Source organism: Mumia zhuanghuii, from assembly GCF_042681565.1.
Classification (GTDB): domain Bacteria; phylum Actinomycetota; class Actinomycetes; order Propionibacteriales; family Nocardioidaceae; genus Mumia.
This window is the reverse complement of record NZ_JBHUFT010000001.1, coordinates 223410-278675: the sequence shown is the minus strand read 5'-3', so window position 1 is coordinate 278675 and position 55266 is coordinate 223410. Positions and strand designations below refer to the sequence as shown.

At 70.5% G+C, this 55266-nt stretch carries 56 protein-coding genes and 1 tRNA gene (2 of these 57 running past the window's edge); 31 read left to right on the top strand and 26 right to left on the bottom strand.

The genetic code is table 11. From position 1 onward, the window contains the following. Positions 1–450: the 5' portion of a helix-turn-helix transcriptional regulator gene (locus tag ACFSDF_RS01385; RefSeq protein ID WP_167249551.1), read on the bottom strand. It extends 513 nt beyond the left edge of the window; 450 of the gene's 963 nt are visible here — the first part of the coding sequence; it begins with the start codon at positions 448–450; the stop codon falls past the left edge of the window. A gap of 434 nt (positions 451–884) precedes the next feature. On the opposite strand from ACFSDF_RS01385, the gene ACFSDF_RS01380 reads away from it, so the two are divergent. Further along, entirely contained in the window at positions 885–1436 is a 552-nt protein-coding gene (locus ACFSDF_RS01380; protein WP_167249553.1) for an SACE_7040 family transcriptional regulator, read from the top strand. A gap of 31 nt (positions 1437–1467) precedes the next feature. Further along, positions 1468–1992, top strand: coding sequence for a gamma carbonic anhydrase family protein (locus ACFSDF_RS01375; RefSeq protein WP_167000853.1), 525 nt, complete (start codon positions 1468–1470; stop codon positions 1990–1992). Between the two features lie 93 nt (positions 1993–2085). Here ACFSDF_RS01375 and ACFSDF_RS01370 read toward each other — a convergent pair whose 3' ends face one another. After that, complete coding sequence (locus ACFSDF_RS01370; protein WP_377155788.1) at positions 2086–3147, bottom strand: hypothetical protein; 1062 nt, start codon at positions 3145–3147, stop codon at positions 2086–2088. Then, the gene (locus tag ACFSDF_RS01365; RefSeq protein ID WP_377156125.1) at positions 3144–3902 is read right to left on the bottom strand and encodes a hypothetical protein; all 759 of its coding nucleotides are present in this window, start codon (positions 3900–3902) and stop codon (positions 3144–3146) included. The genes ACFSDF_RS01370 and ACFSDF_RS01365 overlap by 4 nt, the downstream gene beginning before the upstream one ends. On the opposite strand from ACFSDF_RS01365, the gene ACFSDF_RS01360 reads away from it, so the two are divergent. The 4 genes from ACFSDF_RS01360 to ACFSDF_RS01345 all read left to right on the top strand — a co-directional run bounded on the left by ACFSDF_RS01360 (position 3840) and on the right by ACFSDF_RS01345 (position 6989). After that, the gene (locus tag ACFSDF_RS01360; RefSeq protein WP_377155786.1) at positions 3840–4247 is read left to right on the top strand and encodes a hypothetical protein; all 408 of its coding nucleotides are present in this window, start codon (positions 3840–3842) and stop codon (positions 4245–4247) included. The two genes, ACFSDF_RS01365 and ACFSDF_RS01360, sit on opposite strands and share 63 nt — an antisense overlap. Next, positions 4244–4945 carry an aminotransferase-like domain-containing protein gene (locus ACFSDF_RS01355; protein ID WP_377155784.1) on the top strand — a complete coding sequence of 234 codons (702 nt, stop codon included), beginning with the start codon at positions 4244–4246 and terminating at the stop codon, positions 4943–4945. Before ACFSDF_RS01360 ends, ACFSDF_RS01355 begins: the two co-directional genes overlap by 4 nt. Positions 4946–5076: 131 nt before the next feature. After that, entirely contained in the window at positions 5077–5685 is a 609-nt protein-coding gene (locus tag ACFSDF_RS01350) for an RNA polymerase sigma factor (protein ID WP_167000847.1), read from the top strand. Next, a complete protein-coding gene (locus ACFSDF_RS01345) occupies positions 5682–6989 on the top strand; it encodes a hypothetical protein (RefSeq protein WP_167000844.1) in 1308 nt (435 codons plus the stop codon). The genes ACFSDF_RS01350 and ACFSDF_RS01345 overlap by 4 nt, the downstream gene beginning before the upstream one ends. Positions 6990–6994: 5 nt before the next feature. Here the strand turns inward: ACFSDF_RS01345 and ACFSDF_RS01340 are convergent, their stop codons facing one another. From ACFSDF_RS01340 to ACFSDF_RS01325, 4 genes are all read right to left on the bottom strand, one after another. Continuing rightward, entirely contained in the window at positions 6995–7798 is an 804-nt protein-coding gene (locus ACFSDF_RS01340; RefSeq protein ID WP_377155782.1) for an NmrA family NAD(P)-binding protein, read from the bottom strand. Continuing rightward, positions 7795–9300, bottom strand: coding sequence for a purine-cytosine permease family protein (locus ACFSDF_RS01335; protein ID WP_377155779.1), 1506 nt, complete (start codon positions 9298–9300; stop codon positions 7795–7797). Before ACFSDF_RS01335 ends, ACFSDF_RS01340 begins: the two co-directional genes overlap by 4 nt. Positions 9301–9325: 25 nt before the next feature. Then, positions 9326–10174 carry a purine-nucleoside phosphorylase gene (locus ACFSDF_RS01330; protein WP_167000841.1) on the bottom strand — a complete coding sequence of 283 codons (849 nt, stop codon included), beginning with the start codon at positions 10172–10174 and terminating at the stop codon, positions 9326–9328. Positions 10175–10487: 313 nt separating this feature from the next. Continuing rightward, positions 10488–12023 carry an MFS transporter gene (locus ACFSDF_RS01325; RefSeq protein ID WP_377155777.1) on the bottom strand — a complete coding sequence of 512 codons (1536 nt, stop codon included), beginning with the start codon at positions 12021–12023 and terminating at the stop codon, positions 10488–10490. Positions 12024–12207: 184 nt separating this feature from the next. Here ACFSDF_RS01325 and ACFSDF_RS01320 point away from each other — a divergent pair, with 184 nt between their 5' ends. Further along, the gene (locus tag ACFSDF_RS01320) at positions 12208–12738 is read left to right on the top strand and encodes a TetR/AcrR family transcriptional regulator (RefSeq protein WP_167000837.1); all 531 of its coding nucleotides are present in this window, start codon (positions 12208–12210) and stop codon (positions 12736–12738) included. Between the two features lie 15 nt (positions 12739–12753). Here the strand turns inward: ACFSDF_RS01320 and ACFSDF_RS01315 are convergent, their stop codons facing one another. Next, positions 12754–12966, bottom strand: a complete 213-nt coding sequence (locus ACFSDF_RS01315) for a PLD nuclease N-terminal domain-containing protein (RefSeq protein ID WP_377155775.1) — start codon at positions 12964–12966, stop codon at positions 12754–12756. 17 nt (positions 12967–12983) lie between these two features. Then, entirely contained in the window at positions 12984–13613 is a 630-nt protein-coding gene (locus ACFSDF_RS01310) for an IMPACT family protein (RefSeq protein ID WP_377155773.1), read from the bottom strand. A 134-nt stretch (positions 13614–13747) separates the two neighbouring features. Here ACFSDF_RS01310 and ACFSDF_RS01305 point away from each other — a divergent pair, with 134 nt between their 5' ends. The 4 genes from ACFSDF_RS01305 (at position 13748) to ACFSDF_RS01290 (ending at position 20771) form a co-directional block, all read left to right on the top strand. After that, complete coding sequence (locus ACFSDF_RS01305; protein ID WP_377155771.1) at positions 13748–16117, top strand: bifunctional metallophosphatase/5'-nucleotidase; 2370 nt, start codon at positions 13748–13750, stop codon at positions 16115–16117. Between the two features lie 20 nt (positions 16118–16137). Beyond that, positions 16138–18912, top strand: coding sequence for an ExeM/NucH family extracellular endonuclease (locus ACFSDF_RS01300; protein ID WP_377155769.1), 2775 nt, complete (start codon positions 16138–16140; stop codon positions 18910–18912). A gap of 146 nt (positions 18913–19058) precedes the next feature. Next, positions 19059–19436, top strand: coding sequence for a DUF488 domain-containing protein (locus ACFSDF_RS01295; RefSeq protein ID WP_377155767.1), 378 nt, complete (start codon positions 19059–19061; stop codon positions 19434–19436). Between the two features lie 54 nt (positions 19437–19490). Continuing rightward, positions 19491–20771 carry a cytochrome P450 gene (locus tag ACFSDF_RS01290; RefSeq protein WP_167000828.1) on the top strand — a complete coding sequence of 427 codons (1281 nt, stop codon included), beginning with the start codon at positions 19491–19493 and terminating at the stop codon, positions 20769–20771. A gap of 74 nt (positions 20772–20845) precedes the next feature. On the opposite strand, the gene ACFSDF_RS01285 is transcribed toward ACFSDF_RS01290, so the two are convergent. Together ACFSDF_RS01285 and ACFSDF_RS01280 are read right to left on the bottom strand one after the other, a co-directional pair. Further along, positions 20846–21409, bottom strand: a complete 564-nt coding sequence (locus ACFSDF_RS01285) for an HdeD family acid-resistance protein (RefSeq protein ID WP_167000826.1) — start codon at positions 21407–21409, stop codon at positions 20846–20848. Positions 21410–21508: 99 nt separating this feature from the next. After that, positions 21509–22726, bottom strand: a complete 1218-nt coding sequence (locus ACFSDF_RS01280; RefSeq protein ID WP_377155764.1) for a DUF4185 domain-containing protein — start codon at positions 22724–22726, stop codon at positions 21509–21511. A 92-nt stretch (positions 22727–22818) separates the two neighbouring features. Between ACFSDF_RS01280 and ACFSDF_RS01275 the strand changes: the two genes are divergently transcribed. Then, on the top strand, positions 22819–23439 hold the full coding sequence (locus ACFSDF_RS01275; protein ID WP_167000822.1) for a TetR/AcrR family transcriptional regulator: 621 nt from the start codon (positions 22819–22821) through the stop codon (positions 23437–23439). Here the strand turns inward: ACFSDF_RS01275 and paaI are convergent. From paaI to paaA, 6 genes are read right to left on the bottom strand one after another with little or no spacing between them, the layout of a single operon-like run. Next, a complete protein-coding gene (gene paaI / locus ACFSDF_RS01270; protein WP_167000821.1) occupies positions 23426–23836 on the bottom strand; it encodes a hydroxyphenylacetyl-CoA thioesterase PaaI in 411 nt (136 codons plus the stop codon). The two genes, ACFSDF_RS01275 and paaI, sit on opposite strands and share 14 nt — an antisense overlap. Beyond that, positions 23833–24921, bottom strand: coding sequence for a 1,2-phenylacetyl-CoA epoxidase subunit PaaE (paaE, locus tag ACFSDF_RS01265; RefSeq protein ID WP_167000819.1), 1089 nt, complete (start codon positions 24919–24921; stop codon positions 23833–23835). Before paaE ends, paaI begins: the two co-directional genes overlap by 4 nt. Beyond that, positions 24921–25418, bottom strand: a complete 498-nt coding sequence (gene paaD / locus ACFSDF_RS01260; protein WP_167000817.1) for a 1,2-phenylacetyl-CoA epoxidase subunit PaaD — start codon at positions 25416–25418, stop codon at positions 24921–24923. Before paaD ends, paaE begins: the two co-directional genes overlap by 1 nt. A 2-nt stretch (positions 25419–25420) precedes the next feature. Next, positions 25421–26428, bottom strand: coding sequence for a 1,2-phenylacetyl-CoA epoxidase subunit PaaC (gene paaC / locus ACFSDF_RS01255; RefSeq protein ID WP_377155760.1), 1008 nt, complete (start codon positions 26426–26428; stop codon positions 25421–25423). Between the two features lie 9 nt (positions 26429–26437). Next, a complete protein-coding gene (paaB, locus tag ACFSDF_RS01250) occupies positions 26438–26731 on the bottom strand; it encodes a 1,2-phenylacetyl-CoA epoxidase subunit PaaB (RefSeq protein ID WP_167000814.1) in 294 nt (97 codons plus the stop codon). Beyond that, on the bottom strand, positions 26728–27714 hold the full coding sequence (gene paaA / locus ACFSDF_RS01245) for a 1,2-phenylacetyl-CoA epoxidase subunit PaaA (protein WP_377155757.1): 987 nt from the start codon (positions 27712–27714) through the stop codon (positions 26728–26730). Before paaA ends, paaB begins: the two co-directional genes overlap by 4 nt. A gap of 85 nt (positions 27715–27799) precedes the next feature. Between paaA and paaZ the strand changes: the two genes are divergently transcribed. Next, positions 27800–29836, top strand: coding sequence for a phenylacetic acid degradation bifunctional protein PaaZ (paaZ, locus tag ACFSDF_RS01240; protein WP_377155754.1), 2037 nt, complete (start codon positions 27800–27802; stop codon positions 29834–29836). Between the two features lie 9 nt (positions 29837–29845). Here the strand turns inward: paaZ and ACFSDF_RS01235 are convergent, their stop codons facing one another. Next, positions 29846–30976 carry a Fic family protein gene (locus tag ACFSDF_RS01235; RefSeq protein ID WP_377155752.1) on the bottom strand — a complete coding sequence of 377 codons (1131 nt, stop codon included), beginning with the start codon at positions 30974–30976 and terminating at the stop codon, positions 29846–29848. Between the two features lie 408 nt (positions 30977–31384). Here ACFSDF_RS01235 and ACFSDF_RS01230 point away from each other — a divergent pair, with 408 nt between their 5' ends. Then, a complete protein-coding gene (locus ACFSDF_RS01230; RefSeq protein WP_167249584.1) occupies positions 31385–32878 on the top strand; it encodes an FG-GAP-like repeat-containing protein in 1494 nt (497 codons plus the stop codon). Positions 32879–33011: 133 nt separating this feature from the next. Further along, on the top strand, positions 33012–34160 hold the full coding sequence (locus ACFSDF_RS01225; protein ID WP_377155749.1) for a serine hydrolase domain-containing protein: 1149 nt from the start codon (positions 33012–33014) through the stop codon (positions 34158–34160). Positions 34161–34163: 3 nt separating this feature from the next. Here ACFSDF_RS01225 and ACFSDF_RS01220 read toward each other — a convergent pair whose 3' ends face one another. Beyond that, positions 34164–35138, bottom strand: a complete 975-nt coding sequence (locus ACFSDF_RS01220) for an NAD(P)-dependent alcohol dehydrogenase (protein WP_167249588.1) — start codon at positions 35136–35138, stop codon at positions 34164–34166. A gap of 86 nt (positions 35139–35224) precedes the next feature. On the opposite strand from ACFSDF_RS01220, the gene ACFSDF_RS01215 reads away from it, so the two are divergent. Both ACFSDF_RS01215 and ACFSDF_RS01210 read left to right on the top strand, forming a co-directional pair. Further along, positions 35225–35878 (top strand): TetR/AcrR family transcriptional regulator C-terminal domain-containing protein, encoded by a 654-nt coding sequence (locus ACFSDF_RS01215; RefSeq protein WP_377155747.1) that lies wholly within the window; start codon positions 35225–35227, stop codon positions 35876–35878. Positions 35879–35921: 43 nt separating this feature from the next. Beyond that, positions 35922–36335 carry a VOC family protein gene (locus tag ACFSDF_RS01210; protein ID WP_167000806.1) on the top strand — a complete coding sequence of 138 codons (414 nt, stop codon included), beginning with the start codon at positions 35922–35924 and terminating at the stop codon, positions 36333–36335. Positions 36336–36342: 7 nt separating this feature from the next. Here the strand turns inward: ACFSDF_RS01210 and ACFSDF_RS01205 are convergent, their stop codons facing one another. Beyond that, the gene (locus ACFSDF_RS01205) at positions 36343–37341 is read right to left on the bottom strand and encodes an HNH endonuclease family protein (protein ID WP_377155744.1); all 999 of its coding nucleotides are present in this window, start codon (positions 37339–37341) and stop codon (positions 36343–36345) included. A gap of 66 nt (positions 37342–37407) precedes the next feature. On the opposite strand from ACFSDF_RS01205, the gene ACFSDF_RS01200 reads away from it, so the two are divergent. The 3 genes from ACFSDF_RS01200 to ACFSDF_RS01190 are packed head-to-tail and all read left to right on the top strand — an operon-like array spanning position 37408 to position 38994. After that, entirely contained in the window at positions 37408–37824 is a 417-nt protein-coding gene (locus tag ACFSDF_RS01200; protein ID WP_167249592.1) for a CoA-binding protein, read from the top strand. Continuing rightward, entirely contained in the window at positions 37821–38270 is a 450-nt protein-coding gene (gene arfB, locus ACFSDF_RS01195) for an alternative ribosome rescue aminoacyl-tRNA hydrolase ArfB (protein ID WP_167000800.1), read from the top strand. Before ACFSDF_RS01200 ends, arfB begins: the two co-directional genes overlap by 4 nt. 58 nt (positions 38271–38328) lie before the next feature. Then, the gene (locus tag ACFSDF_RS01190) at positions 38329–38994 is read left to right on the top strand and encodes a hypothetical protein (protein ID WP_377155741.1); all 666 of its coding nucleotides are present in this window, start codon (positions 38329–38331) and stop codon (positions 38992–38994) included. Positions 38995–39016: 22 nt separating this feature from the next. On the opposite strand, the gene ACFSDF_RS01185 is transcribed toward ACFSDF_RS01190, so the two are convergent. Continuing rightward, complete coding sequence (locus ACFSDF_RS01185) at positions 39017–39427, bottom strand: GNAT family N-acetyltransferase (protein ID WP_167002195.1); 411 nt, start codon at positions 39425–39427, stop codon at positions 39017–39019. 5 nt (positions 39428–39432) lie between these two features. Next, a complete protein-coding gene (locus ACFSDF_RS01180; RefSeq protein ID WP_377155739.1) occupies positions 39433–39912 on the bottom strand; it encodes a hypothetical protein in 480 nt (159 codons plus the stop codon). 68 nt (positions 39913–39980) lie between these two features. Here ACFSDF_RS01180 and ACFSDF_RS01175 point away from each other — a divergent pair, with 68 nt between their 5' ends. Both ACFSDF_RS01175 and ACFSDF_RS01170 read left to right on the top strand, forming a co-directional pair. Continuing rightward, positions 39981–40829, top strand: a complete 849-nt coding sequence (locus ACFSDF_RS01175; RefSeq protein WP_377155737.1) for an alpha/beta fold hydrolase — start codon at positions 39981–39983, stop codon at positions 40827–40829. After that, positions 40822–41406, top strand: coding sequence for a TetR/AcrR family transcriptional regulator (locus ACFSDF_RS01170; protein WP_377155735.1), 585 nt, complete (start codon positions 40822–40824; stop codon positions 41404–41406). Before ACFSDF_RS01175 ends, ACFSDF_RS01170 begins: the two co-directional genes overlap by 8 nt. A gap of 36 nt (positions 41407–41442) precedes the next feature. Here ACFSDF_RS01170 and ACFSDF_RS01165 read toward each other — a convergent pair whose 3' ends face one another. Beyond that, positions 41443–44268 carry an FAD-binding and (Fe-S)-binding domain-containing protein gene (locus ACFSDF_RS01165; protein WP_377156114.1) on the bottom strand — a complete coding sequence of 942 codons (2826 nt, stop codon included), beginning with the start codon at positions 44266–44268 and terminating at the stop codon, positions 41443–41445. A gap of 7 nt (positions 44269–44275) precedes the next feature. Between ACFSDF_RS01165 and ACFSDF_RS01160 the strand changes: the two genes are divergently transcribed. Together ACFSDF_RS01160 and ACFSDF_RS01155 are read left to right on the top strand one after the other, a co-directional pair. Then, the gene (locus tag ACFSDF_RS01160; RefSeq protein WP_377155733.1) at positions 44276–44956 is read left to right on the top strand and encodes a GntR family transcriptional regulator; all 681 of its coding nucleotides are present in this window, start codon (positions 44276–44278) and stop codon (positions 44954–44956) included. 33 nt (positions 44957–44989) lie between these two features. Continuing rightward, the gene (locus tag ACFSDF_RS01155; RefSeq protein ID WP_167000786.1) at positions 44990–45790 is read left to right on the top strand and encodes an SDR family NAD(P)-dependent oxidoreductase; all 801 of its coding nucleotides are present in this window, start codon (positions 44990–44992) and stop codon (positions 45788–45790) included. A 71-nt stretch (positions 45791–45861) separates the two neighbouring features. Here the strand turns inward: ACFSDF_RS01155 and ACFSDF_RS01150 are convergent. Then, positions 45862–45944, bottom strand: a tRNA-Leu gene (locus tag ACFSDF_RS01150). Between the two features lie 147 nt (positions 45945–46091). Here ACFSDF_RS01150 and ACFSDF_RS01145 point away from each other — a divergent pair. The 6 genes from ACFSDF_RS01145 to pknB all read left to right on the top strand — a co-directional run bounded on the left by ACFSDF_RS01145 (position 46092) and on the right by pknB (position 53574). Beyond that, entirely contained in the window at positions 46092–47045 is a 954-nt protein-coding gene (locus ACFSDF_RS01145) for an FhaA domain-containing protein (protein ID WP_167000784.1), read from the top strand. Further along, positions 47042–47524 (top strand): FHA domain-containing protein FhaB/FipA, encoded by a 483-nt coding sequence (locus ACFSDF_RS01140; RefSeq protein ID WP_167249604.1) that lies wholly within the window; start codon positions 47042–47044, stop codon positions 47522–47524. The genes ACFSDF_RS01145 and ACFSDF_RS01140 overlap by 4 nt, the downstream gene beginning before the upstream one ends. A gap of 9 nt (positions 47525–47533) precedes the next feature. Continuing rightward, positions 47534–48862: a PP2C family protein-serine/threonine phosphatase gene (locus ACFSDF_RS01135; protein ID WP_167000780.1), complete on the top strand. Its 1329-nt coding sequence runs from the start codon at positions 47534–47536 to the stop codon at positions 48860–48862. Continuing rightward, positions 48859–50244 carry an FtsW/RodA/SpoVE family cell cycle protein gene (locus ACFSDF_RS01130; protein ID WP_167000779.1) on the top strand — a complete coding sequence of 462 codons (1386 nt, stop codon included), beginning with the start codon at positions 48859–48861 and terminating at the stop codon, positions 50242–50244. Before ACFSDF_RS01135 ends, ACFSDF_RS01130 begins: the two co-directional genes overlap by 4 nt. Next, the gene (locus tag ACFSDF_RS01125; RefSeq protein WP_377155729.1) at positions 50241–51716 is read left to right on the top strand and encodes a peptidoglycan D,D-transpeptidase FtsI family protein; all 1476 of its coding nucleotides are present in this window, start codon (positions 50241–50243) and stop codon (positions 51714–51716) included. The genes ACFSDF_RS01130 and ACFSDF_RS01125 overlap by 4 nt, the downstream gene beginning before the upstream one ends. Before the next feature lie 70 nt (positions 51717–51786). Further along, complete coding sequence (pknB, locus tag ACFSDF_RS01120) at positions 51787–53574, top strand: Stk1 family PASTA domain-containing Ser/Thr kinase (protein WP_377155727.1); 1788 nt, start codon at positions 51787–51789, stop codon at positions 53572–53574. A 304-nt stretch (positions 53575–53878) separates the two neighbouring features. Here the strand turns inward: pknB and ACFSDF_RS01115 are convergent, their stop codons facing one another. Beyond that, positions 53879–54175 carry a cell division protein CrgA gene (locus ACFSDF_RS01115; protein WP_167000773.1) on the bottom strand — a complete coding sequence of 99 codons (297 nt, stop codon included), beginning with the start codon at positions 54173–54175 and terminating at the stop codon, positions 53879–53881. A gap of 105 nt (positions 54176–54280) precedes the next feature. Here ACFSDF_RS01115 and ACFSDF_RS01110 point away from each other — a divergent pair, with 105 nt between their 5' ends. Next, the gene (locus tag ACFSDF_RS01110; protein WP_243842838.1) at positions 54281–55024 is read left to right on the top strand and encodes a DUF881 domain-containing protein; all 744 of its coding nucleotides are present in this window, start codon (positions 54281–54283) and stop codon (positions 55022–55024) included. A 3-nt stretch (positions 55025–55027) separates the two neighbouring features. Here the strand turns inward: ACFSDF_RS01110 and ACFSDF_RS01105 are convergent, their stop codons facing one another. Beyond that, a protein-coding gene (locus ACFSDF_RS01105) for a rhomboid family intramembrane serine protease (RefSeq protein WP_208322212.1) crosses the window boundary here: on the bottom strand, positions 55028–55266 show its final stretch. The gene runs 541 nt beyond the window's last position; 239 of the gene's 780 nt are visible here — the last part of the coding sequence; its start codon lies beyond the right edge, outside the window; it ends in the stop codon at positions 55028–55030.

Genomic DNA, 55266 nt, shown 5'->3' with positions numbered 1-55266 from the left:
GTCGTACTCCGGCGAGGTCAGCTTGGTGGTGCGTACGGTCAGCCGGACCTCGCGCCGCGCGGCGCGCAGGAGCTGGGCGACCCGGTGCATGCCGGCCCGCCGTCCGGGGACGAGATCGACAAGGTCGGAGGCCGTACGTTCGTCGGCGGCCTTGCGATAGAGCTCGTTGAGGCGCTCGAGCTCGATCTCGGCGCGTCGCAGCCAGCGCTGACGCTCGACGATGAGGGAGCCGATCGCAACGGTCGGCGGCGAGGCGGTGAAGTGCTCGTTGTCGCCGTTGACGTGGCGACCGACGAGCCCACGCTGCTCGAGGGAGGCGAGGTAGGCGGTCACGTCCTCGACATCGACGCCGAGGATCGAGGCGAGCTGTGCAGGGGTGGCGCTCGCTGTCTCGACGAGGACCCGATAGAGGTCGTACTCGTCGGGAGCGAGCCCAAGGATCTCGAGCACGCGTGACCTCCTTATCCGTCCTGACGCTGGGCGGATCGTTCCACGCCCCACCCTCGAGCAGGGAGGGGTTTGCGTGAATTCCTCCCAATCCGAGACCTCGAGGCCGTACAAGGGTGTCGTATATGCGACACGGCAGCATTATGCCATTCCCATCGCGGTGAATTCATGGCAGATTTCTTCCTGTAGCACCCCGATCTCCTCCGCGCGGCCCCCGTGACGCGGAGGGGACCCGTTCGTGAGCGGACCCGAGACCGCTCACGGGCACCAGCGGCCGGCGGCACCCCCGCCGGCCGCTTTTTATGTGCCCGCCGGTCGAGCGCGCCCCTTCCCGCCGGTCGAGCGCGCCCCTTCCCGCCGGTCGAGCGCGCCCCTTCCCGCCGGTCGAGCGCGCCCCTTCCCGCCGGTCGAGCCTTGTCGAGACCTAGCATGACCACGTGGCCACGACTCGTCAGGAGCAGATCCTCCGTACCGCCGCGACGCTCTTCGCCGAGCGAGGCTTCCACGGTGTCTCGGTCCACGACATCGGCGCCGCGTGCGGCATCTCCGGCCCGGCGCTCTACCGCCACTTCGCCGGCAAAGACGCGATCCTCGCCGACATGCTCGTCGGGATCAGCAAGACCCTGCAGCACGGAGGACGCGCACGCCTCGCCGCGGCTGCCGACCCGAAGGACGCGCTCGACTCACTCGTCGCGTTCCACATCGACTTCGCGCTCACCAACCCGGCGCTGATCGTCGTGCAGGAGCGCGAGTGGACCAACCTCGACCCGAGCAGCCGTACGACGGTCCGCGAGCTGCAGCTCGACTACGTCGACGCGTGGGTCGAGGTGCTGCGCGCGTTGCGGCCCGAGCTGGACCAGCGCACGGCCCGCGCCGCCGTCCAGGCCACCTTCGGTCTCCTCAACTCCACGCCCCACAGCGCACGGATCTCCGAGGACGCGATGACCGAGCTCCTCACGCAGATGGCACGCCGCGCCCTCCTCGGATGAGCCTCGTGTGACCCGTGGCACGATCGGGTCCATGACCGACGCACCTCTGCTCCGCACCATCGGCGGGACCAGCCCTGACCTCGATCCCACCTCGTACGTCGCTCCGACGGCCGTCCTCACGGGAGCCGTGACGCTCGGGCCGCAGGCGAGCGTCTGGTACGGCGCGGTGCTGCGAGCCGACAACGCCCCGATCACCATCGGCGAGCGCAGCAACGTCCAGGACGGCTGTGTCTTCCACGTCGACACCGACAAGCCGCTCACGCTCGGCAGCGGCGTCTCGGTGGGTCATCGCGCGGTGCTGCACGGGTGCACCGTCGAGGACGACAGCCTCATCGGCATGGGTGCGGTCGTGCTCAACGGTGCGCGGATCGGCGCGGGCTCGATGGTCGCCGCCGGGGCGGTCGTGCTCGAGAACGCCGACATCCCACCCGGCTCGCTGGTCGCCGGCGTCCCGGGCAAGGTGCGGCGCGCGCTCAGCGACGAGGAGCGTGCGGGCCTCACGCGCAACGCGAAGGCCTACCTGCACCTCTCCGATCTGCACCGCGCGGCGGACTGAGCAGACCCCGTCGATGGTTGAGCCTGTCGAAACCCGGGTTTCGACAGGCTCAACCATCTGACTTACGGCTCAACCATCTGACTTACGGCTCCGCTACTGCAGCAGCGTGCCGTTCGCGGAGAAGGCGGGCTTCAGCTGACGCAGCTGCGTCTTGTTCACCTCCGCCGCCGGGCCGCCGTACACCGCGTTGTAGAGCAGGTTGTACGTCGAGCGCATCAGCGAGCGGAACGTGATCTCCGACCCGTACGTCACGACCTTGCCCTTGCCGATGTCGAACGACACGACATTGGCCTCGCCCGTGATGTGCTCCTCACCCTTGAGGCAGCCGCTCGCGAGCACGTCCGACTCCGGGTATGAGGACACGACGTCGGCCTTCTTGCCGGTCGGCGTCCACGCCTGCGTGTTGTAGAGCCACACCGGCCACTTCTCCGGCATGCCCCACGCGACCATGTCGGTGTTGTCGAACTTCTGGTTCAGCAGGCTGCCGCCGGTGGCGAACTTGGTGCGGTCGGTCGGCAGTGCGGGCTCGATCGGCAGGTCCATCAGCTCCTTCACCGTGGCGACCGACGAGCCGATCGCGAGCAGCGTGCCGCCCTGCTTGACGAACTGCTGCAGCTTCTTCCAGCCGGCCTCCCCGACGCCGTACGCCCAGGCGAACTCCTCGTCGTACTTCGTCTGGTCGAGCCCGTCGACGATCCGCGCCTTCGTGATGCCCTGCGGCAGGACGATCGTGTCGTACACGTCGATGAGCTTGCCGCTCTGGAAGTCCTGCGCTCCGACGACCTCGTAGTTGATGCCGTACTGGTCCATCGTCCACATGTCCCAGCCACCGGGCATGTTGTTGATGCCGCGGAACAGACCGACCCGCGTACGCGGCTTGAGCTGGACGCCCTTGACCTTCGGCGCTTCCGCGGCCGCGGCGACCGGCACCCCGACCTTCTTGGACGCCGTCGCGAGCACCGAGCGCGCCTGCGGCGTCGCCGGGACCACGTACGTGCCCGCCGGGTACGACGTGCTGCCGTCCTTGAACTCCGCACTCGTACGGAAGGTCGTGATGTTCGACTTCTGCAGCGCAGCGGTCATCTGGATCGTGCCGTACGACTCGGGCCGTACGAGGTACGCCCCGGACGCGCCCGGCACCGCCGGCATCGTCACCTCCGGCACCTCGACGGACTCGACCCGCTCGACCTGGCCTCGACCGGCTCCTTGACCGCGTCGACGACGACGCCGAGCTCGAGCGGCAGAATGGTCGTCGCCTCGGCGTAGGGGAGCTCGTCGACCGGGTACTTGTCGGTTCCGAGCACCTGGTCCACCCAGTTGCCGCGCGGCTGGTGAGTCTGGATGACGTACGACCCCGCGGCGTACTGCTTGTCGCCCACCGTGAACGGTGCCGCCGCCCGGTCGATCTCGACCTTGGTCCGCTCGAGCGACTGGAGCATCTCGTACACCGCGTACGGATCACGCTGATCGGCATCGATCACGTACGCCTGGACGCCCGAGGCGACACCGTTCTTCAGGTACCGCTCCGGCGTCGCATACAGGTTGTCGTAGAGCAGCTTCTCGCCGTTCTGCGCGGTGTACTCCATGCCGGCGTACGCGGCGATCTCGCCGTACTCGACCTGGTCGGCGAGCGTCCAGGTGTCCTTGTCGTACGGCTCGGGCATGTTCTGGTCCGGAACCTGCGGGCCCAGGTTCTTGCCGTCGCTCGACTTGTACGGGTAGGCGAGGTCGGTGACCGACGCGATCTCGCTGAGGTACGCCGCCGTGCCGGTGAACGGGAAGAAGCCCATCGGCTGCTCGAGCAGGGGCGCCTCCCCGACGGCACCCGGCTCCCGACCGTCCGGGCGGTGGCCGCCGCGCTGCACGTCGGCGCGACCACGGTCGCGACCGCGTGGACGCTGCTGCGCCACCACCGCCTGATCCGCTCCGACGGCCGCAACGGCACGTACGTCCGCAACCTCGGCGCGTCCGTCTCGCCCGGCCCAGCGCCCGCTGCGGCGAACGAGGACGCGGGCGTCGCGCGCCTCGACCTCGTCGCGCCCTCGCGCAGGATGTGCACGCGTCGTGGCCGTTCGTCCCCGAGGCCCTGGCCGTTGCGCGCGGATTCTCGGACGCGCTGGCGCAGATCGTCACGCTCGTCGTCGCATCGGGTGACCGGGTGCTCGTCGAGTCGGCGTGCTCGCCCGAGACCGTCGCTGTGCTCGCGGCGCACCGGGCGCAGATCGTGCGTGTCCCGTGCGACGCCGCGGGGATGATCCCTGAGGAGGTCGAACGCGCGATGGCCGTACGCCCGTCGCTGGTCGTCATGCAGCCGCGGATGGCCGACCCGCTCGCGCACGTCGTCACCGAGCAGCGCGCGTACGCGCTCGCGTCGGTGCTCGTGGACCGCGACGTGCTCGTCGTCGAGGAGGACAGCGCTGCCGCGCTCGCGACGAGCCCGGCAGCATCACTCGGAGGATGGCTGCCGGGTCAGACGGTGCTGGTGCGGGACTACCAGCGGTCGCACGGACCGCGGATCCGGATGGCGCTGCTCGCCGGCTCTGCCCCTGTGGTCGACCGGCTTCGCGCCCGCCAGGACGTCACGGGCTCGTTCCCGTCGCTGCTGGCCCAGCGGACCCTGTCGCTGATGCTGCGCGACCCGGGGGTCGCCGAGACCGTGGCGCGGGCCCGCTGGCGGTACGCCCACCGGTGGCACGCGCTCGGTCGTGCTCTGCGCAGGCACGGTGTCGCGGTGCCGGGGGTCGAGGGACTCGCGGTGTGGGTACGGGTCCACGACGCGGCCGACACCGTACGACGCCTCGGCGCTGCGGGGATCCGGGTCGGGATCGGGACGGACGTCGCGGCCGGTGAGGAAGGGCGCCGCCACGTCCGGATCGCGACGAGCGGGCTGCGCTTCGAGCAGTCAGCGGTCGCGTGGCTCCTCGCGACGGAGCGCACCGCCGCCGCAGGCTGACGCCCCCCGTCCGCGTTGTGAAAGGAACCTGACCGTTCTCGACCCGCGATTCGGTCAGGTTCCTTTCACAACGCGGACGGGAAGGGCATGATCGTGCTCGCCGTGAACCACACCGGCGGGATCGGGCAACTATGGGTGTGACGTTCTTCGACGACTTCTTCAGGCAGCCCGGCGCGACGGATGCCGCGTTGTTCGCGGCGTCTGTCAGCAAGCCTGCAGCGCTCTCCGAGGTCTTCGACCGGCACGCTCCCAGCCTCTTGCGCTACCTGACTCGCCGACTCGGTCCGCACGATGCCGAAGACGCACTCGGAGACGTCTTCGTCGTGGCTCTGGAGCGTCGCGCTTCCTTTGACCCGGGCGCGACAAGTGCTCGCCCATGGTTGTACGGGATCGCCAGCAATCTGATCGCGCGTCGACACCGTGACGAGGTGCGATTCCTTCGTACTCTGCAGCGGGAAGGAACGCCTGCTGCCACTCTCGAGTTCGAGGATGCCGCGGCAGATCGGATGGACGCCGATCGCTCCTTTCGAGACCTCGCTGGTGCGTTGGCCGAGCTCTCCACCGGCGATCGCGACGTACTCCTGCTCATCGCGTGGGCCCAGCTCGGCCAGGACGAGGTCGCTTCCGCGCTCGAGATCCCGGTCGGCACCGTGAAGTCACGGCTCCATCGCGCCCGAAGACTCTTGCGAGAACAGCTGGACGTAAAACCGACGGCGGCGGAGGCAGGTGAGACCCGATGAACGAGATGCAGCTCCTCGAGCAGATGCGGTCGGACGTCGAGGCGGATGCCCTCAGCCTCCGGCGAGCGCGCCGACGCCTCCTGCGCCACACGCTCGCCGTCGCGACGCCTCGTCGACGACGTGGTCGTCGCGTGCTCATCGGCGCCGCAGTCACCTTCGCCCTGGCCACGCTCCTGCTCTCCTCCGCCCTCGTTGGCGACCGCGACACCGAGGTCACCGCGGTCGCCGTGCTCCAGCGCGCGGTGAGCGCGGAGGCGACGGCTCCCCAGCCGAGCGAGGGCGAGTGGGTGCACGTGACCAGCGAGACGACGCGCTGGTCAGCGGACGCGGAGAAGGTGACGTTGCAAGAGCACTGGGTTCCCGGGGCAGGACAGGGTCACGTGGTCTTCCGCAACCCCGCCGGCGACGTCACGCGTCGACGGCTCGAGCGCCCAGCGATCATGGACGATCCCGACGTCAGCACCGGCGAGCTGCTCACGTGGCTGGGCCGCGACAACGGCGACCTCCGCGGCGCCGAGGCCGCCTTCGAGCGCGCGATCGAGACCCTCGCGGCGGCCGAGACGCCCAGTGCCTTCAGGGCCAGGCTCTTCGAAGCCCTCACCCAGGTCGATGGCGTCCGGATCGTCTCGGACCGCACCGACTTCCATGGGTACCGGGCTGTGATCGTCGCGCGGGCGGAGGGCGACTACGAGACGCAGCTCGCATTCGATCGGGCAACGGGGGCGTTCCTCGGGTTCCAGAGCGTTTCTCACGACGACGGCGTCGATCGCCCTAGCTATTCCACGCTCCTCACCACTGAGGTGGTCCAGGACCTCCCCCCACGCGCCGAGCCTGAGAAGCGCACAACGAACCCAGCCCCGCGTGCACCCGCGACGACGCCGACGGCCATCCCGAGCATTCGCGAAGCGATGGACGCGTGGCTGGACGACGTCGCGTCATGCCTCACCGAGCACGGCTGGGGCGTCCGAGTCGACTACCTCCAGGACGGGATCGCGCTGGCAGATCTTCCCCAAGATCAGGCCGACCAGTTCCACGCCGATCAGGCTGCTTGCGAGGGGCGACTCGGGCCGTCACCCGTCGATGTCCCCATGACGCCGGAACGTGCCGGCGAGCTGTACGACCATCAGGTGCGCATGCGCACGTGCATCGCCGGGTTCGGGTACGACACGTCGAAGCCGCCGTCGCGGCAGGAGTACATCAGCGACTACATGAGCGAGCGGCCCCCCTGGTCGCCCTACGCGGATCTACCTCCCGAAGCCGCCTTCCTCACCGTCGTACGAGAGTGCCCTCAGACGCCCTGGTGATGCCGTCACAACGCGGACGCGAGAGAGGCGGGTGCGCGACCGGTGAGGAGCCGGACCTCGTCGGACACGGCTGCCCAACGCCCTTCGCGGATCGAGGCGAACAGCGACGCGTACGCGTACGTCCACCACGGCGACTCGCGTGCGAGCGCGAGCTCCGCGACGAAGGCGGCCTCGTCCGCGTCGATGTACGAGACGGGCCCGTCCCATGCACGTCCGGCGACCGCGGCGACCTCCGACATCGAGAGTGCGGCCGGTCCCGTCACGTCATGGGGTCGGCCCGTGGGTGGCCGGAGGGCGAGCGCGGCGAGGCACCGGGCCACGTCCGCACGCGAGACAAGGGACACCCGTGCGTCGCCCGCCGGCAGCCGCAGCTCGCCCGTCTCGCGGGCCCGCTCGAGGAACCCGCCGAAGAACTCCGTGAACAGCGACGCGCGCGCCACAGACACCGCGCACCCTGTACGGGCGAGCAGCCCCTCGGTGGTCCCGTTCGTGTACGCGTAGCAGAACGGCGACGCCAGGTCCGCGTCGAGACCAGACAGGTAGACGACGTGAGCGACCTCGGCTTCGACGACGGCGCGGACGACGTTCGCGTGGTGCGTCATCATCCGTGCCGCCTCGCCGTCGCTGGAGACGAACACGAGCGTGTCCACGCCCGCCAGCGCCGTACGAAGCGAAGCCGGGTCGTCGTAGTCCGCACGGACCGGACCGCGGCGCGACAGCGGCACCACCTCGTCCGCGCCCGACGCCGCGAGCACCGAGACGACGTGCGCGCCGACGTTCCCGCTCGCCCCCGTGACGGCGACCCTCATCGGCGCCCGGGCCCCGGCAACGCCTCCTGGCGCGCAACCTGGCCGCGTCCGGTGAGCAGATAGCCGACGAACCCGATCGCGAGCGCCGCGACGACGCCGAGGTTCGCGTACGCCCACTCGCCCTCCTTGCCGCCGAGTCCGAGCGGCCCGAGGAGGTAGCCCTGCCACGACAGCCACTCCGCCCGCGTGTTCTTCACCATGCCCCACCCGACAACCACCGCGAGCAGGAACCACACGACCGTCGCGACGTTCCACGCGCCGTAGCGCCCGCGCGGGTCGTACAGGTCGAGCGCGGCGTAGTTGCGGCGCCGCAGCGCGACGTCGGCGATGAAGATCCCCGCCCACGCCGCGATCGGCACGGCCAGCGTGATGAGGAACCCCTGGAACGGCCCGAAGAAGTCGTCGGCGAACCACAGGAAGTAGATCGCCCCGAGCACCATGATCACGCCGTCGATCCCGGCGGCGACCCAGCGCGGCGTCTTGAGCCCGAGCGTGAGCAGCGCGAGCCCGGACGAGTAGATGTCGAGCACCGCGCCGCCGACGAGACCGGCCAGCGCGACGAGGAAGAACGGCACGAGATACCAGGTCGGCAGCAGCGTGACGAGCGTACCGATCGGGTCGGCACGCAGTGCCGCCAGCAGCGCCGGGTCCGACCCCGCGAGCAGAAGGCCGTACAGGACGAGGAACACTGGCGCGATCGCTCCGCCGACCGTCGTCCACAGCACGACACCGCCGGCCGACGCCGTACGCGGCAGGTAGCGCGAGTAGTCGGCGCCGGAGTTCACCCAGCTGATCCCGAACCCCGCGGTCGCGAAGATCGCGAGTCCGATCACGGCCGCGGCGTCACCCGACGGCAGCGAGGTCACGACGTCCCAGTCGACGTGCTCGAACGTGAGGATCACGTAGCCGACGGTGAGCACGGCTGTCGCGATCGTGATCCACACCTGCAGCTTCATGATCGTGTCGAACCCGAGGATGCCGGCACCGATCACCACGGCCGCCGTGAGCACGAACCCGAGGATGCGCGCGCCGTCGCCCCCGCCTCCTCCGAGCTCCTCGATCACCGACGCGCTGGCCAGGGCCGCGAGGGCGACGAGCACCGTCTCCCAGCCGACCAGCAACACGTACGACACCGCGCTCGGCAGCGCGTTGCCCCGTACGCCGAACGACGCACGCGACAGCACCATCGTCGGCGCCGAGCCTCGCTTGCCCGCGATCGAGACGATCCCGACCAGCAGGAACGAGATCACGGTGCCGAGTAGGCCCGCGATCAACGCCTGCCAAAACGAGACGCCAAAGTCGAGGAAGTATGCCCCGTACGCGACGCCGAAGACCGAGATGTTGGACGCGCACCACGGCCAGAACAGCGAGCGCGGCGTGCCCTTGCGCTCGGACTCGTCGATCACGTTGATGCCGTTGGCCTCGATCGCGCTGGTGGGTGCGCTGACCGGGCCCGCCCCGGGGACGGGCTCAGGGTGACGCGACGGCGGTTCCATGGTCATCGGCTCTCCTTGTGAGGGGTGCTGCCTAGGCTGGGGTTGTCGCGAGGAGGGTCGCGGCAAGGATGCTGTGGATCGTGCTCCCGAGACCGGACGCGGCCTGCGTGGCGGCGACGACGACCGCATCGGGGTCGGTCACCAGGAGACGGTTGCCGTCGTCGTCGAGCTCGTTGGTCGTCACCACCGACATGCCGAGCAGCTCCATCCCGGCGGCGCGCGCGGCGATCGCCTCAAGGACGGAGGACATGCCGACGACGTCCGCGCCGAGCGCGCGCAGCGCCCGCAGCTCGGCGAGCGTCTGGTACTCCGGACCGCGCATCACCGCGTACGTCCCCTCGACGAGCGCGATGTCGAGACTGCGTGCGACCGCCCGAAGCCGTGCGGACCAGCAGTCGGTGAGATCCACGAAGGTGCCCCCGGCCAGCGGCGACATGCCGGCGAGGTTGAGGTGGTCCGCGATCAGGACGCCCGTCCCGGTCGGCCACTCCGGCCACAGGCAGCCGTTGGCGTTCGTGAGGATGCACGTCCGTGCGCCGGTCGCGGCCGCGGTCCGCACCCCATGGACGACCGGCCCGGCGCCGTGCCCCTCGTACAGGTGGGTCCGCCCGCTCAGGACCAGCACACGGGTGGATGCTCCGTGGTCCGTACGCAGCGGCACCGAGGCGATCTCCCCGGCATGACCAGGGGCGACCGGCGCGAGGAATCCGGGGACGGTGGCGCTCGGCACGACCCACGTCGGCTCGCCGATCGCTTCGCGCGCGCCGCCCCAGCCGGACCCGAGCACGACGACGGCATGGTGCACCGGCACCCCGCTCGCGGCGGCGATCCACCTCGCCGCCTCGCGGGCCCGTTCCTCCTGCAGGAGCGCGTCGCGCATGAAGGCATCCTGGCACGGCGAGGACCGTACGGGGAGTGGTGCGGATGACTTCGGCACCCCCGAAGATCTTCATCCAAACGCTTTGAAATCAACAGCACTTGCGGTCTAGACGCGCCCCCGCATCCTCTCCATGTTGGGGCGACGCGGACCGCCACCGCTCGTACGTCGGGTACGACAAGTCCTCGATGACGATCAAGATCAACTGATCTGATCCCTCACACGAGCGGGCCCCGGGAGGCATCCTCCCGGGGCCCGTCCGCGTCCACCCTGCCGCCGAGGGTTTGCCACGCTGGCACGGCAAACCGCGGGCGAGTCAGCGCTCCGCGTCGCGCAGGGTGAACCACGAGACGAGCGCAGCGCCGAGCGCGATGACGATCGCCAGGGACGTCGTCGCCTGCACCGCGTGGTCGAACGCGAGGTGCGCCGACTCCACGAGCCAGTCACCGACCTGCGCCGGGATCTTCGACGCGAGGTCCATCGCGCCGCCGAGCGTCTGGCCGGCGGCCTCGCGCTGCGCCTCGGTCCCCGCCAGCGGCGGTACGGAGACCTCCGCACGGTAGGTCGCGGTGAGGATGCCACCGAGCACGGCGGTCCCAAGCACGGCGCCGATCTCGTACGCGGTCTCCGAGAGCGCAGACGCCGCACCGGCCTTCTCCGCCGGCACGCTCGACACGACCACGTCGTTGGTCAGGGTCTCCGCGAACCCGATGCCGATGCCGAGCACGAGGAACGCCACCGCGATCGACCAGACCGTCGGGACCTCACCGACGAAGGTGGCGATCGCGTAGCCGGCCGCCGACAGCCCAAAGCTGGCGGTCACCACCGCGCGTACCCCGAAGATCGGGACGAGCCGGACGGCCGTCAGGCCGGCGACGATGGTCCCGACCAGGCCCGGCACGAGCACGAGCGAGGCGTCCATCGGCTCGAGCCCGACCACGAGCTGCAGGAACTGCGCGCCGAAGTAGAGGAAACCGGTCAAGCCCATCAGGCTCAGCATGTTCGCCACCAGTGCACCGGAGAAGACCCGGTTGGAGAAGAGCCGGACGTCGACCAGCGGGTGCTCACGGACGAGCTGGCGCCGTACGAACACCACGATGCTCGCGACGCCGAGCGCGACGGACCACGCGACCGTACCCGTGAGGCCGTGCTCCGCGTACGACTTGATGGCGTACACGATCGGCAGCATCGTCGTCATCGACAGCACGATGCTGAGCGGGTCGATCGGGCCCGGGTTCGGGTCGCGCGACTCCGGGACGAGCCACAGCGCAAGCGGGACGAGCAGCGCCACGACCGGCAGGTTGATGAGGAACACCGAGCCCCAGGTGAAGTGCTCGAGCAGCCAGCCGCCGAGGACGGGGCCGAGCGCCGCGCCCGCGGAGAAGCCAGCGGCCCACACCGCGATCGCGAGCCGACGCTGCTGGCGGTCGACGAAGATGTTGCGCAGCAGCGACAGGGTCGACGGCATCAGCGTCGCCCCGAACACGCCGAGCAGGGCGCGCGCGACGACGAGCTGGGAGATGTCGGTCGCCTGCGCGGCGAAGAACGACACGGCACCGAACCCGAGCGCGCCGAAGATGAGCAGGCGACGCCGACCGACGCGGTCACCGAGCGACCCCATCGCGACGAGCAGACCCGCCAGCATCAGGGCGTAGATGTCGACGACCCACAGCAGCGCGGTGCCGGACGGGTGCAGCGAGGAGCTGATGTCGGGCAGCGCGAAGCTGAGCACGGTGTTGTCCATGCTCACCATGAGGACGGGGAGCATGAGGACGCCCAGCGCCGCCCACTGGCGCCAGCCGGCGCGCGCAGGAGTGGACGCCACGTGGCGCGGCGTGGTGCTGGTGCTCATGTCTCCCCCGGGCGAGGTCTCGGATGTACGTGGGACTTAACCGTCCAGCCGGTACAGTTGTTCCCGTCCAGACGGTACAGTGCGCGTTTCTTCCCACTCAAGCCGATTTGTGGTGTTCTGCGCCACCACGGCATCGGCAGACGGGTGGGACGAGCGGCAAGGACGACCTCGCTAGAGTGCTCGCATGCCCGCCCGCAACGACGGCGCGACTACCCGCGACCGCATCCTCGACGCCTTCGAGATGCTCCTCGTGGAGGGGGGCGTCAAGATCGCAACGCTCGACGCCGTCGCCGCGCGGGCCGAGGTCTCCAAGGGCGGCTTGCTCTATCACTTCCCGAGCAAGGACGCGATGGCCGACGCGATGCTCGACCGGCTCCGGGAGCAGGGTCGCGCCGACGTCCTCACGATGAAGGACGCGCCGCAGGGTCCGGTCCGCTACTACCTCGAAACCTCCGTCGACACCGGGTCAGCCTTCGACCGCGGGCTGATCGCCGCATCACGCCTCGCCCAGGACGACGTCCGGGCCCGAGAGACGCTCGCGGAGCTGCGAAACGGGTGGTTCGCCGTGCTCGCCGAGCACTACGGCGACGACGCGCTCGCCCGTACGGTGCAGCTCATCGGCGACGGGCTCTACTTCGACGACACGACAGGTCTCGCGCACAAGCGCTCGCTCGACCACGTACGCGACGTGCTCGGCCGCCTCGACGCGCTCTGACCCGTCGGTGGCCGGTCAGCGGCGACCGACGAGGAAGTAGGCGATCGGCCCGACGGGCTGGACGAAGCACCCGCCCACCCAGCCTGCCTTAGGGCCTCGTATGCGCTCGGCCGGCGTGCGCGCGAGGCTGACGAGCGCCGCCGTGGTGAGGACGACCTCGACGGCGCCGAGCGCGATGACCGCGCGCCGTTGGGGCGGTGTCAGGTCGGACCACTGCTTCTGAGCCATGCCCCGACCGTACCGACTCACGGCATCCACACCGAGTCGCCGACCACGATCTCCCCGGCTCCGCGGGTGAGGGCGGCAACCTGCTCCCGGAGGGACACGACCGCATCCGGCCACGCGGCGACACGGAGCCGTACGGCATTCGCCTCGTACGCCACGCCGACCACCTCGGCACCTCGCGCACGCAGCTCGTTCTCGACCTTGCCCGCATCGGCGTGGGCGACCTCGACGGTGACGAGCACGCGACGCTCGCGGCGCAGCACCCCTGCGGCGTCGAGCGCCGCCGCGGTCGTCTCGGAGTACGCGCGGACCAGCCCTCCGGCCCCGAGCAGCGTCCCGCCGAACCACCGCGTGACCACCGCGACGACGTCACGGACCTCCCGGCGCACCAGCACCTCGAGCATCGGAGCACCGGCGGTCCCGCTCGGCTCCCCGTCGTCGTTGCTGCGCTGGAGCGAGCCGTCAGGCCCGATGACGAACGCCGAGCAGTGGTGCCGGGCGTCGAAGAACTCGCGCCTCGCCACAGCCACGTACGCCCGCGCCTCGTCCTCGGAATCGACCCGCCGGACCCAGCCCAGGAACCGCGAACCCTTGACCTCGATCGTGGCCTCGGCGTCACGAGCGGGCACCAGATAGTGGTCGGGCGCCACAGGACCTCCTGCCAGCCTGTCCGAAAAGCCAATTGTTGACATCTAAACGTGGTCGAACCGTCATAGTTTGCGGCAGCGCTCGACACCTCTGCTCGCTATGGTCAGCGGATCACGTCTCTCTGAGGAGCCCCTAGATGCGACCCAGACACCGTACTCTCCTGCGGCGGACCACTCTTCTCGCCGCTACGGCCGCGCTGGTCGCGGCTCCGCTGTCCGTCGTTCCCGCGGCATCTGCGGCTCCTGAGGACGAGGTCACGCTGACCTTCCTCGGCATCAACGACTTCCATGGCCGGATCGACGCCAACACCGTGAAGTTCGCGGGCACGGTCGAGCAGCTGCGGGCCGCCGGCGGAGAGGACAGCACCGTCTTCGTCGCCGCCGGCGACAACATCGGCGCCTCGCTCTTCGCCTCGGCCGTCGACCAGGACAACCCGACCATCGATGTCCTCAAGGCCCTGCAGCTCGACAACTCCGCCGTCGGCAACCACGAGTTCGACCAGGGCTTCGCCGACCTCACGGGCCGCGTCATCCCGCGGATGGGCCAGAACCGCTTCGGCACGCCGGTCTTCCTGGGCGCCAACGTCTACGACAAGGGCACCGAAGACCCCGCCCTCCCCGAGTACGCCGAGTACACGGTCAACGGCGTCGACGTCGCGATCGTCGGCGTGGTGACCGAGGAGACCAGGTCCCTCGTCAGCGCGGACGGCATCGCCGACCTCGACTTCGGCGACCCCGTCGAGGCCGTCAACCGCGTCGCGGGCGAGCTCAAGGACGGTGACGACGCCAACGGCGAGGCCGACCTGATCATCGCCAGCTATCACGAGGGCGCACCGCTCTCCGACTCCGCGGCCACGCTCGACCAGCAGGTCGCGGCAAGCCCCGTCTTCGCGCACATGGTCAACGACACCACGGCGGCCGTCGACGCGATCTTCACCGGACACACCCATCAGCGCTATGCCTACGACGCGCCGATCCCCGGCGGTACGGGCACGCGCCCGCTGGTGCAGTCCGGCAACTACGGCGAGGGCGTCGCGAAGGTCGAGATCACGTACGACACCGCGACAGACGAGGTCGTCGCGCACACCCGGTCGGTCGTCGCCCGCACCACGACGGCAGACGCCGACCTCGTCGCCCAGTACCCGCGGGTCGCTGCGGTGAAGACCATCGTGGACACCGCGATCGCCAACTCGGCGGCCGTCGGCAACCGACCGGTCGCGACCGTCAGCAACGACATCACGACCGCTCTCATCGGCGGCACCTACCAGGACGGCGTCTACACGCACCCCACGCCGGGAGCGACCGGCGTGCGCGACGACCGCGCCTCCGAGTCCACCCTCGGCAACCTCGTCGCCAACGCGCTGCGTGACAGCCTGGCGAACGACCAGGGCGGCAACGCCGAGATCGGCATCGCCAACCCCGGCGGCCTTCGCGCGGAGCTGTTCTATGCCGGTGACACGAGCACCAACCCGGCGAACACCGACGGCGTCGTCACCTTCGCCGAGGCCAACTCCGTCCTGCCTTTCGCCAACAACCTCTCGTCCGTCACGCTGACGGGTGAGCAGTTCGTGCGGCTGCTCGAGCAGCAGTGGCAGCGCGACGTCAACGGCGCCGTGCCCTCCCGCGCATACCTCCAGCTCGGGCTCTCCGACAACGTCTCGTACACCTACCACGAGGTCGACGACCCGGCCGTCCCGCCGGACCCGGCAGGCAACCCGCGCAAGAAGGGCGTCATCGACTCGGTCACGATCGACGGCGAGCCGATCGACCTCGCCAAGGACTACCGCGTCGGGACGTTCGCCTTCCTCGTCACCGGCCAGGACAACTTCCACGTGTTCAAGGAGGGTGCAGCGCCGAAGGACTCCGGGCTGGTCGATCGCGAGGCCTGGATCTCGTACCTCGAGGACAAGTCGCCCGTCGCCCCGTCGTTCGCCCGACGCTCGACGGTGACCACGGATGCTCCGACGACCCTGACGACGGGGGAGCCGACCACCTTCACGGTCTCCAAGCTCGACCTCACGTCGCTCGACAGCCCGCAGAACACCACGCTGACCGCGAAGGTCGGCGAGACCGAGGTCGGGAGCTTCCCGGTCTCGAACGGTACGGCGACCGTCACGTTCACCGTGCCCGCGGGGCTCGCAGCCGGGGCGGCGATGCTCACCTTGACCGCGCAGCCGACCGGCACGGTCGTGTCGCTCCCCGTCACGGTGGTCAAGGGCAAGATCGCCACGACCATCGATGCCGTGGCCACCCCGGGCCTCTCCCCGCTGTTCGGCCCGATCGTGGTCGCTCGCGTGAGCCCGCGTGGCGCGACCGGCACCGTGCAGGTGCTTGACGCCAGCGGGAAAGCATTCGGCTCCGGCAAGCTGCTCGCCGGTCACACGGTGATCGCGCTCGGTGGCCGTGCCCTCAAGCCGGGGACGCACACCCTCACCATCCGGTACGGCGGCGACGGTAAGCACAAGCCGTCCGAGACCGTGAAGACCGTCCGCGTCCTCGGACGCTGACGACAGCGAGGAGAACCCGCATGAGCCCGCACCTCCTTCGGCTACGGCCTGCCGCGCTCGCGGCCGCTGTCGCCCTCGCGGCCGGCACGCTGGCCGCCGTCGGCGCACCGGCTGTGGCCGCGCCCGCCGACCACCTCGTGATCAACGAGTCCTACCTCAACGGCGGCAGCGCCGGCGCGACGTACCTCAACAAGTTCGTCGAGCTCCACAACCCGACCGGTGAGGAGATCGAGGTCGACGGGTGGACGGTGCAATACCGCTCGTACTCGTCCACCGGCAACTTCACCGGCAAGATCGCGTTGTCGGGGACGATCCCCGCGGGTGGTCACTACCTCGTGAGCGGCAACGCCAACTCGACCAACGGCGCTCCGCTGCCGACGCCCGACGCGGCGTCGACGATCGCATTCTCGGGCAACGCCAATGGCGGCACACTCGCGCTCTCGACCTCCGACGCCACGCTCACCGGTGACGGCGCGACCGTGCTCGCCGACCCTGCCGTGGTCGACGTGCTCGGGTACGGCGTGTCCAACACGTCAGAGACCGCGCCGAAGGCCGACGGCTACTCGGTCACCGCCTCGCTGAACCGTACGGGCGGTGAGGACGCCGACAACAACAGTGTCGACTTCACGACCGGCGCCCCGACGCCGACCGCGTGCGGCGAGGCGTGCGTCCCCGGCCCCAACCCGGTCGTCGAGCGGACGATCGCCGCGATCCAGGGCACGGGGGTCGCCAGCCCGTACGTCGGCGACACCGTGATCACGCAGGGCGTGGTCACCGCGGCGTACAAGACCGGCGGCTTCAACGGCTTCTACCTGCAGACCGCGGGCAGCGGCGGCGAGACCGACGCCACCCCGGGTGCCTCCGACGGGCTCTTCGTCTTCGGCAGCGCCGCGGTCGCCAAGGTCGCGAAGGGCGACCACGTCAAGATCACGGGTCCGATCGTCGAGTTCAACGGACTCACCCAGATCACGCCCGCCGCGGCAGACGTCGAGGTCCTCTCGGAGCCGGCCGAGGCCGTCAAGGCGACCGCGCTCGCGCTCCCGCTCGGCGATGCCGACCGCGAGACGCTCGAGGGCATGCTCGTCGCCCCGTCGGGCACGTTCACCGTGACGAACAACTACACGACCAACACCTTCGCCGAGGTCGGGCTCGCCGCGGGCGACTCGCCGCTGTACGTCCCGACCGAGATCGCCGCTCCGGGGACGGCCTCCCAGGCTGTGAAGGCGGAGAACGCGACCAAGCGGATCACCCTCGACGACGGCTCGTCGATCAACTACACCGGCGGCGGACGGTTCACGCCGATGCCGTGGATCGACGCCGACACGACAATCCGGGTGGGAGCCGCGGCGACGTTCACGAAGGACGTCGTCCTCGACTACCGCAACAACGCCTGGAAGCTTCAGCCGACGGCCCAGCTGACCGCCGACGACGCCAACGACGTGCTCCCGGCCATGTTCAGCGGCGCCGAGCGTCCCGCAGCCCCGCCGCAGGTCGGCGGCGACGTGAAGTTGGCGGCGTTCAACGTCCTCAACTACTTCACGACCACCGGCGAGGACTACAAGGCGGCCACGGGCATCGAGTGCATCTACTTCCTCGATCGCGACGGCCTTCCGACGACGGTCGACGAGTGCCCCGGCAACGCCGGCCCGCGCGGTGCGGCCGACGACGCGAGCTTCGCCCGCCAGCAGGCCAAGATCGTCGAGGCGATCAACACGCTCGATGCCGACGTGGTGTCGCTCGAGGAGATCGAGAACTCCGCGAAGTACTACGGCCAGGACCGTGACACCGCGCTCGCCGCCCTGACCGAGGCGCTCAACGCCGACGCTGGCGCGGGCACCTGGGCGTTCGTCCCGTCGCCGGCCACGCTCCCGGCGCTGGACGAGCAGGACTTCATCCGTACAGCCTTCATCTACAAGCCGGCCGTAGTCGAGGCCGTCGGTGAGTCGACCGTGCTCGTCGGCGATGCGGCGTTCGCGGACGCCCGCGAGCCTCTCGCGCAGGCATTCCAGCCGGTCGCAGGTGGGGAGGCCGACCGCTTCGTCGCGATCGTCAACCACTTCAAGTCGAAGCGTTCGGGCACGCCTGATCCCGACCAGGGTGCGGGCAACGCCGAGCGGGTCCAGCAGGCACAGTCGCTCGTCGCGTTCGCCGACACGGTCAAGGCCGCCTCAGGCACCGAGAAGGTCTATCTCACCGGCGACCTCAACGCGTACTCGAAGGAGGACCCGATCACGGTCCTGCGCGAGGCGGGCTACGTCGATCTCGAGGAGGAGTACGAGACGGCGGAGACGTACCAGTTCGAGGGCGAGATCGGCTCGCTCGACCACGTGTTCGCGTCGCCCGCCGCGGCGCAGGACATCACCGGCATGGGGGTGTGGGCGATCAACGCCATGGAGCCGATCGCGTACGAGTACAGCCGCTACCACGGCAACGCGACGGACTTCTACGACGAGAGCGCGTTCCGCTCCAGCGACCACGACCCGGCGCTCGTCGGGATCGCGCTCGAAGAGCAGCTCACGCCGACGACGCTGAGCGCCGTCGCGACACCGGGGGTCTCGCCGCTGTTCGGCCCGATCATCGCCGCGCAGGTCAAGCCGCGAGCCACGGGAACGGTCGAGGTGCTCAAGGGCGACACGGTCCTCGCCAGCCAGCGGCTCGTGCGTGGCGTAACCGTCGTCGCGCTCCCGGCGAAGGCGCTCAAGCCTGGGACGCACCAGCTCACCGTCCGCTATTCCGGCGACGCGACCCATGCGGCCTCGGAGACCACGGTGACGGCGCGCGTCCTCGGGTTCTGACGGGTCTGGGGGTTTCGACAGGCTCAACCAGCGACGGTCGAGCCTGTCGAGACCCACCGCCGGTCGAGCCTGTCGAGACCCACCGCCGGTCGAGCCTGTCGAGACCACCGCCTGCGCGTCGGCGGCGCCTGTGGCTGACTGAGGTGATGGGACCGCTGCGGATCCAAGGCAGACGCGCGTACGACCCACCCTCGGACGACGACGGCATGCGGGTTCTCGTTGACCGCCTGTGGCCGCGCGGCCTCCGCAAGGACGAGCTCGACCTGACCGCGTGGGACAAGGACGTTGCACCAAGCACCGAGCTGCGGCGCGCGCTGCACCACGAGGGCCTCGCATACGAGGAGTTCGCCCGCCGATACCGCGCCGAGCTCGATTCGCCAGCAGGACGGGCGGCGCTGCAGGCCCTGCGAGAACGCGCAGACGGCCACGACCTCACGCTGCTCACTGCCACGAAGCCCCTCGAGCGCAGCGCCGTCCCCATCCTCATCGACCTGCTCCCTGAGGGTGCTCAGGGTCATCCCTGAAATCACCGGAGCGAGGGCTTCAGCGGACTCCCCTGCGGTTAGTCTGGTCGGACTATGCGCAAGATGACAACGGACCTGCTCACGTGGGTCGCGCAACGGACTGTCCTGCGGTCACAGAAGGACGGCATCGATCTCTCGAAGCTCACCTTCGTCCCCAACCGCTGGCTGATGCCGCTGCGCCGCGACGGGCTCGACCCTGTCGCCCCCCTCGCGAAGACCCGTGCCGAGACCCCCGTGAAGAAGCTCGCGAGCCTCCTCGGGATGAACATCTGGCTCGTCACCGGCCACGCCGAGGCGCAGGCCGTGCTAGCCGACCGCACCTCGTACAGCAACGACATCCGGCCGCTCGTCGGCGAAGTCGGCGCTGCTGACGGTGACATCGGCGGTCTCGGGTTCACCGACCCACCCGACCACACGCGCCTGCGCAAGCTCCTCACGCCGGAGTTCACGATGCGGCGCCTCGCCCGCCTCACGCCCAAGATCGACGAGATCATCGAGCACCAGCTCGACGTGATGGAGGAGAAGGGGCCGGAGGTCGACCTCATGGCCGACTTCGCCTTCGCCGTCCCGTTCCTCGTCATCTGCGAGCTGCTCGGTCTTCCCGACGAGTCTCGCGAGGAGTTCTTCGCACTCGGCTCGGCACGCTTCGACGTCTCCGGAGGTGGCGCCGCGAGCTTCGGTGCGATCTCCGAGTCGCGCACGTTCCTCATGAACGCCACCAAGGCACAGCGTGACGCGCCCGGCGACGGTCTGATCGGCAAGATCATCGAAGAGGTCGGTGACGGGATCTCCGACTACGACCTCGGCGGGCTCGCCGACGGCGCATTCACCGGCGGCCACGAGACGACCGCGAGCACGATCGCCCTCGGCGCCATGGTGCTGATGAACGATCACGAGTCTCGTCGTCGCCTCATCGCGGACGAGACGTTCGCCGACCCCGTCGTCGAGGAGATGCTGCGCTACCTCACGGTCGTGCAGATCGCCTTCCCGAGGTTCGCCAAGCACGACCACGCGCTGTTCGGCGAGCAGATCTCGAAGGGTGATGCGGTCGTCTGCTCCTTGTCGGGCGCCAACCGCGACCACCGCACCGGCGGGCCCGACCTCGAGAACTTCAACCCGCACCGCGACTGGCCCGTCTCGCACATCACGTTCGGCTATGGGTTCCACCGTTGCGTCGGAGCGGAGCTGGCCCGCATGGAGCTGCGCGCGGCGTACCCGAAGTTGTTCCGCCGCTTCCCCGAGATGACGCTCGCGTGCGACTCCGCCGACCTGGCGTTCCGCCAGCGCTCGATCGTGTACGGCGTGGAGTCGATGCCGGTCCGCCTGTACGGCTGACGCCTGCGCTCGCACCCAGCACAACGCCCCACGGCCCTGGTCGCAACGTGGGGCGTTGGCGTCTGTGGGCCCGCTCAGGCGAGCTGCTTGACCTCCTTGCGGAACATGAACGCGCCGATCAGCCAGAAGACGCCGATCACCAGCGCGTAGATGCCGATCAGCACGAGCAACGTCGCCGCGCCGATGTCGGGGTTGGCGATGAGGAGGATGCCGAAGAGCAGTGAGGCGATGCCCGCCGCGAGGAGCCATCCCCAACCGCTGCCGGGGACCTGACGCAGCTGGAGGGCGCCGGAGATCTCGAGCACGCCGATCATCAGCGACCAGAACGCGATGACCAGGACGAGCGCGAACACCGTGATCGCCGGGTCACGGAACGCGATGATGCCAGCCGCGATGCCGAGCACGCCCTCGAGGAGCAGCCATCCCCACGCGCGTCCGCCCCCGGTGAAGATGCTGACGAGCGCCATGACGCCGTCGGCGAGCGCCCAGATGCCGAAGACGATGACGATCGCCTTCGCGGTGGACTCCGGATAGACCAGCGCGAGGATGCCGAAGGCGATCGCGACGACGCCTCGGATGACGACGATCCACCACGCCGACTTCGTGGCTGCGGTGATGGTCCCGGCAAGATCGGTCATGGCTTCCCCCTGGTTCGCCTTGATCCGCACACTAGGGGGCCCAACGACCGTGGTGAGCGAGACACGCGGGGACGCGGCGCGCAGGTGCGAGGGGCAGCGCTAGGGCAAACGCACGCGGATGAACGCGGGGCGGTAGAGGAACGGGTTGGCCTCGACCTTGCCGAGATCGGTGTTGTTGCGGCTGTACGAGACGATCACCGTCCCCGGCACAGGGAGGATCGCAGGGTGGGCGAGCGGCATGTAGCGGAGCTGGCCCGTGACGGCGTTGGACGGGATCCGGGCGACCGTGGACGCGCGCGTGAACGGACCTGAGGGCGCGGGCGCCTTCCAGATCACCAGGTCCTGGCCGAGGAACTCATCCTGCTTGCTCACGGCGTACCAGGACCCGTCCTGCTCAAAGACGCTCAACGTCTGCGAGACCCCTCCCTGGGCGGGGATCAGCTCGACCGCCTCTGCGGCATTCTTGCTCCACTCGGTGCCGTCCCAGTAGCGCCACCGGGAATGGTCGCGCAGGTGGTCGATGTGGACCCGGGCGACCCGCAGCGAGTAGCCGAAGACGCCGTCGACCTCGGGGTTGGCGGTGCCGTACAGATAGACCCACTCGCCCTTGATCGCGACCGCGGCACCCCACGTCGGGCGCTTGCGGCTCGGGTCGTCGCGCCCGATGTCCTTCACCTCGACGAGCTGGGGCACACCGCCGGGCTCCACGTGGAACACCGCGATCGCAGGGCCGAGGTTCTCGAAGTCGGTGCTCGACGCGCCGCCGGTGCCCCGTACGCGCTGCACGCCGACGCCGACCACGTCGACCCCGTTGCGGTGCACTCGTCCGATCGACATCGGCCAGTAGCCGACCCCGTCGGCGCGGTCGGGGATGAGCGCGCCGTTGTCCTCCGGAAGAACCGTCTGCGCGCAGCCGTCGGAGATCAGCAGCATCGAGTTGCGGACGAAGCGCTGGCCGTCGAAGTCGGCCGCGCGCAGCGTGTCGCCCATGACCCAGATGCGCCGTCCGTCCTGCAGCGTCAGGTCGGCACCGACATCGGCGCCCTGGAGCGCGGCGCCGCCACGCGTGGTGTCGACGATGTTCTGCAGGTCGGTGATCGAGCGCAACCGAGGAATGCTCACGCATGGCGACGCGTACGACGCCATCGGCTCCTTCGTCGCCGGGGAGGCGACACCCGCCTTGTCGTCGTCCGCATCGGCGAGGGGCCCCCGTACGAGGAGCACGACCACGACCGCCAGGCAGGCGAGCACGACCGCGGCGACGGCGGGGATCCACCTTCGCCGCGCACGTCGGGGCGTCGTCTCGCTGTCGTCCATGTCGCCACCGACAGTAGTGCGCTCCGGTCTCGCGCCCCAGGGGTTGCGCCGAGTCGTGACCTCCGTCTCGTCCGCTGTGAGAGCCTGTGGGCATGGCGACCGGCTCGACGGGAGGCACCGCGCGGCGAGGCCGCCCCGGGTACGACCAGGAGACGGTGCTGCGGCGCGCGGTCGCACTCTTCAACCGCCAGGGTTATGACGCGACCAGCGTGGGTGACCTGGCACGCGAGCTGGGCCTGACGAAGTCCGCGATCTACCACCACGTCCCGAGCAAGGAGCACCTCCTCGCGCGCGCGCTGGACGAGGCGCTCGACGGGCTGGACGCCGTGATCGCCGGGGCGGTGCAGGAACGACCGGGAGTGAGTGCGTACGACCGTCTGCGGACGGCGGTGCGCCAGAGTGTCGAGGTGCTCGTCGCTCACCTGCCGTCGGTGACGCTCCTGCTGCGGGTCCACGGCAACAGCGAGGTCGAGCAGCAGGCCCTTGCCCGGCGGCGCGCGATCGACGAGCGGCTGAGCGGGCTGGTCCAGGACGCGGTCGCAGAGGGCGCGCTGCGCGACGACATCGACCCCGACCTGATCAGCCGGCTGCTCTTCGGCATGGTCAACTCGCTGATCGAGTGGTACCGCCCGGGCGGCCCCGCCGACACCGCGCTGCTCGCCGACGCCGTCACGGCACTGGCCTTCGACGGGCTGGCGATCAGGAAGAGCTGACCGGACCGACGCCACGGCTGCGACCCCGGAACTCCGCGATCGTCGCCTCGTCGGGACGGCGGCGTACGGTCACGTCGTACAGTCCCGACCGGCCGCTGCGTGCACGCTCCACCGCCTCCGCGACGAGGGTGTCCCCGAGGTGGGCAGGCGCGAGGAACGTGATGTCGAAGCCCGCGGCGACGGTCACCTCCCCGTACCCGTTGCACGCGAGGGCGAACGTGCTGTCGGCGAGCGCCGCGACGAGCCCGCCGTGGCACAGGCCGTGCCCATTCACCATGTCGTCGCGCACCACCATCGAGACCCGGGCCTCGCCGCGCGCGACGTGCTCGCACTCCATGCCGAGCGCCCTGCTCGCCGCGTCGGCCGCCCACATCGCGGCGGCGCCGTCCCCGGTCATGCGTCGTAGTCCACGGTGAGCCGCTCGCTGAGCGGGTACGACTGACAGGTCAGCACGAACCCCCTCGCGAGCTCGTCCTCGCTCAGCGCGTAGTTGCGCCGCAGGTCCACCTCGCCGTCGCACACGCGTGCGCGGCACGTCCCACAGACACCGCCCTTGCACGCGAACGGGAGGTCGGCGCGCGTGCGCTGCGCGGAGTCGAGCACCGTACGGTCGCGCAGCATCGGCGTCGTCGTGCTGCGACCGTCGAGGACGACGGTGACGTCGCTCGTCACGCCCTCGAGCGCGGGGTCGAGGTGCCGGACCTCGGGCGGCGGCTCGTCGACGTAGAACAGCTCGACGTGGACGCGCTCGCCCGGGACGCCGACCTCGGCGAGGACGGCGCGGGCATCAGCGAGCATCCCGAACGGACCGCACAGCCACACGTGGTCGAGGTCGCCGACCGGGACGAGCAGCGTGAGCAGCCGGCGGAGCCGATCGGCGTCCATGCGACCGGAGAACAACGGGACGTCGCGCGGCTCCCGCGACAGCACGTGCACAAGGTCGAAGCGCGGGCCGTAGCGGTTCTTGAGGTCGGCGAGCTCCTCGGCGAACATCGTGCTCGCGGTGGTCCGGTTGCCGTACAGGAGCGTGACCTGCGCCGAGGGGTGGGCGAGCACGGTGCTCGCGATCGAGAGCATCGGCGTGATCCCGGAGCCGGCGGCGATGCAGAGGTGACGGCCGCCCTCGTCGGGGTCCGCCCGGAAGCTCCCGGTCGGCGGCTGCACCTCGACGCGCGTCCCGGGGGTCACGTCTCGCGCGAGCCACCACGAGAACAACCCGTCGGGGATCGTCCGCACCCCGATGCGCAGGGGCGCGCCGACGGGGGCGCAGATCGAGTACGACCGTCGGTGCTCCTCGCCGTCGAGCACCCGCCGCAGGGTCACGGACTGGCCCGCGCGGAACGCGTACTCCTCGCGCAGCGCCTCGGGCACGTCGAAGGTCACCGCGACCGCGTCGTCGGTGAGCGGCTCGACCGCGGTCACGGTGAGCGCGTGAAACGGCGCCGACCTGCGCGTGCGAGGCTCCGGCGAGGCGAGCGTCATCAGATCTCCTTGACGTGCTCGAACGGCTCGAGGCACGCCGTGCACCGGTAGAGCGCAGTGCACGGGGTCGGGCCGAACTCCGACGTGATCGCCGTCGCGCGCGAGCCGCACCGCGGGCACGGGACGTCGCGCCGTGTGGCCGTCAGGGTCAGCGCGATGGGCCCCTCATGGTCCGGCGCGGGGCCGGGAGCCGACAAGCCGTGCGCGGCGAGCGCCCGCCGGCCGTGCGGACTGATCCAGTCGCTCGACCACGCAGGAGCCAGCGCGACGTCGACCCGGACGTCGGCGAACCCTTCGGCGCGAAGCGTACGGACGAGGTCGTCGCGCATCGCCGTCATCGCGGGGCAGCCCGAGTAGGTGGGCGTGATCGTCACGACGACTGTGCCGTCGTCGACGTCGACCCCGCGCAGCACGCCGAGGTCCTCGAGCGTGAGCATCGGCATCTCGGGATCGGTCACGCGCGCCGCGACCTCGTACGCTGCCACCCTCGTCGCCATGGTCACCACCTCCCCGTCGGATGTGCGCGGGCGACGCTCTGCATCTCGGCGAGCATCTTTGCGAGGTCCTCGGTGTGCACACCGTGGCGCCCCGTCCGCCGGTCGAGCCTGTCGAGACCCACACTCCGCCGGTCGAGCCTGTCGAGACCCCCCGCCTCCCACACCTGCGCGAGCACGTCGTCGACCTCGTCGTCGACCGTCGCCGGATCGACTCCGGCGCCGGACTCCGCCATCCGCGCCTCGACCGGGTGCGTCGCGCCGAGCTCCGCGCGTAGGGGCCAGAGCGCGTCGCGGGCGGCGAGGACGCGGCGCCGCGACTCGTCGGTGCCGCCCGCCAGCACGACGACCCACCGACCGGCGTAGTCACGGTGGTAGGTCAGCTCCTTCACCGCCTTCGCCGCGATCGCCGCGAGCACCGGGTCGGTGCTGTCACGCAGCCGCTCCATCAGCGCAAGGCGCCACGTCGCGAACAGCAGGATACGGACGACGGCGTCGGCGAAGTCGCCGTTCTCCACCTCGACCAGCGCGACATTGTGGAAGTCGCCGACGTCGCGGAAGGAGGCGAAGGCGTCCTCCGCGGCCGCCCGTGACCCCTCGGCGAGCACGGGCACGCCCTCAGGATCGGCAGTGCCGGCTCGCGTGTAGAGGAGCCGCGCCTGACCGAGCAGGTCGAGCGCCACGTTGGCGAGCGCGACGTCCTCCTCGAGGTCCGGCGCGTTGCTGCACCACTGTGCGAGCCGGTGGGACATCACGAGTGCGTCGTCGGCGAGCATGACGGCGTACGACGCGAGGTCGTGCGGGTCGACCCCGTCGGGGACCGTCGTGTCGCCGAGCGTCGCGAGCGGATCCTCGAAGGCCGTCCCGAAAGCCCAGTGCGTGGCATCGCCCCCGTACAGGCCCTCGTACGGGTTGTCATGCACGTCGCCGGTCGAGCCGCCCGCTCCGCCGGTCGAGCCGCCCGCTCCGCCGGTCGAGCCGCCCGCTCCGCCGGTCGAGCCTGTCGAGATCATCACCCCTCCTCACATATGCGGGACATCGTCGGGGATCTCGTAGAAGGTCGGGTGCCGATAGACCTTGTCGCCGCTGGGCGCGAAGAGCGGGTCCTTCTCGTCGGGGCTCGACGCCGTGATCGCGTCGGAGCGGACGACCCAGATGCTCACGCCCTCGTTGCGCCGGGTGTAGACGTCACGCGCGTGTCGCAGCGCCATCTCGTCGTCCGGAGCGTGCAGCGAGCCGACGTGCACGTGGTTGAGCCCGCGCTTGCCGCGGATGAACACCTCGTAGAGCGGCCACTCGGCTCGGACGGTGTTCATCGCGGAGCCTCTGGGGTTTCGACAGGCTCAACCGACGACGGCGGCTCAACCGACGACGGGCTCCGCTCCGCGAAGGCCATCGCGGCCTCGCGCACCCACGCACCCTCCTCGTGCGCACGGCGGCGGTGCGCGATCCGCTCGGCGTTGCAAGGCCCGTCGCCGCTGATCACCGCGGTGAGCTCGTCCCAGTCGGGCTCGCCGAAGTCGTAGTGCCCGCGCTCCTCGTTCCACGCCAGCTCGGGGTCGGGCAGCGTCACGCCGAGGACCTGCGCCTGCGGCACAGTCATGTCGACGAACTTCTGCCGCAGGTCGTCGTTGGTGTCGCGCTTGATGCCCCACGCCATCGACTGGGCCGTGTTCGGCGACTGCGTGTCCGGCGGACCGAACATCATCAGCGACGGCCACCAGAACCGGTCGACGGACTCCTGGACCATCGCCCGCTGCTCGTCGGTCCCGCTCATCATCGTCATCAGCAGCTCGTAGCCCTGCCGCTGGTGGAACGACTCCTCCTTGCAGATGCGGATCATCGCGCGTCCGTACGGCCCGTACGAGGTGCGGCACAGCGGCACCTGATTGCAGATCGCGGCGCCGTCGACGAGCCAGCCGATCGTGCCGACATCGGCGTACGACGGGGTGGGGTAGTTGAAGATCGAGGAGTACTTCTGCTTGCCGGCCAGCAGCAGCTCGGTCAGCTCCTGGCGGGAGACGCCGAGGGTCTCGCAGGCGGAGTAGAGGTAGAGCCCGTGCCCCGCCTCGTCCTGCACCTTCGCCAGCAGGATCGCCTTTCGACGAAGCGACGGCGCCCGGATGATCCATGCGCCCTCGGGCTGCATGCCGATGATCTCGGAGTGGGCGTGCTGCGCGATCTGACGGACGAGCGTCCTGCGGTAGCGCTCCGGCATCCAGTCGCGCGGCTCGATCCGGTCGTGGCGCGCGACTGTCTCCTCGAAGCCGGCGAGGAGCTCGGGCTCGGTGAGAGTCATGGTGCCTCCCGGGATTTACTGACCGATCGTTCTGTAATACTGTGACACGGGTCACCGTACGCGTGCAACGACACCCGGGGGACCCATGAGCGCACTGCTGCAGAGCTACGCCGCCGGACGCTGGTATGCCGCGCCCGACGAGGGCACGCCGCTCCTCGACGCCGCCACGGGCGAGGAGGTTGCGCGCGTCTCGAGCACCGGCCTCGACCTCCCCGCGATGGTCGCGTACGCCCGTGAGGTCGGCGGTCCTGCGGTTCGCGGCCTGACCTTCCACGAGCGCGGCGGCCTCCTCAAAGCGCTCGCGAAGCATCTCGGCGCCGAGAAGGACCACCTGTACGACCTGTCTGCGCGCGCCGGGGCCACGCGACGCGACGCGATGATCGACGTCGACGGCGGCATCGGCACGCTCTTCTCGTACGCGAGCAAGGCCACGCGCGAGCTGCCCAACGACACGGTCGTCCTCGACGGACCGCCCGAGCCGCTCGGCAAGGGCGGCACGTTCGTCGGCCAGCACGTCTTCACCTCGCGGCCCGGCGTCGCCGTGCAGATCAACGCCTTCAACTTCCCGGTCTGGGGGATGCTCGAGAAGCTCGCGCCCGCCTTCCTCGCCGGGCTCCCGACCATCGTGAAGCCGGCCAGCCCGACCGCGTACGTGGCAGAGGCGCTCGTCCGCCAGATCATCGAGTCCGGCCTCCTGCCCGAGGGGGCGCTGCAGCTGGTGAGCGGGAGCGCCGGCACGCTCCTGTACGAGCTGGGTCCGCAGGACTCGGTCGCCTTCACCGGCTCGGCCCACACCGCCAACGTGCTGCGCGACCACCCGTCGATCGCGACCGGCGGCGTCCGGCTCACCGTCGAGGCCGACTCGTTGAACTGCTCGATCCTCGGTCCGGACGTCACTGCGGACGATCCCGAGCTCGACCTCTTCGTGAAGGGCGTCGTCACCGAGATGACGGCCAAGGCGGGACAGAAGTGCACCGCGATCCGGCGCGTGCTCGTCCCCGCCGGCATGGCCGACACGGTGGTCGGAGCCCTTCGCGACCGGCTCGCGAAGGTGACGGTCGGCGACCCTACGGATCCCGAGGTCCGGATGGGGCCGCTCGCGAGCCTCGCCCAGCGCGACGAGGTCCGCAAGGCGGTCGAGGCGCTGCGCAGCACGGCCGACGTGGTGTTCGGCGACCCGGACCAGGTCGAGGTGGTCGGCGCCGAGGCGGAGCGTGGTGCGTTCTTAGGCCCGGTGCTGCTGCAGGCCCGCCCGGGGGCGACCGAACCGCACGACGTCGAGCCGTTCGGACCCGTGAGCACGGTGATCTCGTACGAGACGCTCGACGACGCGGTCGCACTCGCTGCCAGAGGTCGCGGGAGCCTGGTCGGGTCGATCGTCACGCACGACCCGGACGTCGCTCGTACGCTGACGCTTGGCCTCGCCCCCTGGCACGGACGTCTGCTCGTCCTCGACTGCGACGACGCCGGCGAGTCCACCGGCCACGGGTCGCCGCTGCCCGTCCTCGTCCACGGCGGACCCGGCCGAGCCGGTGGCGGCGAGGAGCTCGGTGGGATCCGAGCCGTGCTGCACCACATGCAGCGCACCGCGCTCCAGGCCTCGCCGGACATGCTCACCGCGATCACGGGCCGGTGGACGACCGGCGGCGCACGCCGTGACGACGGCACCCACCCGTTCCGCAAGAGCCTCGCGGACCTGCGGGTCGGCGACACGATCGCCTCGGAGTCTCGTACGGTCTCGCGCGAGGACATCGACCGCTTCGCCGACCTCACGGGAGACACGTTCTACGCACACACGGACGAGGTGGCGGCCGCGGCGAACCCGCTGTTCGGCGGCATCGTCGCGCACGGCTATCTCGTGGTCTCGCTCGCGGCGGGCCTCTTCGTCGACCCGGACCCGGGGCCGGTCCTCGCGAACTTCGGCGTCGACAACCTGCGGTTCCTCACGCCGGTCAAGGCCGGGGACGACATCGCCGTCACGCTGACCGTCAAGCAGATCACGCCGCGGGCGACCGCCGACTACGGCGAGGTCCGGTGGGACGCCGTCGTGGCGAACGGCGAGGGCGCGCCGGTTGCCACGTACGACGTCCTGACCCTGGTCGCGAAGTCCTGGGACGCGTAAGAGCGTTCCTCACCCCTCGAGGCGATCGACGAGGTCACTGACCGGCACCCACACGTACTGCTTGCCTCGTCGCGACCGTACGAGGAGGCCCGCGTTTTCGAGTGCCCGCAGGTCGTGGCGCGCAGTCTCTCCCGAGGTGTTGTGGCTGAGCGAGTGCGAACGCACCGAGTACTCCGCGCCCGGGTCCTTCACCGCATTCTCGAGTAGCGCGAGCTGCCGGTGGTTGTACACCTCCGGGCGTGCCCGCATCGACCGTTGCAGATCGCGGACCTCTGACGCCTTGCGTGCAAGGTATTCGTGAAGGTCCTTGATCGCTCTCTCGAGCACGTCAAGCTGGGAGAGAAAGAAGTGGGTGAGATCGCCACGATCCTGCTCGGTCAGGAGGAACGACCGCGCGTACTGGGCCGGCGCCTGCTTGAGAATGCGCGAGATTGGCACGAACTCCGTGAGCCAGAAACCTTCGCGGAGCATCGTCCAGTAGAACAGCGCTCGTGCGGTACGGCCGTTGCCGTCCTCGAAGTAGTGGTCGTACCCCATCATGAAGTGGACAGTGATCGCACGGAGCACCGGCGGTACGTAGCCAGGGGCGCCGTCACCGTTGGCGAACGCACACACTCTCCGCAGGCGTTCCGGCAGTTCGTCGACCGGCGGCGGCCGATGGAGGAGCTGGTCGCCGTCACCCCAGACCGCGACGCGTTCACTGTCGTCGCTCCGGAGAACGCCCGCGGCAGCCGGGTTGTCGAGTGCCCCTTCGGTCACGATGCGGTGCAGCTCACAGACCAGCTCAGGCGAGAGTTCTTCGTGCTGGAGCCCGATGATCTGCCGCATGGCACGGTAGTTGTTGAGGATCATCCGCTCGCCGCGGTCCGCCGGAGGTCGCCCGCTTCGGATCATCTCCTTGGCCACTCGTCTGCTGGTTGCTGCGCCCTCGAGCTGACTCGACGTGATCGCCTCCTCGATGAGACTGCTCACCAGATAGCGGTCGCGAGTGGACGCGTTCGTGACCTGCTCACTGACCGCGATGTGCCCGCTCGCCGCACGGTTGACGTTCTCGATCGACTGCAGCACAGCGTCGGGAAGCGTGAACGTGAAGGGACGGCCCTCGACATCGACGAGGCGATCGACCGGTCGCTCGACCATGGTCCTTGCCAGGCGAGTCGCCGCCCACCATTCCTCGTGCGTGAGGTCATCGGGCGGCTGCTTGTATCGCAGCTTGTCCCAAGCTAGATAGTCGCCTGACATCGCTCGCAACTGGAGGCTTGCCTGAAAGATGTTGAGCCTGCGGCCCTGTTGGCCTGCAGCCTCGAGCACGGCGTCGACATCAGGGGGTGGGGCCGGGACCTTCAACTCTCCTCCAAGTTTCTCCAAATCTTGGAGCAAACCTTACTCCCAACTCCAAGGTTTGGAGAAACTTGGAGAACGCTTGGAGGAGCCGAACGGCCAGTACCGCAAGACCCTCGACTCCCGGCCTGTTCTGTGCCACAGTTCAGCCACATATCGAAACGCCGTTCCGAATCTGTGAACGCACATGCTCGAGGAGCAGTACCCATGCGTACCCCCGCTCGTACGACCACGACTGCGCTGGCACTCGCCGCAGCCGTCGCGGCGGCGTCCATGACCGGCGGACCAGCGTCCGCAGACACGCCTGACTTCATTCGCACCGTCATCGCCGAGGACGCGGTCGGCCCCGCATTCACCTCCGTCGGCGACCTCATCGGCGACTCCCGCCCCGAGGTGGTCTCGACCAGCTACGGCAAGCTCACGATGCAGGGGTCGGCCGCGCTCCCCGAGCCGGGCAGCGTCACGCTGTACGAGAACGACGGGCGCAAGCGCGGCGGTGGCGTCGACACCTGGGCGACCCGCTCGGTCATCGAGCCGTCGGACGGCATCATCTTCCCCAGCGAGCCGACCCTCGCCGACGTCGATCGTGACGGCGACCTCGACATCATCCAGCCTGCCGGCTACTTCTGGGACTCCGGCATGGGGTTCAACCGCGGCTCGGTCACCTGGTGGGAGAACCGCGACGCCCCGCGCAGCGTTCGCGAGGTCCTCGCCCTCGCCAAGTGCCCGCTGAACTCGCGCACGCTCGCCCAGCTCAAGGAGTGCCTCGCCGGGCTGCGCGACTGGGACCGTCACGACATCGTCACCGACAGCCCGTTCGCCTACCACGATCTCGAGTTCGTCGACTTCGACGGCGACGGCCGCAAGGACATCGTCACCGTCGGCGAGCAGGGCTTCAACCCCTCGAGCACCACCGACGACATCGTCGAGCTGCAGTTCTTCAAGGGCGACGGCAAGGGTGGGTTCGACCCCGCCGTCGCACTCGCCGATCGCGGTGGCAGCAGCCCGATCGTGACCGACGTCGACGGTGACGGCGACCTCGACGTCGCTTCCGCGCAGTACTTCGGCGTGAGCCCCGTCGTCGCCGGCCCGCCGACCGGCGAGGCCTCGTTCGTCTGGTTCGAGCGCGTCGGCTCCGCCACGGACGGCGTCACGGACTCCGACTTCGTCATGCACGAGATCAGCCGCGGACAGGGCCCGTCGTTCAGCATCCACCGGGCTGAGAACCTCTTCGGCGACGGCGTCGACCGCTGGGTCGGCGTCAACCACACCAACACGACGACCGGCAACCCCGGTCCGCCGGTGTTCCTGCGCGCCAAGCCCGACGTCTTCCTCCTCACCCCGGGCGCAGACCCGCGCACCCCGTGGACCGTCGCGCCGCTCGCCTCGAGCGTGGATCCGGGTGCCGAGTTCACAGCCAACGCACGACCGGGCCAGGCCGCGCCGGGCAAGACCGGCTTCGGTGATGTCGACGGTGACGGCGACACCGACCTCGCGGTCTCCGGCGACGGCGCCTTCCGCCTCTACTGGATCGAGCAGACCGCCCCTGGCGTCTTCGCGCAGCACGTGCTGCCGGAGTCCGAAGGATGGGGTCAGGCCGGCGGCGCGAAGATCGCCGACCTCGACCGCGACGGCAACAGCGATCTCGTGTTCTCGAGCTTCGAGAACAACAAGATCGGGATCTGGAGCCACACCCCCTAGCTCCAGACCTGGGGAGGGCGGGCCGTCGATCATCGACGACCCGCCCTTCGTCGTTCCCGCCCCTGTGCGGTAGGTCCGATGAGTTCGGCGCCTCTGACCGGTCGATCCAGGGACCACTCGAGAGGGAGAGCCCATGGACCTGCAGGCCCGCGTCACCGAAGCCGTCGCCCCGCACATCGAGCGGGTGGATCCACCGGGCCTCGCGTGGTGGGTCGCCCGCGGAGACGGGGTCGCCGTCGGCGCCCAGGGGACGTACGGGCCCGAGGACGCCACGCCCGTCCGACCCGACACCCCCTTCCGCATCTCGTCGGTGACGAAGCCGGTCGTCGCGGCAGCCGCGCTGTCGCTCCTCGACGACGGCACGCTCACCCTCGACGCTCCCGTCGAGAGGTGGCTGCCCGAGCTCGGCGACCGCCGCGTGCTGCGCGATCCTGCCGGGCCTCTCGACGACACCGTTCCTGCGGCACGTCCGATCACGGTCGCCGACGTGCTGGAGCTTCGGCTCGGCATCGGCCTCGACTTCTCCGGCCCGTTCCCGGGCCCCGTGCTCTCGGCGCTCGGCGCTGCGGGCCTCCAGGCCGGACCGCCCGCGCCGCAGACCAATCCCGCACCCGACGACTGGATACGTACGGTCGGCGCGGTCCCGCTGTCGTACCAACCGGGTGAGCGCTGGCTCTATCACTCGGGCTCCGAGGTCCTCGGCGTCCTCGTCGCCCGAGCCGCGGGCGCACCGCTGCCGGAGGTCCTCGCCGAGCGGGTGCTCGCTCCGCTCGCGATGACGGGCACCGGCTTCGGCGTACGACCGCAGCAGGCCGACCGTCTCGGCCCGCACTGGCTGCCGCCGGACGGCGGTGCCCTCATGCCGTACGACCCGGCCGAGGGGCAGTGGTCCCGACCGCCTGCGTTCCCCAACGGCGGCGACGGCCTGGTCTCGACCGTCGAGGACCTCGCGGCGTTCGGCCGCATGCTCCGCGCGGGCGGCGTCGCCGAGGACGGCACGCGGGTGCTCTCGCGCGAGGTCCTCGCGGAGGCGACCCGGCCGCGTGTCGGGCAGATCGACGCCGACGGCCTCGCCGACTGGGGGCTCGGGTTCGGCGTCAAGACCGGCGACCAGCCCGACGGGCGCAGCGCCGGATCGTACGGGTGGGACGGGGGCATGGGTTCGACGCTGTGGGTCGACCCCGTCAAGGACGTCGTCGCCGTGCTGCTCACCAACCAGATGTGGTCCTCTCCCGAGCCGACAGCCGTCTTCGAGGCGTTCTGGCGGGCAGCTTGGGAGTGAGGCTCAGTCCTCGCGAACCGCGATGACGATCTTGCCGAGGACCTCGCCGTCCACCAACCGGCGCATCGCGTCCGGCATCGCGTCCAGCGGGACCGCCGCGTCGATCACCGGTCGGATCTCGCCGCGCGCCGCCAGGTCCGCGACCGTGGCGAGATCATGCGCCTTCGTGATCGACAGGAACGACGTGAGCCGCTGGCGGGAGAACAGCGACTGAGCGCGCGCGACCAGCTGGCGGTGGATCCCGCCGAGCATGCGGCCACCACCCTCGCCCCCGGTGATGACAAGGGTGCCGCGGGGCGTCAGCAGGTGCCTCAGGTCGGAGATCGGACGCAGGCCGCCGATGTCGAGGACGACGTCATAGCGGCCCGCGTGCTCGGCGAGGTCGTCGCGTGTGTAGTCGACGACCGGGTCCGCACCGAGCGCACGCACCCCGTCGACCTTCTCCGTACGACAGACGCCGGCGACCTCGGCGCCGAACGCACGCGCGATCTGGACCGCGTACGTCCCGACGCCGCCGGACGCGCCGATCACGAGGACACGGTCGCCCGAGCGCACGCGGCCGGCGTCGCGCACGGCATGGAGCGCCGTGACCGCAGAGACGGGCAGCGCCGCGGCCTGGACGTACGAGAGCGCGTCGGGCTTGGGCACGAGGTGCTTCGCCTTGGCGCGCGCCCGCTCGGCGTACGTGGCCGTGCCCGCACCGAGGACCGCGTCGCCGACCGCGAGCTGCGTGACGCCCTCACCGACCTCGCGGACGACCCCCGCGACCTCCATGCCGATCGGCCATCGCGGGCGGCGCACGCCCATCGCGACGCGTCCGATCAACGGACGGCCGGTCATGACGTGCCACGCCCCTCGATCGAGCCCCGCCGCATGGACGTCGAGCACGACCTCGCCTTTGCCAGGCACAGGCTCGCGGACGTCACGAAGCTCGAGGCAGTCGGCATCTCCGTACCGATCTCGGACGATCGCTTTCATCTGAACCACAACCTTACGTTGTAAGGGGACGCCTCGACGGTAGCCTTACGTCGTAAGGTCGCGCAAGACCCGTTGCAGGAGGAGCCATGGCCCGTCGCCCGCCGCTGACCCGCGAGCTGGTGCTCCGTACGGCGGTCTCCCTCGCGGACGGCTCCGGAGCCACCTCGCTCACCATGCGCGCGCTCGCTCGCAACCTCGGCGTCGAGGCGATGTCGCTCTACCACCACGTGGCCAACAAGGACGACCTGCTCGACGGGATGGTCGACCTCGTCTTCGCAGAGATCGCGCTGCCGGTCGCCGGCAAAGACTGGCGTACGCAGATCCGGCGGCGGTGCATGTCCGCTCGCGAGGTGCTCCTGCGTCACCCCTGGGCGATCGGGTTCGTCGAGTCGCGCACGGCACCCAGCCCGGCGACGCTGCGCCACCACGAGGCGGTGCTCGCCTGCCTGCGGCAGGCGGGATTCTCCGTCCGCCTCGCGGCTCACGCGTTCGCCCTGATCGACGCCCAGCTCTTCGGCCAGGTGGTGCAGGAGGTGAACCTGCCGTTCAGCGACTCGCAGGGCGCCGCCGAGGTCGCCGGCAGCATGCTCGAGGGAGCCGCACCCGTCGAGCTCCCTTATCTCACCGAGATCGCGGTGGAGCACGTGATGAAGCCCGGCTACGCGTTCGGCGACGAGTACGCGTACGGGCTCGACCTCATCCTCGACGCGCTCGAGCAGCGGCGGCTCACGAAAGCCTGAGAATCCGTTCGGCGAGACCGACGGCCCCCGCTACGGTCTGGCCATGAGCTGCCGCATCTCGCACACGACCATCGACTCGCACGACGCCTACGCCCAGTCGCAGTGGTGGAAGCAGGTCCTCGTCGGATACACCGACGTCCCGGGTGACCCGAACGAGCCCGGCCACGAGGAGTGCATGATCGTCCCGCCCACCGACGGGAGCGCGGGTGCCGCAGGTCCCGTGCTGTTCATCGAGGTCCCCGACGACAAGACCGTGAAGAACCGCCTCCACCTCGACCTGCGCCCCACCGACCGTTCACGGGACGACGAGGTCGAGCGTCTGCTTGCGCTGGGCGCGACCCAGCTCGGGGACTTCCGTCGACCCGACGGGACGGGTTGGATCACGCTCGCCGACCCCGAGGGCAACGAGTTCTGCATCCTGCGCAGCGACGCCGAGGTCGCGGCGCAGGACGGGTGAGGCCGGGTCAGCGCGGAGCCCGGAACCCCGCTGCCTCGGCCTGAGCGACCGACACGAAGCACGCCTCGGGCACCGTGACCGCGTACGAGCGGGTGCCCGGCTCGTGGAAGATCCGGTCGCCCCCGTCGTCGGGGACGTTGCCCTTGATCGGAGCCTTGGCCGGGCACGTCTTGCCCGCGGGAGCGGCCGTCGCCCCGTCGGCCGGCGCACTCGCGGTGGGCTTGGAGCCCTTCGCGAAGCCCGCCGCGTACGACCACGTCGACTTCGGTAGCGGCGCGAGGTCGGCTGGGGTGCCGTCGACGCGCGTGCACGCGTCGAGGATGCCCGCGATCGCCGTCTTCATCGGGGCTGTCACCCGCAGCGCGTAGGCGTGGGCGATGCGGGTGAACCGGATGACGTAGGTGCAGCGGTATGCCTTGTTCGGCGGCAGCCACCCGTCGGGCCCGGAGTCGGACTTGCTCGAGTTGGTCGGACCGTCGACCGCGAGCAGGTTGAGCGGGTCGTTCGCGAACGTCACGCGCTTGCCGACCGGCCACTGCTGCGCGCCGAGCTGCCAGCTCAGCGACAGCGGAACCACGTGGTCGATCTGCACCGCGGAGGCATCGGCCTTGCGGAACGCGATCGTGGAGCTGGTGTAGGGGTCAGCGAGGGTGCCGGCGACGACCACGCACTTGTTGCGCTTCTCGACGTCGCGCATGTCGCGGACCAGGATGTTGTCGCGGGTGCCGCACCCGCTGCGGGTCACGTCGGCCCATGCCTGGCCGTACTGGCCGACCCGGTCGTAGCCCGTCTTGGGGGCCCGCCCCGAGACCTTCAGCCCGTCGAGCATCGCGCGGGCCTTGGCGACCTGGTCTGCGACGGCCGCCGGCGCTGAGGTTGCCGCCGGCGCTGTGGTCTCCGCCGCGGCCTGAGCGGGCTGCTCGCCCTCGACGGGACCGCAGGCCGAGACGGCGAGCAGCGAAGCGGCAGCGAGGGACAGGGCGAGACGTCGCGTACGGGGGGTCACCCGTCGGTTCTACACGTCCGCACCGACATGGGCGCCCCCGGGCTCCACAGCGCTACCGTCGACACCATGAGCACCGACTGGTACGACCCGGACGCGGTCTCGCTGATGCTGGACGACCTCCAGACGTGGGCCGTCGTCGGGCTCTCGGGCGACCCCACACGCACCGCCTACCGGATCGCCGAGACCCTCCAGGCTCGCGGCAAGCGGATCGTCCCGATCCACCCCGCCGCGCCGGTCGTCCTCGGCGAGCAGGGGTACGCGACGCTGTCCGACGTGCCGTTCCCGATCGACGTCGTCGACGTGTTCCGCCGCTCGGAGGCCGCCGGTCCGTTCGCCGACGAGGCGGTCGCGATCGGTGCGAAGGGCGTGTGGTTCCAGCTCGGCGTGATCGACGAGGACGCGTTCGCGCGGACCCGTGCCGCCGGCGTCGCGATGGTGATGGACACCTGCCCGATGATCGAGTGGGCCAAGCGGGCGTCGTGACACCGAAGGCGACAGGTCCGCTCGTCGTGCCGCCCGGCCCAGGGGTCCCGGGCGGTCTCGTGGTGCCGGAGAGTGAGCTGGAGGAGCGGTTCTCGCGCTCACCAGGGCCGGGCGGGCAGTCGGTGAACACGACCGATAGCCGGGTCGAGATCGTCTTCGACGTCGCCGCGTCCGAGGTGCTGACCCCGCAGCAGCGCGACCGGGTCGTCGCCGCGCTCGGGAGCACCCGCCTGAGCGTGACGGCGTCCGAGCACCGCTCGCAGCTGCGCAACCGTGTCGCCGCCCGAGAACGTCTCGCCGAACGGCTCCGTACGGCGCTCGCGCCACCGCCCCGAAGCCGTGTCGCCACCAAGCCGACCCGCGGCTCGCAGCGTCGCCGGGTCGAGGCGAAGCGACGCCGGTCGGAGACGAAGTCCGGCCGCGGGCGCGTCCGCGACACCGACTGAAGGCGTTCGCTCCTCCGGCTCGTCGCGGCGACTGTGTCGTGGGGCCTACGCTCGTCCCATGACCGACGAGCACCCCGAGAACACCGAGCCCGACCGCTGGTCCGACGAGGCGAAAGACTCCTTCGTCCGCGCCGCCGACGCCCTGAGCTCCGCGCTCCGCACCCACGCCGTCGTGGTTGCGGCAGCCGGTTCGGACATCGACGTCGCGACGATCGACGCCGCCAAGCAGGCGCTCGCCGACGCGCTGGAGGCGTACGACGAGGCGCAGTACGACTACAGCGGCACGTTCCCGCCCTTCGCGATCATCGAGGAGGACGAGGGTGGCGACGACGGCCACGACCACGACCACGACGCGCACGACGGCGCACCGATCGACGACCAGGACGTCACGGGCGTCACGGTGCTGCAGCGCATGGACTACCGCGTGACCGACCCGCGTGCGGTCGTCGCGGCCGGCGCGGTCGCGCAGCGGCTGTCCGACGGCGAGATCGAAGGGCCGGTCACCGGTGTCGGTGAGGCGCTCTATGCGCTCGCGCACAGCCACGGGCTCGGCGGCTGGAGCCGTCTCGCCGAGACCAGCGGCATCGAGCCGGTCGCGCACGTCGCGCTCGCCGTCGCCAACGACGGCCTGCTGCCGAGCGACCCCGACGAGTGGCCGGACGACTCGCTGAGCGTGGAGGAGGGCGAGCTCCTCTTCCAGGAGGGCGCGACCTGGGTCGACTGAGACCCGCTGGACGCGGCCCGGCTCACGAGCCGGGCCGCACCATCCACCTCCGTGGATCGTCGACGACCGCGAACCCGTACCTCTCGTACAGCCCGTGGGCGTCGGCGGTCGCGAGCATCGTGCGGCGCAGGTGCAGCGCGTCGAGCGCGGCGACCACGCCGTCCACGAGCATCACCCCGACGCCCCGGCCTCGTACGGACGGCGCGACGAACACGTCGCACAGCCAGGCGAACGTCGCGCCGTCGGTGACCACGCGGGCGTACGCGACCTGCGTGCCGTCGGCGTCGTAGACACCGAAGTTGAGCGACCCGTCGATCGCCGCGTCCTGCACCTCGCGGGGACGACCGAGCGCCCAGTAGGCCTCCTCGCTGAGCCAGCCGTGGATGCGGGCGCGGTCGAGGCGCGCGGGGTCGTCGGAGAAGACGTAGGCCATATCGTTCACAGCCCGAGCACCAAAGCGAGGACGGCGACGACGAGGCCGGCGACCAGCGCCACGCCACCGACGACGACCCCGACCCAGGCCGACACTGGCAGCCTCTCGCGCCAGCCGTGCTCCCTGGCGATCGCCGTGATCACGGAGCGGACGTCCTCGGTCGAGCGCGTACGACCGAGCTGCCGGCCGCGGTGCACGTCCTTGCGCCAGCTCGCGTGCGGCGCACCGCTGATCCCCGCCGACCATCGGACGGTCGTCGCGACGTCGGTGATCACGTACGTCCCCCTGTCGGGCGTGAAGCGTAGCTCGTGCCGGATGTCCTTCTTCAGCCCCGCCTTGGCGAGGGCCCCGTGCCACCGGGCATCGGCGAGGTCCCTCTGAACGTCGACGACTCCGCTGTCGCGTCGGGTCACCTGCCACGGCGTCGGCGCGAGGACACGGGACAGCGCGTCGAACGTCGCCTGGGGGTCGGGCGCAGGGGTCACGGCGACACCGTACGACAGGGGTGGGCACGCCTTGCAAAGTTAATAGCATTAGCCGTATAGTGATGGACATGAGCCACGCATCCGACGTCCAGCAGCTGACGCGCCCCGACGGCCGCGTCGCCTACACCGACACGGGCGAGGGCCCGGTCGTCGTGCTCGTCCCCGGCATGGGCGACCTCCGCGCGACGTATGACACGCTCGCACCCCTCGTCGCCGGCGCCGGCTACCGCGTCGTGGTCACCGACCTGCGCGGCCACGGCGACTCCGACACCGACTTCCGGGCGTACGGCGACTCCGTGACGGCGGCGGACCTGGTCGCTCTCGTGGAGCACCTCGACGCCGGCCCCGCCGTGCTCGTCGGCAGCTCGATGGGCGGGTCCGCCGCCGTCATCGCCGCCGCGGACCGCCCCGACCTCGTGAGCGGCGTGGTCCTGCTCGCCGGTTTCCTGCGCGAGCCGATGTCGCCGGCGATGGGCGCCGTGATGCGCGGCTTCTACCGGATCCTCTTCGCCCGCCCGTGGGGTGGCGCCGTGTGGGCCTGGTACGTCCGCTCGATGCTCAGCAAGGGTCGTCCCACACCCGGGCTCGACGCGCGCATCGCCCTGCTGCGCCGCACCTTCGGCGACCCGGCTCGCCTGCGGGCGTTCCGCCGCCTCACCGTCGCCCTTGACCACCGCGAGGTCGAGGCCCGCCTCACCGACGTCCGTACGCCGGTCCTGGCCGTCTTCGGCGACACCGACCCGGACTTCTCCGACGCGCGCGCCGAGCTCGCCTTCGCCCGCGAGACGCTCGGTGCCGACGGCATCGTGCTCGAGCAGGTCGGTCACTATCCGCACCTCCAGGCGCGCGACGAGGTGCTCGCCGTCCTCCTCCCGTTCCTTGCAGCCAAGACCCGCGAGGACGACGCCGATGCCTAGGGCGGGACTCAACCGCGAGCGGGTGGTCGCCGTCGGGCTCGACGTGGTCGATCTCGGCGGTCGTACGGGCTTCGCCGACCTCACCCTCGCAGCGGTCGCCTCGGCGTCCGGGGTCTCGACGCCCAGCCTCTACAAGCACGTCGCGTCGCTGGCTGCCCTGCGCCGGGACATCGCCGTACGGGCGGTCGAAGAGCTCGTCCGGACGACGAGCCGCGCGACCGTGGGCCGCTCGGGGCCGGAGGCGATCCGGGCGCTCGGGCACGCGATGCGCGACTACGCCCGCGCGCACCCCGGGCGCTATGCGGCGACCCAGGTCGCCGCCGATCCCGACGACCCGGACGACGCCTCGCTGGCGGCGGCGGGCGCCGACGCCGTCGCCGTCCTCGCAGCGGTGGTCCGCGGTGCCGGGGTGTCCGACGACCGCCTCGTGGACGCCGTGCGCATCTTCCGCTCGGCCATGCACGGCTTCGTCGTCCTCGAGCTCGACCTCGGCTTCCGCCTGCCCGACGACCTCGATGCGAGCTTCGACGCACTCCTCGACGTCGTGGTCGCCGGACTCGCGACCCTCGGCGACTGACGGGGGAGTCGTACGACGTCCTGGCCGTACCGGCTCTCAGTCCCTCGTCAGGAGCTCCGCCAGGTGAACGGCCGGACGTTCGCGCAGGTCCGCGACCTGGGTCCGGCACGAGAACCCGTCGGCCAGCACGACGGCGTCGGGCGCGGCGTCCAAGGCGGGCAGCAGGTTCTGCTCGGCGACCGCGACCGACACCTCGTAGTGGCCCCGCTCGACCCCGAAGTTGCCGGCGAGCCCGCAGCACCCAGCGAGCGTCGTGACCGTCGCGCCGGTCCGCGCGAGCAGCGCCCGGTCGGCCTCCCAGCCGAGCACCGCGTGGTGGTGGCAGTGCGGCTGGGCGACGACAATCGTGCCCGTCAGGTCCGGCGGCGTCCAGTCCTCGGCGGTCGCGAGCAGCTCGGCGACGGTCTTCGTCGCACCGGCGACCACGCGCGCGTCCTCGTTGTCGAGGAGCTCGACGGCGTCGCTGCGCAGCACCGCGGTGCAGGACGGCTCGATCCCGACGACCGGCACCCCTGCACGGACGGACTCCGCGAGCTCGCCGACCGTACGTCCGAGGATGCGGCGGGCCGCGTCGAGCTGGCCCGTGGTGATCCAGGTCAGGCCGCAGCACAGCTGCGACGACGGCAGCGTCGGCTCGAAGCCCGCCTCGCGCAGCAGTCGTACGGTCGCCTGCGCGACCTCGGGGGAGAAGGAGTTGGAGAAGCTGTCGACGAAAAGGACCACCGGGCGGCGATCGGTCGTCTCCTCCGCCACCTCGGCCGACCACCAGCGCCGGAAGGGCGGCCTCGCGAACTCCGGGATCGACCGACGCCCGTCGACACCGGCGACGAACATGGCCAGGTGCCGGATCCCCGGAAGGCGCATCATCAGGTTGGCCACGCGCGGCATCCGCCCTGCCAGGCGGCTCCACAGCGGCAGGCGTCCGAGGGTGTAGTGCGAACGCGGACGCAGGCGCCGCCGGAACTTTTGGTGCAGCGCCTCTGCCTTGTACGTCGCCATGTCGATGCCGGTCGGGCAGTCCGACCCGCAGCCCTTGCAGGCCAGGCAGAGGTCGAGCGAGTCCGCGACCTCGGGCGCACGCCAGTCGAGCGCACCCCGTACGACGTCCTGGAGCACCCGCGCCCGGCCACGCGTGCTGTCCTTCTCCTCACGGGTCGCGAGGTAGGACGGGCACATCACGCCGCCCGCCGCCGAGTTGTCCGCGCGGCACTTGCCGACGCCGGTGCAGCGGTGCACGGCCTGCGCAAGGTCGCCGTGGTCGGCCTCGTACGCGAAGGCGAGCTGCTTGCGGTACGGCGCGACGCCCGCGACGCGCACGTCGGCGTCGAACGGGTCGGGATCGACGAGCACGCCGGGGTTGAGCAGGTTGTCCGGGTCGAACGCGTGCTTGACCTGGCCGAAGAACGCGATCGCGTCGGCGGAGTACATGGTGGGCAGCAGCTCGCTGCGGGCCCGGCCGTCGCCGTGCTCGCCGGACAGCGACCCGCCGTACTCCGCAACGAGCCCCGCCGCCGCCGTGAGGAATCGGCGCAGGCGCGGCAGGCCGTCGGGCTCGTCGAGCGGGTAGTCGAGCCGCACGTGCATGCAGCCGTCGGCGAAGTGCCCGTACGGGGCAGACGTCAGCCCGTGCTCGGCGACGAGCTCCTCGAACCGCGCGAGGTAGGAACCAAGCATCTCCGGCGGGACCGCCGCGTCCTCCCAGCCGGGCCACGCGGGCTTTCCCGACGGCGCGCGGCCGGCGAGGCCCGCCCCGTCCTCGCGGATCCGCCACAGGCGTGCGGCGGTCACCGGGTCCTCGACGAGCAGCGACTCGACACCGAGGTCCGCGTCGACGAGCGCGCGTGCGCGGTCGAGCACGTCCGTACGGTCGTCGCCGGCGATCTCGACGAAGAGCCAGGCGGCGCCGCGCGGCAGCGGGGGGATCGCCGCATCACCGCGACGCGACCGCAGGACGTCGACGAGACGCACGTCCATGCCCTCGCACGCGGTCGGGCCGTACGTCTTCACTGTCGGTGCCGCCTCGCCCGCCTTGACGATGTCGGCGAACCCGATCGCGACGAGCACACGGTGCGCGGGATCCGTTACGAGGTGGACCGTCGCCTCGGTGAGGATGCCGAGCGTGCCCTCGGACCCGACGAGCAGCTGCGTGAGGTCGAAGCGCTCGGGCAGCAGGTGCTGGACGGCGTACCCGCTGACCTGGCGGCCGAACCGGTCGAACTCCGTCCGCGCGGTCGAGAGGTGGCGACCGGCGGCGGCCCGCAGGTCGGCGAGGAGAGGCTCGGGGCCTGTCGCGAACGCGGCGCCCGCGGCGTCGTACCCGGTCACGAGCGTCTCGCCGGACGCGAGCAGGTGGGTGGAGCCACGGACGTTGTCGGACGTCCGGCCGTAGCCGAGCGCGCGGTTGCCGCACGCGTTGTTGCCGATCATGCCGCCGATGGTGCAGCGCGGGTGCGTCGACGGGTCGGGGCCGAAGCGCAGCCCGTGCGGCAGCACCGCCTTCTGGAGGACGGCGTGGACGGTGCCCGGCTCGACGACGGCGGTGCGCGCCGCAGGATCGACGGCGAGGACGTGGTTCATGTGGCGGCTGAAGTCGAGCACGATGCCCCGCCCGATCGCGTTGCCCGCGATGGACGTGCCGGCCCCCCGCGCGGTCAGCGGGACACCGTGCTCCTTAGCGAGCGCGAGCGTCGCGGCCACGTCGGCGGCGTCGCGCGGGCGGACGACCGCGAGCGGGGGGATCCGGTAGAGCGAGGCGTCGGAGGCGTACATCGCCTTCGTGCCGTCGTCGTCGTGCACCTCGAGGCCGGCGCGGCGCAGGGCGGCCGTGGTGTCGCGCGTGTCAGTCACCGTCACGAGTAACATGTTACTCATGCCCTCGTTGACCGACTCCGTGGTGGCGCACGTCCGTGACGGGATCCGACACCAGCAGTACGTCCCGGGGGAGATCTACTCCGTCTACCAATTGGCCGACGCGCTCGGCGTCTCGCGCAGCCCCGTACGCGAGGCGATGGTGCGGCTCTCCGAGGCAGGGCTGATCGAGATCGCCCGCAACCGCGGCTTCCGCGTGGTGCTCCCGCAGGCGCGCGACGTCGCCGAGATCTTCGCCGTACGACTCGCGCTCGAGCCCGCAGCGGCACGGCGGTGCGGCGAGCGCGGCGTCGACCTGTCCGGCCCGTACGCGGCCCTGGTCGAGGCCGAGCAGCGCGGCGACGAGCCGGCGTTCTGGGAGGCCGACCAGGCGCTTCACGAGGCGGTCCTCCTCGGGTCCGGCAACGCCCGCGCCGCGGCGATCGTCGCCTCCCTGCGTGCGACCACAGCGCTCCTCGGTCCGCCGACCTCACACGCGGGGCGGTCGCTGCACGAGATCCGCATCGAGCACGCGCCGATCGTCGAGGCGCTCGCCCGGCACGACGGCCCGGCCGCGGAGGCGGCGATGCGGACTCACCTCGTACGGACGGGGCGGATGCTCGTCGGCCAGCTCGCCGGGGCCACGCCGGACGCGGCCGCGGTGGACGAGCTCTGGGACGACGTGGTCGGGCATTCCCTCTAGCGGAACGGCGTCACTATCATATACGTTCCTCGCATGAAGACCGCGGTGATCACCGGCAGCAGCAGGGGCATCGGATTCGGCCTGGCAAAGGAGCTGCGAGCACGCGGCTTCGACGTCGTGGTCAGCGGACGCGGCGAAGAATCGGTCTCCGACGCCGCCAAGCGCCTGGAGCAGTCCTCCGACGCGGGGAGGGTCATCGGGCTCGTCTGCGACGTCTCCGACCCCGCCTCGGTGCAGCACCTGTGGGACGCCGCCGTCGGCGAGCTCGGCTCCGTCGACCTGTGGATCAACAACGCCGGCGTCGCCCGTACGGTCCACCCTGTGGTCGACCTCCGCCCTGAGTGGATCGTCGAGATGGTGACCTCGAACATGGTCGGCACGATCCTCGGCAGCCGTGTGGCCGTCCGCGGCATGACCGCCCAGGGTCACGGCCAGCTCGTGAACATCCTCGGTGGCGGCTCCGACGGCAAGATCCGCCCCGGCATGACCGTGTACGGGTCGACCAAGCGCGGCCTGCGGGCGTTCACCGACGCGCTGGTCCGCGAGACGGCGGACGGCCCAGTCAAGATCGCGTCGGTGAGCCCCGGCGTCGTCGTCACCGACGGCATGATCCGCGAGGCACGCGAGCTCGGTCCCGAAGGCTTCGCGCGGGTCCGCAAGGCGATGAACATCCTCGCCGACCCCGTCGAAGAGGCCGCGCCGCCGATCGTCGACATGATCCTCGCCAACCCCAAGCACGGCGCCACGCTCAAGCGCGTCGGCAGCCTCGAGCTCGGGCTCCGGTTCGCCAAGGGCGGCAAGGGCCGCGACGTCTTCGCCGGCACCGGAGTCTGAACGCCCGCCACACGTGCGCACCCCCACGAAAAAGGCTCCCGGTCGGAGATCTGACCGGGAGCCTTCGCTTGTGCGCGAGGGGGGACTTGAACCCCCACGTCCTTACGGACACTGGCACCTGAAGCCAGCGCGTCTGCCATTCCGCCACTCGCGCGATTGCGTCGTGAGTCTAACAGCCACCCCCAGCACGACAGTCAAACGGGTGGCCTCTCGACGCGCGTCCGGTGTGAGGAGCGCGGCATGTTCCCCCGGCCCGATACGATCGGGTGGACGCGCGGTCCTCTTCTCCGAGAGAGTACGCGTGTCTGTCACGACGCCCGGCACGAGCGGACAGGAGGAGGTCGCAGCGATGGGTGTGCTCCAGCGCTTTGAGCAGCGTCTCGAGGACGCAGTCTCCGGTGCGTTCGCGCGCGTTTTTCAGAGTGCGGTCCAACCGGTCGAGATCGCCGCCGCCCTGCAGCGCGAGCTCGACAACGGGGCCCAGATCTTGTCGCGCGACCGCGTGCTCGTCCCCAACGACTTCACGGTCGAGCTTGCCCAGACCGACTTCGAGCGCCTCGCCCCGTACGGAGGCACGCTCTCCGGCGAGCTGTCCGAGCTGGTCCACGAGCACGTCGCCGAGCAGCACTACACCCTCGCCGGCCCGCTCAAGCTCGAGTTCGTCCACCAGCCCGACCTGACCACGGGCCGCTTCCGCATCCGCTCGCGCGCCTCCGCCGCTGTGACCCCCGCCGCTGGAGTCCGGATGACCGACACCGCCGTCGCCAAGGCACCGGTGGTGCTGGAGGTCAACGGCGTACGCCATCCCGTCGAGCCGCCCGGTGTGATCATCGGCCGCGGCACCGATGCCCAGCTGCGCATCAACGACCCCGGGGTCTCCCGCCAGCACGCGCAGGTGCGGGTCTTCCTCGAGGGCAACAGCGTCCGCGTCGCGATCGAGGATCTGGGCTCGACCAACGGCATCGTCGTCGACGGCCGCCGCGTCACGCACGCGGTGCTCTCCGACGGCTCGCGGGTCCAGCTCGGCAACACCCTCGTCGTCGTCCGCAACCCCCACGCACGACCCGGCCCTCCGGTCGGTCCCACTGGGCCGGTCGCACCGGCCGCCGGCTCGCCCGCCGGTCCCCAGTCCGGTTCGCAAGGACCCGGCTCGCACGCCGCACCACCGTCGGGCCAGGGCCGCCCCGGTGCGTACGGCGGGCACGCGCCGGCCCCACCGCCTCCTCATGCTGGCCCTCAAGGTGGTCGCTGGTGACCGAGCTGACCCTCACCCTCATCAAGCTCGGCTTCCTCGCGGTGCTCTGGCTGTTCGTGCTCTCCGCCGTCTCGGTGATCCGCTCGGACATCTTCGGCGCCAAGGTCGAGTCGCCGCGCGTCCCCAAGCAGGCCAGCCAGAAGGCGCGCGCACCCAAGGCACCCAAGGGCCGCAAACCCAAGCGCGGCATGCCGTCGACGCTCGTCGTCACCGACGGCCCCAACGCCGGCCAGCTGGTCCCGGTGACCGGCGCCGACATCCTGCTCGGACGCGGCACCGACGCGGCGATCCGGCTCGACGACGACTATGTCTCCACCCGTCACGCCCGCTTCTCCACCAACGGTGAGCAGTGGTATGTGGAGGATCTCGGGTCCACCAACGGCACCTATCTCGGCAGCCAACGCGTGACCACCCCTGTCCCGGTCGACCTCGGGGTGCCCGTACGCCTGGGCAAGACCGTGGTCGAGCTCCGGAAGTAGGCGACGCCCGTGTCCTTGCAGCAGCCCCGCCTCGCCTACACGTACGCCGCGCTGTCGGACGTCGGTCGGCGTCGCACCTCCAACCAGGACTCGGGCTATGCGAGCCCGCACCTGCTCGTCATCGCCGACGGCATGGGCGGCGCGGCCGCCGGCGACCTCGCGTCGTCGGAGGTCATGCACGTGGTGCGGCGCCTGGACGGGCCCCCGCCGGGCGACGTGATCGAGGCGCTCGCGGGTGCGGTGCACCGTGCCAACGACCGGCTCGCCGAGGTCATCGAGGACGACCCGAGCGTCGAGGGCATGGGGACCACCCTGACCGCGCTGCTGTGGAACGGTGCGCAGTTCGGGCTCGCCCACATCGGCGACTCCCGTGCCTATCTCATGCGCGACGGGCAGCTCCACCAGATCACCAAGGACCACACGCTGGTCCAGAGCCTCGTGGACGAGGGACGACTCACCCGCGAGGGCGCCCGTACCCACCCCAACCGCTCGCTGATCTTGCGCGTGCTGCTCGGGCGCGACGAGTCCGAGCCCGACCTCACCCTCATCGAGCCGCAGCTCGGCGACCGCTACCTGCTGTGCAGCGACGGTCTGTCCGACATGGTCGACGACGACGCGATCGCGGACGTCCTCCGTACGGCGCCCAACGTCGACGTCGCCGCGGTCGACCTGGTCCAGCGCGCGCTCGTCGGCGGCGGCGCCGACAACGTGACCGTGATCCTCGGCGAGATGGTCGACCCCGAAGCCCCTGTCGACCCGACGCTCGCCTGCGCCGACGAGCAGCCGATGCTCGTCGGTGCCGCCGCCGAGCAGGCCAGGCCCGGGGGCGACACGAGCACGACCGCCACGAGTCTGGACGCGATCCCGCTCCCTCCTGACGAGGTCGGCGTCAACGGCGAGCGAGGCGCCGGGGCGATCACGCGCGATATCGACCCCGAGGCGTTGCGCTACGCCCCGCGTGCGCCGCGCCGCCACATCTGGCTGCGTCGTCTCGTCGTCGTCGCGCTCGTCGTCGCCCTGCTCGCCGCGGCCGCCAAGCTCGCGTGGGACTGGACCCAGCACCAGTACTACGTCGGCACCGAGAACGGCGTCGTCGTGATCTACCGGGGCATCCAGGCCGACCTCCCGCTCATCGACGTCGACAGCGTCGAGGAGGTCTCCGACGTCCGCGTCGACGCCCTCCCGACCTTCCGCGCCAACCAGGTCAAGAAGGGCATCGCGTCCACCTCGCTGACCGACGCCCGTGACACGGTCACCACGCTGCGCGACATCGCGACACTGTGCGCCGACCCGGCACAGGCCAACCTGCCCGGCAACGAGTGCGGTGGTGCGGAGTGAGCAACCCCGCCACCACTCCCGCCGTCGTCCACCGCAAGCGTCGAGGGGCGGAGGCCCTCCTCATCGCGCTCGCGCTCGTGATCGTCATCTTCGCGTTCTGCGCCGTCGGGCTCGGCGCGCGCGGCAAGATCCCCGGGTTCGTTGCGGGGCTCGCGGTCCTTCTCGTGGTCATCGCGGTCGCGACCCACCTCGTCGTCCGCTTCGTGGCCCCGTACGCCGACCCTGTGCTCGTGCCGCTCGTCGTCGCCCTCAACGGGCTCGGCATCGCGATGATCTACCGCCTCGACCTCGCACGCCTCGACAGTCTCGGCGACGAGGCCAAGCAGTTCGCGGGCAAGCAGGTCATGTGGACGGCGATGGGCCTGGCGCTGTTCGTGGCCGTGCTGCTGATCGTGCGCGACCACCGCAAGCTCCAGGCCTACACCTACACGTTCGGCCTCGCGGCGCTCGTCCTGCTGATCCTGCCGCTGCTGCCGGTGATCGGGACGCAGATCAACGGCGCCCGGATCTGGATCCGCGTGGGGGGCTTCAGCCTGCAGCCGGGCGAGTTCGCCAAGATCTGCCTGGCGATCTTCTTCGCCGGCTACCTCGTCGTGAAGCGCGACGCCCTGGCGCTGGCGGGCCGGCGCTTCATGGGCATCGACTTCCCCCGCGGGCGCGACCTCGGCCCGATCCTCGCCGCCTGGGTGGTCAGCCTCGGTGTCCTGATCCTCCAGCGCGACCTCGGCTCGTCGCTGCTCTTCTTCGGGCTGTTCGTCGTGATGCTCTACGTCGCCACGGAGCGCCCCGGCTGGCTCGTCGTCGGCATGTCGCTGTTCCTCGGCGGCGCTCTCTTCGCCGCGACCACGTTCAGCCACGTCCAGAGCCGTGTCGACGCCTGGCTGAGCCCGTTCCCGGTGACCGACGGCACATTCCAGCTGACCCAGGGTCTGTACGGCATGGCGTGGGGCGGCCTGCTCGGACGCGGTCTCGGCGAGGGCAATCCCTACCTCACACCGTTCGCCTACTCCGACTTCATCTTCGCCTCGTTCGCAGAGGAGCTCGGGCTTGCCGGCGCGATGGCGATCCTGCTGATGTACGGCCTGATCGTGGAGCGCGGCCTGCGCATCGCGCTGCTGTGCCGTGACGCGTTCGGCAAGCTGCTCGCGACCGGCCTCGCGGTCTCGTTCGCGCTCCAGGTCTTCGTCGTCATCGGCGGCGTCACCCGGATCATTCCGCTGACCGGTCTGACCACACCGTTCATGTCGTACGGAGGCTCGTCGATCCTTGCAAACTGGGCGATCATCGCCCTCCTGCTCCGCATCAGCGACCAGAGCCGACGCCCGCCTCCGGAGGCGGCCCCGATGCAGATGGACGACGCGACCCAGGTGGTGAAGCTGTGAACCGGCCGATCCGTGTGATGTCGATCGTGTGCCTGGTGCTGTTCACCGCCCTGCTCATCGGCGTGAACTACATCCAGTTCGTCGAGGCCGACACGCTGAACGCCAAGAACGGCAACCGCCGCGTGATCGACGAGGAGTTCGCCCGCGAGCGAGGCCCCATCCTCGTCGGCGACCGCCCGATCGCCGAGAGCGTCCCGGTCGACGACCAGTGGAAGTTCCAGCGCCGCTACCCCGAGGCCAAGCTGTACGCCGACATCACCGGCTACTTCAGCTACACCTTCGGGCGCAGCGGGCTCGAGCAGTCCCAGAACGACATCCTGTCCGGCAGCGACAACCGGCTCTTCGTCAACCGCGTCGTCGACCTCATCGGGTCCAACCAACCGCGCGGCGGCAGCGTCTCGGTGACGATCAACCGCCGTGCACAGCGGGCGGCCGCCGAGGGGATCGAGAACCTGCCCGGCAACGCCAAGGGCGCCGTCGTCGCGCTCGATCCGAGCACCGGCGCGATCCTCGCGATGACCGGCAGCCCCACCTACAACCCCAACCTCCTCGCCAGCCACAACCTGGACGAGGTATCGAAGGCCTGGAAGCGGCTCGACGCCGACAAGGACAAGCCGATGCTCAACCGGAGCACGCAGCAGATCCTGCCGCCGGGCTCGACCTTCAAGATCGTCACCGCCGCGGCGGCCATGGAGAAGCTCAACCTGAACCCCGACAGCGTCGTCAAGGGTGGACGCGGACTGACCGCGCCCGGTTTCGGGTCGTACGTGCTCCGCAACCAGGGCGGCGGCAACTGTGGCGGCCCGCGCATCACGCTGACCCAGGCCCTCGAGGTCTCGTGCAACGTCACGTTCGGCGACCTTGCCATGAAGGTCGGCCAGGACGACATGGAGCGCCAGTCCGACGCCTTCGGGTTCGGTGCGCGCGACCTCGACCAGCTCCCGATGAGCCCCAGCCAGTTCACCTCCGACCCCGATGTCGAGCTCGAGGCGCCGCAGCTCGCGCAGAGCGGCATCGGCCAGTTCGAGGTCGCGGCGACACCGCTGCAGATGGCGATGGCCACCGGAGCGATCGCCAACGGCGGTGCCCTCATGAAGCCCTACCTCGTCTCGACCGTCCGCTCGCCCGACCTCAAGACGATCGAGACGGCTAAGCCCGAGAAGATCCGCGACGCGGTCTCCAGCCGTACGGCGACGGGCCTGTCGCAGATGCTCGTCGACGTCGTCGAGAACGGCACCGGCGGGTCTGCGGCGATCCCGGGGATCGAGGTCGGAGGCAAGACCGGCACGGCGCAGTCGACCGCCGACCGCCCGCCGTACGCATGGTTCATCTCGTTCGCCCCGGCAGACGACCCCAAGGTTGCGGTCGCTGTCGTCGTCGAGTCGTCGAGCACTGGTCGCGACGACATCTCGGGCGGCCGCCTGGCCGGCCCGATCGCCCGATCAGTGATGCAGGCGGTGCTCGACCGATGAACGTCGATGCTCGGGACTTCACCGCCGAGCCGCTATTTTTGAGCAGTTGCCATGAAGGAAGCAGGAGACGATGACCGAAACGCCCACCGGCCCGGGTCAGGGCTACGCAGGGCCTCCGGGTGCGTACGGCCGCCTCGGCGACCGCTACGAGATCGGCGGTCTGCTGGGCAGTGGCGGTATGGCCGAGGTCCGGATCGGACGCGACCTGCGGCTCGGCCGCACCGTGGCGATCAAGCGCCTGCGCATCGACCTGGCCAGCGACCCGACCTTCCTCGCGCGCTTCCGGCGCGAGGCGCAGTCCGCAGCCGCCCTCAACCACCCCTCGATCGTCGCCGTCTACGACACCGGTGAGGCCACCGGCCCCGACGGCCACACCGTGCCGTTCATCGTCATGGAGTACGTCGAGGGTCGGACGCTGCGCGACCTCCTTCGCGAGATGGAGCGCGAGGGGCGCAAGATCCTCCCCGAGCGCACCCTCGAGATCACCGCAGACATCCTGGCGGCGCTCGACTACAGCCACCGTGCCGGCATCATCCACCGTGACATCAAGCCCGCCAACGTGATGCTCACGCCGTCGGGCCAGGTCAAGGTGATGGACTTCGGCATCGCCCGCGCCATCGCCGACACCTCGTCGGCGATGACGCAGACCGCCGCCGTCGTCGGCACCGCGCAATATCTCTCGCCCGAGCAGGCGCGCGGCGAGACCGTGGACGCGCGCAGCGACATCTACTCGACCGGTTGCCTCCTTTACGAGCTGCTGACCGGCCGCCCGCCGTTCCAGGGCGACAGCCCCGTCTCGGTGGCCTATCAGCACGTCCGCGAGGTGGCACCGCCGCCGTCGACGTTCAACCCCGAGGTCAGCCCGGCCGTCGACCGCGTCGTCGCGACGGCGCTCGCCAAGCGCACCGACGAGCGCTACCAGAGCGCGGCCGCGATGCGTGCCGACATCGAGCGTGTCCTCGCCGGCCAGCCGACCGCCGCCTCGGCCGCTCCGACCGCGCAGTACGCCCCGGTCCCGGCGGCTCCGGCCACCGAGGCACTGGCCCCTGCCAACCTCCCCCCGGCCTCGGACGAGGACGAGGGCAAGAGCAAGCGCTGGATCTGGGTCGTCTCGGCCATCGCGGCCCTGCTCGTCATCGGCCTGGCAGCGTGGGGCATCCCCAAGCTGATGGGCGAGAACGAGCCGCCTGTCGACATGGTCACGGTGCCCGACGTCACCGGCAAGACCCAGGAGGCCGCCGAGCGCGAGCTCACCGGCGAGACGTACGGCTTCAAGACGACCGTCAGCACCCAGCCCAGCTCTGACATCGACAAGGGCGAGGTGATCGCGACCAACCCGGCCGCCGAGGACGAGGTCGAGAAGGGCAGCGACGTCGAGATCATCGTCAGTGCCGGACCTGAGCGGGTCGAGGTCCCGTACCTCGTCGGCAAGCGCCTCAAGGAGGCCCGCGCCGAGCTCGAGGCCGTCGGGCTGAAGTCGGACGTCGTCCAGCAGGAGAGCGACTCTCCCAAGAACGAGGTCCTCAAGACCGATCCCGTCCCGGGCGCCAAGGTCGACCCCGGCACGTCGGTCACGCTGACCGTCTCGAAGGGCAAGACCGAGATCCCGAACGTCGTCGGCAAGACGCGCGAAGAGGCTGAGCAGCTCCTCCGCGACGCCGGGTTCGAGGTCCGCGTCTTCGAGACCGACTCCGACCAGCCGGCCGGCACGGTCATCGAGCAGATCCCCGGCTCGGGCCAGGCGGACCCGGGCACGCAGATCGTCCTGACAGTCTCGCGCGGTCCCCAGACGACGGATCCGAACATCCCGCCGACCGAACCGACCGATCCGATGTTCCCCGACGGTGACGGCGGCTAGCCCTCTCCCGTCCGCCCAAGAGGCCCCGAGTCCTTCCGGACTCGGGGCCTCTTGCGTATGCCCTCCGCCCCACACGTCTGTGGATGAAGCTGGGGAAACCTCTGTGGATCACCCAGGTCAGGGGCTGTGAACACAGTTTTCCCCGCGCTGTGGACGACGCTTTTCTTCCTATACCTCCCTGTTTGCGCCGCCCGTGAGGACGCAAAAAACCCCGGATTCCGAAGAACCCGGGGTTTGCCTCTCCACAGGGGTTATCCCCACTGTGGAGAACTACACCGCTGTAGTTAACGGTGTCGAGGCAGCGTCACTCCCACTTCATCGCGAAGCCGAAAGCGGCCACGATGAAGCCCATCCCGATCACGAGGTTCCAGCTCGAGAGATCCTTCATGACAGGGATCTCGTTACCGGCGGTGTAGAAGGCGACGATCCAGACCAGGCCGATCACGGCGCACGCGATCATCGCCGGCGCCGCCCAGCGGTTGCCGATCTTCTTGGGCTTGACCGGGGTACGGCGGTCCGGCGTGGCGGCCTCCGCAGCGGCCTCGCGCTTGGCAGGATTGCCCGACCGTGCAGCGGACTTGTTGGACTCGGCTTCGGACACGAGGACACCTCAGAGAGACAGGCACCCCGGGGTCGGGGCGGCATGGGCAGTTGGTTCTGTCGGCTAGCGTAGTCGGCGCACCTCGGCGGAGTGAAGGAGAGCGTCGTGACCGTCCCAGACAAGGAGCCCGCTGCGCCGCGGGCACCCCTGTCGTGGCGCGTCGCTGTGCCCGTGACGACGGCCCTCGCCGGCGTCCTCTTCGTGACCAGTGCGATCAGCTCCGAGGGCGACGACCTGCGCCAGGAGAAGACCGATCTGCCCACTCTCGTCGAGCAGCGGCGCGAGAACGTCGCCTCGCAGCAGCAGGTCGTCGACGACCTCAGCGCGCAGATCGCCTCGCTCACCGACGAGGTCGACAATGCCGAGGTCTCCAAGGCCCGCAAGGAGACCCGCGCACTGCGCGGGCCGGCCGGCTTCACCGAGGTGAGCGGGCCGGGGCTCCGCATTGCGCTCGAGGACGCGCCCCGCGAGGTCGACGAGCCGGGGCTCGACCCCAACCTGCTCGTGGTGCACCAGCAGGACATCCAGGCATTCGTCAACGCCCTCTGGGAGGGCGGCGCGACGGCCGTCACGCTCCAGGGCCAGCGGCTCATCTCGACCACGGGCATCAAGTGCGTCGGCAACACCGTCATCCTGAACGGCGTCCCGTACTCACCGCCGTACGTCATCGAGGGCGTCGGCCCGATCGACGACCTGTACGGCGGGCTCTCGCGCTCCGGCGCGGTCCAGACCTACCAGGACTACGCCGACCGCTACCAGCTTGGCATGACGATCACACCGAAGGACGAGGTCGTCGCCCCCGCCTACTCGGGGACGGTCGACCTCCAGCACGCCCAGGTGGTCGAGTGACGGTCAGCTCAGCTGGAGCGTCCGCGCCACTGTCGCCCCGATGATCGCGGCCCAGATCGCGCCGAACGCTGCGCACTGGACGAGGTTGCGCCGCGCCCGCGGGGCGTACGCGAAGACCGCTCCCAGCACCAGGCCCGTGACGAAGCCGCCGAGGTGCCCCTGCCAGCTGATGTTGGGGACGATGAAGGTGATCGCCGCGTTGATCGCGACCAGCGCGAGGAGGCCGCGTACGTCCTGCCCCT

Bases quoted from the DNA above. Each gene is read 5' to 3' on its own strand.
- ACFSDF_RS01335 (WP_377155779.1), bottom strand. From the start codon at position 9,300: ATGACCATGGAACCGCCGTCGCGTCACCCTGAGCCCGTCCCCGGGGCG.
- ACFSDF_RS01160 (WP_377155733.1), top strand. From the start codon at position 44,276: ATGCCCTCGTTGACCGACTCCGTGGTGGCGCACGTCCGTGACGGGATC.
- paaI (WP_167000821.1), bottom strand. From the start codon at position 23,836: ATGACCGGGGACGGCGCCGCCGCGATGTGGGCGGCCGACGCGGCGAGC.
- ACFSDF_RS01350 (WP_167000847.1), top strand. From the start codon at position 5,077: ATGGGTGTGACGTTCTTCGACGACTTCTTCAGGCAGCCCGGCGCGACG.
- ACFSDF_RS01295 (WP_377155767.1), top strand. From the start codon at position 19,059: ATGGGACCGCTGCGGATCCAAGGCAGACGCGCGTACGACCCACCCTCG.
- ACFSDF_RS01190 (WP_377155741.1), top strand. From the start codon at position 38,329: ATGACCGACGAGCACCCCGAGAACACCGAGCCCGACCGCTGGTCCGAC.
- paaE (WP_167000819.1), bottom strand. From the start codon at position 24,921: ATGACGCTCGCCTCGCCGGAGCCTCGCACGCGCAGGTCGGCGCCGTTT.
- ACFSDF_RS01315 (WP_377155775.1), bottom strand. From the start codon at position 12,966: ATGGCTCAGAAGCAGTGGTCCGACCTGACACCGCCCCAACGGCGCGCG.
- ACFSDF_RS01175 (WP_377155737.1), top strand. From the start codon at position 39,981: ATGAGCCACGCATCCGACGTCCAGCAGCTGACGCGCCCCGACGGCCGC.
- ACFSDF_RS01225 (WP_377155749.1), top strand. From the start codon at position 33,012: ATGGACCTGCAGGCCCGCGTCACCGAAGCCGTCGCCCCGCACATCGAG.
- ACFSDF_RS01230 (WP_167249584.1), top strand. From the start codon at position 31,385: ATGCGTACCCCCGCTCGTACGACCACGACTGCGCTGGCACTCGCCGCA.
- ACFSDF_RS01275 (WP_167000822.1), top strand. From the start codon at position 22,819: ATGGCGACCGGCTCGACGGGAGGCACCGCGCGGCGAGGCCGCCCCGGG.
- ACFSDF_RS01375 (WP_167000853.1), top strand. From the start codon at position 1,468: ATGACCGACGCACCTCTGCTCCGCACCATCGGCGGGACCAGCCCTGAC.
- paaZ (WP_377155754.1), top strand. From the start codon at position 27,800: ATGAGCGCACTGCTGCAGAGCTACGCCGCCGGACGCTGGTATGCCGCG.
- pknB (WP_377155727.1), top strand. From the start codon at position 51,787: ATGACCGAAACGCCCACCGGCCCGGGTCAGGGCTACGCAGGGCCTCCG.
- ACFSDF_RS01320 (WP_167000837.1), top strand. From the start codon at position 12,208: ATGCCCGCCCGCAACGACGGCGCGACTACCCGCGACCGCATCCTCGAC.
- paaD (WP_167000817.1), bottom strand. From the start codon at position 25,418: ATGGCGACGAGGGTGGCAGCGTACGAGGTCGCGGCGCGCGTGACCGAT.
- ACFSDF_RS01215 (WP_377155747.1), top strand. From the start codon at position 35,225: ATGGCCCGTCGCCCGCCGCTGACCCGCGAGCTGGTGCTCCGTACGGCG.
- ACFSDF_RS01290 (WP_167000828.1), top strand. From the start codon at position 19,491: ATGCGCAAGATGACAACGGACCTGCTCACGTGGGTCGCGCAACGGACT.
- ACFSDF_RS01165 (WP_377156114.1), bottom strand. From the start codon at position 44,268: ATGTTACTCGTGACGGTGACTGACACGCGCGACACCACGGCCGCCCTG.
- ACFSDF_RS01330 (WP_167000841.1), bottom strand. From the start codon at position 10,174: ATGCGCGACGCGCTCCTGCAGGAGGAACGGGCCCGCGAGGCGGCGAGG.
- paaB (WP_167000814.1), bottom strand. From the start codon at position 26,731: ATGAACACCGTCCGAGCCGAGTGGCCGCTCTACGAGGTGTTCATCCGC.
- paaA (WP_377155757.1), bottom strand. From the start codon at position 27,714: ATGACTCTCACCGAGCCCGAGCTCCTCGCCGGCTTCGAGGAGACAGTC.
- ACFSDF_RS01340 (WP_377155782.1), bottom strand. From the start codon at position 7,798: ATGAGGGTCGCCGTCACGGGGGCGAGCGGGAACGTCGGCGCGCACGTC.
- ACFSDF_RS01280 (WP_377155764.1), bottom strand. From the start codon at position 22,726: ATGGACGACAGCGAGACGACGCCCCGACGTGCGCGGCGAAGGTGGATC.
- ACFSDF_RS01285 (WP_167000826.1), bottom strand. From the start codon at position 21,409: ATGACCGATCTTGCCGGGACCATCACCGCAGCCACGAAGTCGGCGTGG.
- ACFSDF_RS01185 (WP_167002195.1), bottom strand. From the start codon at position 39,427: ATGGCCTACGTCTTCTCCGACGACCCCGCGCGCCTCGACCGCGCCCGC.
- ACFSDF_RS01200 (WP_167249592.1), top strand. From the start codon at position 37,408: ATGAGCACCGACTGGTACGACCCGGACGCGGTCTCGCTGATGCTGGAC.
- ACFSDF_RS01325 (WP_377155777.1), bottom strand. From the start codon at position 12,023: ATGAGCACCAGCACCACGCCGCGCCACGTGGCGTCCACTCCTGCGCGC.
- ACFSDF_RS01170 (WP_377155735.1), top strand. From the start codon at position 40,822: ATGCCTAGGGCGGGACTCAACCGCGAGCGGGTGGTCGCCGTCGGGCTC.
- ACFSDF_RS01210 (WP_167000806.1), top strand. From the start codon at position 35,922: ATGAGCTGCCGCATCTCGCACACGACCATCGACTCGCACGACGCCTAC.
- ACFSDF_RS01220 (WP_167249588.1), bottom strand. From the start codon at position 35,138: ATGAAAGCGATCGTCCGAGATCGGTACGGAGATGCCGACTGCCTCGAG.
- ACFSDF_RS01155 (WP_167000786.1), top strand. From the start codon at position 44,990: ATGAAGACCGCGGTGATCACCGGCAGCAGCAGGGGCATCGGATTCGGC.
- ACFSDF_RS01355 (WP_377155784.1), top strand. From the start codon at position 4,244: ATGATCCCTGAGGAGGTCGAACGCGCGATGGCCGTACGCCCGTCGCTG.
- ACFSDF_RS01235 (WP_377155752.1), bottom strand. From the start codon at position 30,976: ATGGTCGAGCGACCGGTCGATCGCCTCGTCGATGTCGAGGGCCGTCCC.
- paaC (WP_377155760.1), bottom strand. From the start codon at position 26,428: ATGATCTCGACAGGCTCGACCGGCGGAGCGGGCGGCTCGACCGGCGGA.
- ACFSDF_RS01300 (WP_377155769.1), top strand. From the start codon at position 16,138: ATGAGCCCGCACCTCCTTCGGCTACGGCCTGCCGCGCTCGCGGCCGCT.
- ACFSDF_RS01305 (WP_377155771.1), top strand. From the start codon at position 13,748: ATGCGACCCAGACACCGTACTCTCCTGCGGCGGACCACTCTTCTCGCC.
- ACFSDF_RS01345 (WP_167000844.1), top strand. From the start codon at position 5,682: ATGAACGAGATGCAGCTCCTCGAGCAGATGCGGTCGGACGTCGAGGCG.